This window comes from Bacillus taeanensis (assembly GCF_003318295.1).
GTDB classification, from domain to species: domain Bacteria; phylum Bacillota; class Bacilli; order Bacillales; family UBA6769; genus Maribacillus; species Maribacillus taeanensis.
Map to the genome: position 1 here is coordinate 115,343 of NZ_QOCW01000005.1, position 57,290 is coordinate 172,632.

Annotated in this window: 65 protein-coding genes, 2 pseudogenes and 3 riboswitches (2 of these 70 running past the window's edge); of the genes and pseudogenes, 11 read left to right on the plus strand and 56 right to left on the minus strand. The window is 36.3% G+C overall.

Annotated elements, in window-relative coordinates; genetic code table 11:
* The 5 genes from DS031_RS07050 to DS031_RS07070 form a co-directional block, all read right to left on the minus strand.
* Positions 1 to 359, minus strand: the 5' portion of a protein-coding gene (locus DS031_RS07050) for a DUF2663 family protein (protein WP_113805225.1). 94 nt of this gene lie to the left of the window's left edge; the window shows 359 of its 453 coding nt (coding positions 1-359); it begins with the start codon at positions 357 to 359; its stop codon lies off the left edge, out of view.
* Between the two features lie 127 nt (positions 360 to 486).
* Entirely contained in the window at positions 487 to 1,170 is a 684-nt protein-coding gene (locus tag DS031_RS07055; RefSeq protein WP_181833057.1) for a LysM peptidoglycan-binding domain-containing protein, read from the minus strand.
* On the minus strand, positions 1,142 to 1,786 hold the full coding sequence (locus tag DS031_RS07060) for a CPBP family intramembrane glutamic endopeptidase (RefSeq protein ID WP_245947255.1): 645 nt from the start codon (positions 1,784 to 1,786) through the stop codon (positions 1,142 to 1,144). Before DS031_RS07060 ends, DS031_RS07055 begins: the two co-directional genes overlap by 29 nt.
* On the minus strand, positions 1,779 to 3,311 hold the full coding sequence (locus DS031_RS07065) for a RecQ family ATP-dependent DNA helicase (RefSeq protein WP_113805227.1): 1,533 nt from the start codon (positions 3,309 to 3,311) through the stop codon (positions 1,779 to 1,781). Before DS031_RS07065 ends, DS031_RS07060 begins: the two co-directional genes overlap by 8 nt.
* Positions 3,308 to 4,357 carry a YpbB family protein gene (locus DS031_RS07070; protein WP_113805228.1) on the minus strand — a complete coding sequence of 350 codons (1,050 nt, stop codon included), beginning with the start codon at positions 4,355 to 4,357 and terminating at the stop codon, positions 3,308 to 3,310. Before DS031_RS07070 ends, DS031_RS07065 begins: the two co-directional genes overlap by 4 nt.
* Before the next feature lie 330 nt (positions 4,358 to 4,687).
* Between DS031_RS07070 and DS031_RS07075 the strand changes: the two genes are divergently transcribed.
* The 3 genes from DS031_RS07075 (at position 4,688) to serA (ending at position 7,441) form a co-directional block, all read left to right on the plus strand.
* The gene (locus tag DS031_RS07075; protein ID WP_113805229.1) at positions 4,688 to 4,936 is read left to right on the plus strand and encodes a ferredoxin; all 249 of its coding nucleotides are present in this window, start codon (positions 4,688 to 4,690) and stop codon (positions 4,934 to 4,936) included.
* Positions 4,937 to 5,128: 192 nt separating this feature from the next.
* On the plus strand, positions 5,129 to 5,623 hold the full coding sequence (locus DS031_RS07080) for an inorganic diphosphatase (RefSeq protein WP_113805230.1): 495 nt from the start codon (positions 5,129 to 5,131) through the stop codon (positions 5,621 to 5,623).
* Between the two features lie 246 nt (positions 5,624 to 5,869).
* A complete protein-coding gene (serA, locus tag DS031_RS07085) occupies positions 5,870 to 7,441 on the plus strand; it encodes a phosphoglycerate dehydrogenase (protein ID WP_113805231.1) in 1,572 nt (523 codons plus the stop codon).
* Between the two features lie 52 nt (positions 7,442 to 7,493).
* Here serA and DS031_RS07090 read toward each other — a convergent pair whose 3' ends face one another.
* The 29 genes and pseudogenes from DS031_RS07090 to DS031_RS07230 form a co-directional block, all read right to left on the minus strand.
* On the minus strand, positions 7,494 to 8,078 hold the full coding sequence (locus DS031_RS07090; RefSeq protein WP_113805311.1) for a cob(I)yrinic acid a,c-diamide adenosyltransferase: 585 nt from the start codon (positions 8,076 to 8,078) through the stop codon (positions 7,494 to 7,496).
* Positions 8,078 to 8,533, minus strand: a complete 456-nt coding sequence (locus DS031_RS07095) for a bifunctional adenosylcobinamide kinase/adenosylcobinamide-phosphate guanylyltransferase (protein WP_113805232.1) — start codon at positions 8,531 to 8,533, stop codon at positions 8,078 to 8,080. The genes DS031_RS07090 and DS031_RS07095 overlap by 1 nt, the downstream gene beginning before the upstream one ends.
* Positions 8,485 to 9,117, minus strand: coding sequence for a histidine phosphatase family protein (locus DS031_RS07100; protein ID WP_113805233.1), 633 nt, complete (start codon positions 9,115 to 9,117; stop codon positions 8,485 to 8,487). Before DS031_RS07100 ends, DS031_RS07095 begins: the two co-directional genes overlap by 49 nt.
* Entirely contained in the window at positions 9,069 to 9,875 is an 807-nt protein-coding gene (gene cobS, locus DS031_RS07105; RefSeq protein ID WP_245947256.1) for an adenosylcobinamide-GDP ribazoletransferase, read from the minus strand. Before cobS ends, DS031_RS07100 begins: the two co-directional genes overlap by 49 nt.
* Entirely contained in the window at positions 9,872 to 11,380 is a 1,509-nt protein-coding gene (locus DS031_RS07110) for a cobyric acid synthase (protein ID WP_113805234.1), read from the minus strand. Before DS031_RS07110 ends, cobS begins: the two co-directional genes overlap by 4 nt.
* Positions 11,380 to 11,955, minus strand: a complete 576-nt coding sequence (locus tag DS031_RS07115; protein ID WP_113805235.1) for a bifunctional adenosylcobinamide kinase/adenosylcobinamide-phosphate guanylyltransferase — start codon at positions 11,953 to 11,955, stop codon at positions 11,380 to 11,382. The genes DS031_RS07110 and DS031_RS07115 overlap by 1 nt, the downstream gene beginning before the upstream one ends.
* The gene (gene cobD / locus DS031_RS07120; RefSeq protein ID WP_113805236.1) at positions 11,949 to 13,034 is read right to left on the minus strand and encodes a threonine-phosphate decarboxylase CobD; all 1,086 of its coding nucleotides are present in this window, start codon (positions 13,032 to 13,034) and stop codon (positions 11,949 to 11,951) included. The genes DS031_RS07115 and cobD overlap by 7 nt, the downstream gene beginning before the upstream one ends.
* Positions 13,009 to 13,971, minus strand: coding sequence for an adenosylcobinamide-phosphate synthase CbiB (cbiB, locus tag DS031_RS07125; RefSeq protein ID WP_113805237.1), 963 nt, complete (start codon positions 13,969 to 13,971; stop codon positions 13,009 to 13,011). Before cbiB ends, cobD begins: the two co-directional genes overlap by 26 nt.
* A complete protein-coding gene (locus tag DS031_RS07130) occupies positions 13,968 to 15,443 on the minus strand; it encodes a heme ABC transporter ATP-binding protein (RefSeq protein ID WP_113805238.1) in 1,476 nt (491 codons plus the stop codon). The genes cbiB and DS031_RS07130 overlap by 4 nt, the downstream gene beginning before the upstream one ends.
* Position 15,444: 1 nt before the next feature.
* Positions 15,445 to 16,506: a FecCD family ABC transporter permease gene (locus DS031_RS07135; protein WP_113805239.1), complete on the minus strand. Its 1,062-nt coding sequence runs from the start codon at positions 16,504 to 16,506 to the stop codon at positions 15,445 to 15,447.
* A complete protein-coding gene (locus DS031_RS07140) occupies positions 16,469 to 17,464 on the minus strand; it encodes an ABC transporter substrate-binding protein (RefSeq protein ID WP_113805240.1) in 996 nt (331 codons plus the stop codon). Before DS031_RS07140 ends, DS031_RS07135 begins: the two co-directional genes overlap by 38 nt.
* Positions 17,465 to 17,531: 67 nt before the next feature.
* Positions 17,532 to 18,572, minus strand: coding sequence for a ribonucleotide-diphosphate reductase subunit beta (locus DS031_RS07145; protein ID WP_113805241.1), 1,041 nt, complete (start codon positions 18,570 to 18,572; stop codon positions 17,532 to 17,534).
* Positions 18,573 to 18,636: 64 nt separating this feature from the next.
* Positions 18,637 to 20,049: pseudogene (locus tag DS031_RS07150) on the minus strand (ribonucleoside-diphosphate reductase subunit alpha); the annotation flags it as partial.
* Positions 20,050 to 20,379: 330 nt separating this feature from the next.
* Positions 20,380 to 21,219, minus strand: a pseudogene (locus tag DS031_RS07155) (ribonucleotide reductase N-terminal alpha domain-containing protein); the annotation flags it as partial.
* Positions 21,220 to 21,385: 166 nt separating this feature from the next.
* A riboswitch (cobalamin riboswitch) is annotated at positions 21,386 to 21,587 on the minus strand.
* Between the two features lie 141 nt (positions 21,588 to 21,728).
* Complete coding sequence (locus tag DS031_RS07160) at positions 21,729 to 23,519, minus strand: ATP-binding protein (protein ID WP_113805244.1); 1,791 nt, start codon at positions 23,517 to 23,519, stop codon at positions 21,729 to 21,731.
* Complete coding sequence (locus DS031_RS07165; protein ID WP_113805245.1) at positions 23,516 to 24,232, minus strand: response regulator transcription factor; 717 nt, start codon at positions 24,230 to 24,232, stop codon at positions 23,516 to 23,518. Before DS031_RS07165 ends, DS031_RS07160 begins: the two co-directional genes overlap by 4 nt.
* A 114-nt stretch (positions 24,233 to 24,346) precedes the next feature.
* On the minus strand, positions 24,347 to 25,534 hold the full coding sequence (gene ccsB / locus DS031_RS07170) for a c-type cytochrome biogenesis protein CcsB (RefSeq protein ID WP_113805246.1): 1,188 nt from the start codon (positions 25,532 to 25,534) through the stop codon (positions 24,347 to 24,349).
* 21 nt (positions 25,535 to 25,555) lie between these two features.
* On the minus strand, positions 25,556 to 27,178 hold the full coding sequence (gene resB, locus DS031_RS07175; RefSeq protein WP_113805247.1) for a cytochrome c biogenesis protein ResB: 1,623 nt from the start codon (positions 27,176 to 27,178) through the stop codon (positions 25,556 to 25,558).
* A gap of 18 nt (positions 27,179 to 27,196) precedes the next feature.
* Positions 27,197 to 27,721 (minus strand): thiol-disulfide oxidoreductase ResA, encoded by a 525-nt coding sequence (gene resA, locus DS031_RS07180; protein ID WP_113805248.1) that lies wholly within the window; start codon positions 27,719 to 27,721, stop codon positions 27,197 to 27,199.
* Between the two features lie 81 nt (positions 27,722 to 27,802).
* A complete protein-coding gene (locus tag DS031_RS07185; RefSeq protein WP_113805249.1) occupies positions 27,803 to 28,522 on the minus strand; it encodes a pseudouridine synthase in 720 nt (239 codons plus the stop codon).
* Between the two features lie 168 nt (positions 28,523 to 28,690).
* Positions 28,691 to 29,215, minus strand: a complete 525-nt coding sequence (locus DS031_RS07190; RefSeq protein ID WP_113805250.1) for a spore maturation protein — start codon at positions 29,213 to 29,215, stop codon at positions 28,691 to 28,693.
* The gene (locus tag DS031_RS07195; protein WP_113805251.1) at positions 29,212 to 29,808 is read right to left on the minus strand and encodes a nucleoside recognition domain-containing protein; all 597 of its coding nucleotides are present in this window, start codon (positions 29,806 to 29,808) and stop codon (positions 29,212 to 29,214) included. The genes DS031_RS07190 and DS031_RS07195 overlap by 4 nt, the downstream gene beginning before the upstream one ends.
* Complete coding sequence (locus DS031_RS07200) at positions 29,801 to 30,970, minus strand: D-alanyl-D-alanine carboxypeptidase family protein (RefSeq protein WP_220182076.1); 1,170 nt, start codon at positions 30,968 to 30,970, stop codon at positions 29,801 to 29,803. The genes DS031_RS07195 and DS031_RS07200 overlap by 8 nt, the downstream gene beginning before the upstream one ends.
* An 89-nt stretch (positions 30,971 to 31,059) precedes the next feature.
* Entirely contained in the window at positions 31,060 to 31,620 is a 561-nt protein-coding gene (locus tag DS031_RS07205) for an isoprenylcysteine carboxyl methyltransferase family protein (protein WP_113805252.1), read from the minus strand.
* A gap of 3 nt (positions 31,621 to 31,623) precedes the next feature.
* On the minus strand, positions 31,624 to 32,718 hold the full coding sequence (locus DS031_RS07210; RefSeq protein WP_113805314.1) for a type III polyketide synthase: 1,095 nt from the start codon (positions 32,716 to 32,718) through the stop codon (positions 31,624 to 31,626).
* A gap of 157 nt (positions 32,719 to 32,875) precedes the next feature.
* Entirely contained in the window at positions 32,876 to 33,355 is a 480-nt protein-coding gene (locus tag DS031_RS07215) for a DUF3907 family protein (RefSeq protein WP_113805253.1), read from the minus strand.
* A gap of 114 nt (positions 33,356 to 33,469) precedes the next feature.
* Positions 33,470 to 33,880: a hypothetical protein gene (locus tag DS031_RS07220; protein ID WP_113805254.1), complete on the minus strand. Its 411-nt coding sequence runs from the start codon at positions 33,878 to 33,880 to the stop codon at positions 33,470 to 33,472.
* Between the two features lie 79 nt (positions 33,881 to 33,959).
* Positions 33,960 to 34,547 (minus strand): SMC-Scp complex subunit ScpB, encoded by a 588-nt coding sequence (gene scpB / locus DS031_RS07225; protein ID WP_113805255.1) that lies wholly within the window; start codon positions 34,545 to 34,547, stop codon positions 33,960 to 33,962.
* A complete protein-coding gene (locus tag DS031_RS07230) occupies positions 34,548 to 35,303 on the minus strand; it encodes a segregation/condensation protein A (protein ID WP_113805256.1) in 756 nt (251 codons plus the stop codon).
* Positions 35,304 to 35,468: 165 nt separating this feature from the next.
* On the opposite strand from DS031_RS07230, the gene DS031_RS07235 reads away from it, so the two are divergent.
* Positions 35,469 to 35,657 carry a hypothetical protein gene (locus DS031_RS07235; protein WP_113805257.1) on the plus strand — a complete coding sequence of 63 codons (189 nt, stop codon included), beginning with the start codon at positions 35,469 to 35,471 and terminating at the stop codon, positions 35,655 to 35,657.
* 124 nt (positions 35,658 to 35,781) lie between these two features.
* Positions 35,782 to 36,009, plus strand: coding sequence for a group-specific protein (locus tag DS031_RS07240; protein ID WP_113805258.1), 228 nt, complete (start codon positions 35,782 to 35,784; stop codon positions 36,007 to 36,009).
* 31 nt (positions 36,010 to 36,040) lie between these two features.
* On the opposite strand, the gene DS031_RS07245 is transcribed toward DS031_RS07240, so the two are convergent.
* A complete protein-coding gene (locus tag DS031_RS07245; RefSeq protein ID WP_245947258.1) occupies positions 36,041 to 36,370 on the minus strand; it encodes a DUF192 domain-containing protein in 330 nt (109 codons plus the stop codon).
* A gap of 187 nt (positions 36,371 to 36,557) precedes the next feature.
* On the opposite strand from DS031_RS07245, the gene DS031_RS07250 reads away from it, so the two are divergent.
* The 6 genes from DS031_RS07250 to DS031_RS07275 all read left to right on the plus strand — a co-directional run bounded on the left by DS031_RS07250 (position 36,558) and on the right by DS031_RS07275 (position 40,035).
* The gene (locus tag DS031_RS07250) at positions 36,558 to 36,929 is read left to right on the plus strand and encodes a Flp family type IVb pilin (RefSeq protein ID WP_181833059.1); all 372 of its coding nucleotides are present in this window, start codon (positions 36,558 to 36,560) and stop codon (positions 36,927 to 36,929) included.
* 1 nt (position 36,930) lies between these two features.
* Positions 36,931 to 37,845, plus strand: coding sequence for a type II secretion system F family protein (locus DS031_RS07255; protein ID WP_181833060.1), 915 nt, complete (start codon positions 36,931 to 36,933; stop codon positions 37,843 to 37,845).
* 10 nt (positions 37,846 to 37,855) lie between these two features.
* Positions 37,856 to 38,734: a type II secretion system F family protein gene (locus tag DS031_RS07260; protein ID WP_113805260.1), complete on the plus strand. Its 879-nt coding sequence runs from the start codon at positions 37,856 to 37,858 to the stop codon at positions 38,732 to 38,734.
* Positions 38,735 to 38,752: 18 nt separating this feature from the next.
* Complete coding sequence (locus tag DS031_RS07265) at positions 38,753 to 39,226, plus strand: glycosyltransferase family 2 protein (RefSeq protein ID WP_113805261.1); 474 nt, start codon at positions 38,753 to 38,755, stop codon at positions 39,224 to 39,226.
* Complete coding sequence (locus tag DS031_RS07270; protein ID WP_113805262.1) at positions 39,223 to 39,420, plus strand: hypothetical protein; 198 nt, start codon at positions 39,223 to 39,225, stop codon at positions 39,418 to 39,420. Before DS031_RS07265 ends, DS031_RS07270 begins: the two co-directional genes overlap by 4 nt.
* Before the next feature lie 81 nt (positions 39,421 to 39,501).
* Entirely contained in the window at positions 39,502 to 40,035 is a 534-nt protein-coding gene (locus DS031_RS07275) for a DUF309 domain-containing protein (protein WP_113805263.1), read from the plus strand.
* Positions 40,036 to 40,171: 136 nt separating this feature from the next.
* On the opposite strand, the gene DS031_RS07280 is transcribed toward DS031_RS07275, so the two are convergent.
* The 21 genes from DS031_RS07280 to DS031_RS07380 all read right to left on the minus strand — a co-directional run.
* A complete protein-coding gene (locus DS031_RS07280; protein ID WP_113805264.1) occupies positions 40,172 to 40,531 on the minus strand; it encodes a GNAT family N-acetyltransferase in 360 nt (119 codons plus the stop codon).
* A gap of 174 nt (positions 40,532 to 40,705) precedes the next feature.
* On the minus strand, positions 40,706 to 41,173 hold the full coding sequence (ribH, locus tag DS031_RS07285) for a 6,7-dimethyl-8-ribityllumazine synthase (RefSeq protein WP_113805265.1): 468 nt from the start codon (positions 41,171 to 41,173) through the stop codon (positions 40,706 to 40,708).
* A 33-nt stretch (positions 41,174 to 41,206) separates the two neighbouring features.
* On the minus strand, positions 41,207 to 42,400 hold the full coding sequence (locus DS031_RS07290; protein ID WP_113805266.1) for a bifunctional 3,4-dihydroxy-2-butanone-4-phosphate synthase/GTP cyclohydrolase II: 1,194 nt from the start codon (positions 42,398 to 42,400) through the stop codon (positions 41,207 to 41,209).
* A 26-nt stretch (positions 42,401 to 42,426) separates the two neighbouring features.
* On the minus strand, positions 42,427 to 43,080 hold the full coding sequence (ribE, locus tag DS031_RS07295; RefSeq protein ID WP_113805267.1) for a riboflavin synthase: 654 nt from the start codon (positions 43,078 to 43,080) through the stop codon (positions 42,427 to 42,429).
* A gap of 384 nt (positions 43,081 to 43,464) precedes the next feature.
* A riboswitch (FMN riboswitch) is annotated at positions 43,465 to 43,601 on the minus strand.
* A gap of 73 nt (positions 43,602 to 43,674) precedes the next feature.
* Entirely contained in the window at positions 43,675 to 44,112 is a 438-nt protein-coding gene (locus DS031_RS07300; RefSeq protein WP_113805268.1) for a peptidylprolyl isomerase, read from the minus strand.
* Between the two features lie 161 nt (positions 44,113 to 44,273).
* Positions 44,274 to 45,593: a diaminopimelate decarboxylase gene (lysA, locus tag DS031_RS07305; protein WP_113805269.1), complete on the minus strand. Its 1,320-nt coding sequence runs from the start codon at positions 45,591 to 45,593 to the stop codon at positions 44,274 to 44,276.
* 148 nt (positions 45,594 to 45,741) lie between these two features.
* A riboswitch (Lysine riboswitch) is annotated at positions 45,742 to 45,923 on the minus strand.
* Between the two features lie 90 nt (positions 45,924 to 46,013).
* Positions 46,014 to 47,507, minus strand: a complete 1,494-nt coding sequence (locus DS031_RS07310) for a spore germination protein (RefSeq protein WP_113805270.1) — start codon at positions 47,505 to 47,507, stop codon at positions 46,014 to 46,016.
* On the minus strand, positions 47,491 to 48,069 hold the full coding sequence (gene spoVAEA, locus DS031_RS07315) for a stage V sporulation protein SpoVABEA (protein WP_113805271.1): 579 nt from the start codon (positions 48,067 to 48,069) through the stop codon (positions 47,491 to 47,493). The genes DS031_RS07310 and spoVAEA overlap by 17 nt, the downstream gene beginning before the upstream one ends.
* Positions 48,070 to 48,073: 4 nt before the next feature.
* Positions 48,074 to 48,424, minus strand: a complete 351-nt coding sequence (spoVAE, locus tag DS031_RS07320; protein ID WP_113805272.1) for a stage V sporulation protein AE — start codon at positions 48,422 to 48,424, stop codon at positions 48,074 to 48,076.
* Positions 48,424 to 49,437, minus strand: coding sequence for a stage V sporulation protein AD (gene spoVAD, locus DS031_RS07325; protein ID WP_113805273.1), 1,014 nt, complete (start codon positions 49,435 to 49,437; stop codon positions 48,424 to 48,426). The genes spoVAE and spoVAD overlap by 1 nt, the downstream gene beginning before the upstream one ends.
* Before the next feature lie 21 nt (positions 49,438 to 49,458).
* Positions 49,459 to 49,917, minus strand: coding sequence for a stage V sporulation protein AC (spoVAC, locus tag DS031_RS07330; RefSeq protein ID WP_113805274.1), 459 nt, complete (start codon positions 49,915 to 49,917; stop codon positions 49,459 to 49,461).
* Positions 49,918 to 49,936: 19 nt separating this feature from the next.
* Positions 49,937 to 50,359, minus strand: coding sequence for a stage V sporulation protein AB (locus tag DS031_RS07335; RefSeq protein WP_113805275.1), 423 nt, complete (start codon positions 50,357 to 50,359; stop codon positions 49,937 to 49,939).
* Positions 50,349 to 50,972: a stage V sporulation protein AA gene (locus DS031_RS07340; RefSeq protein ID WP_113805276.1), complete on the minus strand. Its 624-nt coding sequence runs from the start codon at positions 50,970 to 50,972 to the stop codon at positions 50,349 to 50,351. Before DS031_RS07340 ends, DS031_RS07335 begins: the two co-directional genes overlap by 11 nt.
* A 128-nt stretch (positions 50,973 to 51,100) precedes the next feature.
* On the minus strand, positions 51,101 to 51,865 hold the full coding sequence (gene sigF, locus DS031_RS07345) for an RNA polymerase sporulation sigma factor SigF (protein ID WP_113805277.1): 765 nt from the start codon (positions 51,863 to 51,865) through the stop codon (positions 51,101 to 51,103).
* A gap of 12 nt (positions 51,866 to 51,877) precedes the next feature.
* Positions 51,878 to 52,315 carry an anti-sigma F factor gene (spoIIAB, locus tag DS031_RS07350; protein ID WP_113805278.1) on the minus strand — a complete coding sequence of 146 codons (438 nt, stop codon included), beginning with the start codon at positions 52,313 to 52,315 and terminating at the stop codon, positions 51,878 to 51,880.
* On the minus strand, positions 52,316 to 52,666 hold the full coding sequence (spoIIAA, locus tag DS031_RS07355; protein ID WP_113805279.1) for an anti-sigma F factor antagonist: 351 nt from the start codon (positions 52,664 to 52,666) through the stop codon (positions 52,316 to 52,318).
* A gap of 117 nt (positions 52,667 to 52,783) precedes the next feature.
* Positions 52,784 to 53,947: a D-alanyl-D-alanine carboxypeptidase family protein gene (locus DS031_RS07360; RefSeq protein ID WP_245947261.1), complete on the minus strand. Its 1,164-nt coding sequence runs from the start codon at positions 53,945 to 53,947 to the stop codon at positions 52,784 to 52,786.
* A 153-nt stretch (positions 53,948 to 54,100) separates the two neighbouring features.
* Positions 54,101 to 54,922, minus strand: a complete 822-nt coding sequence (locus DS031_RS07365) for a purine-nucleoside phosphorylase (protein WP_113805280.1) — start codon at positions 54,920 to 54,922, stop codon at positions 54,101 to 54,103.
* A gap of 21 nt (positions 54,923 to 54,943) precedes the next feature.
* Positions 54,944 to 56,122 carry a phosphopentomutase gene (gene deoB / locus DS031_RS07370; protein WP_113805281.1) on the minus strand — a complete coding sequence of 393 codons (1,179 nt, stop codon included), beginning with the start codon at positions 56,120 to 56,122 and terminating at the stop codon, positions 54,944 to 54,946.
* Positions 56,123 to 56,270: 148 nt separating this feature from the next.
* Complete coding sequence (xerD, locus tag DS031_RS07375) at positions 56,271 to 57,161, minus strand: site-specific tyrosine recombinase XerD (protein WP_113805282.1); 891 nt, start codon at positions 57,159 to 57,161, stop codon at positions 56,271 to 56,273.
* A 25-nt stretch (positions 57,162 to 57,186) separates the two neighbouring features.
* Positions 57,187 to 57,290: the final stretch of a YqzK family protein gene (locus tag DS031_RS07380; protein WP_245947262.1), read on the minus strand. It continues 133 nt past the right edge of the window; the window shows 104 of its 237 coding nt (coding positions 134-237); the start codon falls outside the window, past its right edge; its stop codon occupies positions 57,187 to 57,189.

The window sequence follows — 57,290 nt, forward strand, 5'->3', positions numbered from 1 at the left end:
CCTGTTCGCTTAATTATTTCAAGGCGCAGCTTTTCAAACTCTTCTTCAGCCTTCTTACAAGTTTTTTTACATTTGTTTAGTTTATAATAACTAAACATCGCCGCTGCGCCGATGATCCAAACAATTGGATCAAAGAGAACTTTTGTCAGCTGTGAGAAACTTATTAATAAAGGCAAACCTGTTACACAAATATATATAAACCCTAACAATAAAAATACAAACACTGTAATTCCCCACTTGATTAATTCTTTTTCATAATGCTCCTCTTTCTGTTTGCGTTCCACTAATGTTTTTAACAACTCAAGCGCTACCTCTGGTACTAACAGCTGTTTTAACTGCCATTCTTTAAACTGTTCCATTTATAACCACCCCCTTTTTCATGTTATGCGTCATAAATGCGTCATAAAACAGCTATTTTCAACCTAAAATGGTCGAAAAGCTTTTCTAACTAAGCAGAAAAAAGTCCAGGCAGCGGCCCGGACTTTTCTATTGAAGAGGAATTACTAATTTTTGTCCCTCATATATTTCATTTTCCCTTAAGTTATTTCGTTCGCGAATTATTTCTTCCCCGTTTCTACTTTCATAGTACTTCATTGAAATCCGAAACAGTGTTTCTCCTTTTTGAACAATATGAATAACTTCACGTTCTTTTGCGTTTAGATCACTGTCAATTTGCTGTCCTTTTGAATCACTGCTTTGATAATTATTAGCAGTTTCCTGACCTTCATGCTGCCCTTTTTCCTCTACCTTTTGATCGGCTGCAGGATTGAGCTGATCGTTTTCTTCTTCCTGTTCAATTATCACACTTTCTGTTTCATTTTCTTCCTGTTTATTTTCTTTGCTGCTGTTTATTTCACTAGATGCATCTTCCTCATTAGAGCCAATCTCATATTCAAACTCTTCATATGCACTTTCTTCTCCTGACACCCACTTCCCACCAACATTTTCAATTTTAGAACTTAATCCAAAATAAAAATAACTAAACGCTCCAATTACAATGAATACAAAGAAAATTAATAAAGTCCTTATTAATAAAAAGGGGCGCTGCTTTGTTTTACGTGATTTCTTCTTTTTACGATGAAATTCTTGTCTAGACGGAAGTTGATTTTTTTTATCTGATGACTGCTTATTGCTTCTTCCTTCATCTTCCTTTATTTGAACTGCTTTCATGGTCACACACCTCGTTATGATCTTCCTCATTTACCCTAACTGTTTTTTTATATTGAAAACGAATGATACACCCTAAACTAAAATCTATTAAAAAATGAGCAATAATTGTAATATTTAAATTGCTAGTTTTTAAAAACAACCAGCCTAAAAAAAAGCTTACCAGAATAGATGATACTAGTAAAACCGGCTTTCTTAAGTAACGAATATGAATAAGAGCAAACAACACACTTGCTGGGAAATATCCGATATGTGTTTGTAAAACACCTCTAAATAAAATTTCTTCAACTGCACCAATCATTATTGTTAGAACCGCAATATGCCAAACCGGTAAAACAGAAAAAATCCGCTTATTAATTCCTCCATCATCATAATGTTTTTCATCCAGAAGCATTACAAGAACTACATCCAGTAAGATAACAAGAAGGGCACTTCCACAGCCTAAAAATAAGAATTGGACAGGATGCCAAGTAAATAACTCATAAAACTGCTGCCAGCTTTCAAACAGAATAATACCGAGGCCAAGAGCAATAGTCCCTAAAAAGCCTTGTGTTACATAAACGTTTAATAGTACTTGTCTATTCGTCATCTTCCTAATCATTTCTGCTTGATTATTCAATTGCTTCATCCTCACTTTGATGAAGGATTTTTTTTAATTCATTTTGCCATGAATGTTGTTTAAACGCTAGACTTGTATTTAAATGATTTTCATAAAAAAGAGAAATATCCAATCCGCACCGGTCGCAGCAGTATTTTGGGCGAACCTCTAGTCTTTCTTCAAAGACGGATAAAAGAACTTCACGCCGACAGCTTGCCGTCTCCAGCAGCTCTTTCATTGCAATCAATTTTTTGAATTTATATTTTTTTCGCTGCATCACAACATCTAAGATTTTTTTTGAAGTATCGTGGATATTAAAAGAACGAAGCTGCCTCTCTTTCGTTATAATCGCTAATTCTTCAAGCTGATATAAAATAAACCGCCACGCTGTTTCAGACAAACCAATTGATTTTATTTCTTCATCGACTCTTTTCTTTAGAACTGCTCCTACGGTTAGATCGTGTTTTAAAATAGTTAGCACTTTTTTTAATTCATCTTCTGTTGGAAACTCCTTTTCAATAAGCGACAATGGAAGCCAGCTGTCATCTTCACAGTATAAGAGAATTGCAATACTTTTTTCTCCATCACGACCTGCTCGTCCAATTTCTTGTAAATACGCTTCCACATGCTGCGGATAATGAAAATGGATAATAAACCTTACATTTGCCTTATTAATTCCCATTCCAAAAGCATTTGTACAGCAAATCACATCCAGCTGACCTTCTAAAAATTGATTTTGAATTAATAAACGCTCTTCTGTTTCTAATCCTGCATGATAGAAAGCTGTGTTAATATTTTCATTTCTTAAAATAGCGGTTAATTCTTCTGACCAATAGCGGCTTGAAACATACACAATGCCTGGCCCATTTAACTCTTTTACCAGCTGGACTAGCCGTTCAATTTTTGCTATTTTTGATTGTTTCCATTCAATTTTTAATGCAATATTTGGCCGATCAGCGCTATAGATATGTTTTTTCACCTTTCTCATTTGTAAATGAGAAACAATATCCTCCTGTACTTCTTTTGTTGCAGTAGCTGTTAAAGCTAAGCAGGGTGGGTCTCCTAACAGCTTGCGAATAGATGCTAGCTTTAGATAATCTGTTCGAAATTCATATCCCCATTGCGATATACAGTGAGCTTCATCTATAACAAATAAAGCAACTTGTATGTTTTTCAAGGCCCTCTTAATCATTTCAGACTGAAGTGCTTCAGGAGAAATATAAATAAATTTATAGTTAGCCAATTGATTTAAAATATGCCTTCGCTCTGTTTCTGTTAAAAAACTATTTATTGCCACAGCTCGCTTTTCCCCATAGCTTTTCATTTGTGTTACTTGATCTTCCATTAACGACAATAAAGGCGAAACAATTATGATAGCTCCTTTCATAATATAACCAGGTAATTGGTAGCAAAGAGATTTGCCCGTACCAGTTGGAAGCATAGCTAAAACATCCAAGCCCTTCAAACAGTCAGAAATGATTTCTTTTTGTCCCCTTCGAAATGATTGATGACCAAATTTTTCATTCAGAACTTTCTCTAAATTCATAGTTTGATCCCTTCTCTTGCAAGAACAAGCCTAATTTCAAAATAACTATAATGTTCTCCCAGTCTTTCTCTAATAATCTTTAATCGTTTTGTATTTGCTTTTTGGAGCACTTTCACAATGTGTGCTTGCTTTTCCAAAGATACATATTCGTTTATCACAAAGCTGTCATCATGCATTGCAATTTCTACAACATGATCTTCAATCGTATTTCTTTTTAAACGACGTACCTTAACAATTTCCTCTACCGTTTTTCCTTTTTCTAAAAGACTATATGTTTGTTTAGCCGAAGCGGTTAACGCATTAATCGTTTGATCGGTAATAAAAAGGTGTAGCAGCGGAAATTTATATGAATTTTTCTTTATCAATGAAACCATATAATGCAAAAGTCCTTGAAAAGAAAAGTGCGCTTTAATAGGATCCAGCTTTAACTGTTGTGCTAACTGTTCAATCGTATATCCTATTCGATGATAGCCGCTTAAGCGATATGTAAACAAAAATGCTTCTTGTTCATCGCATGTGTTTAACAGATTTTCTATTTCTTTATAAAGATTTTTTGCAGTTTGAATTCTTTCTTCATTTGTTTTTGGAAAATGTCTCTTCACCCATAGATGTACGCTATAATCTCGGTTAACAGGTAAAAAGTTATATTTGTGCGCTAACATACAAGACAAGCTTTGAAGAAACAGTCCTAACCGGTTCCAAAATATCTCTGAAACATCTCCATATACCCATCCATTTAAAGAGGGTGAAAAGGGTTCTTTCTTTAAAAAGCAGTTTACTGTCTCTTCTCCCTTAGAAGTTATAACAAACGTACTATGTTTAGGAACAATCATTTCTTTATCTTCTAATTTCATTATGGATTCATTTAACTGTTTCCGTTCAAGCGTCTTAATGGTTTGAAATAAGGAAATAAGCTGATAAAGATTCCCATCTTGAATAGTTTGAGCAGATTTTTTCCCTTTTAACAAATGATAAACAGCTGATATGGAACGTTCTCCATTAAACCGCTTTAAACAATAAAGAACAATAAAATCAAAATAGTTCACTAATAATCACCACAATACTTTAGAAAGTTAATCAATCTTTTAGACAGAGTGTTGATACTTCGAAGTTCAAGCGTAATCGTTCCTTATCTGTTTAATATCTTTTATTGTAACAAAAAATCCTAAAGAGGTTTAGGAAAACATAGAAAGGTGAATCTATAACAAAGAAATAATAATATAAGGTGAAAATCTGTTCTTTCACTTGAATTATAAAAAAAACCGCTTTAAAATGTACTTAAGTGGCTTTATTATGTAAAATGATTATTTGATTTACATATTGTTTGTGATATTCTAGGTTTATAATATAGTAAACATTTATAGGAGGTTTTCACTATGGCAAAATATACAATTGTTGACAAAGAAACTTGTATTGCGTGCGGAGCATGTGGAGCTGCGGCGCCAGACATTTATGACTATGATGATGAAGGTATTGCATTCGTTACGCTTGACGATAACAAAGGGATCGTCGAAGTGCCTGACATCCTACATGAAGATATGGAAGATGCTTTTGAAGGTTGTCCAACTGACTCGATCAAAATTGCTGAAGAACCATTTGATGGTGACGCATTAAAATTTGAATAGTCCTTTAATCAATGCCTCTTAACTAATATGTTGAGGGGTATTTTTATTTCTATTTTATTAGTAATGATAATCACTGTCAATTAAAACTTGTTTAAATTTTTATATAATTTTCACAATTTCTTTTAATCCATCTCATAACTTGCTATAATATAGCAAGTTATGAGATGGATGTATATATTAAGGAGGCTTTTTATGGGTTTTGAGAATAAAGTTGTGGAAGTGCTAATTGAAATCCCAACCGGGAGTCAAAATAAATACGAATATGATAAAGAAAAAGGTGTGTTTAAACTAGACCGTGTTTTATTTTCTCCAATGTTCTATCCTGCTGAGTACGGTTATATTGACAATACATTAGCGCTTGATGGTGACCCACTCGATGTTCTTGTTATTGTTACAAATCCTACTTTTCCTGGCTGTGTAATCGATGCTCGGGTTTTAGGCTTTTTAAATATGGTAGATGGCGGAGAAGAAGATTCTAAGCTTTTAGCTGTACCTACTGAAGATCCACGTTTTAAAGATGTTCATTCCCTTGAAGATGTACCGGCACACAAGCTCGAGGAAATCGCCCATTTTTTTAAAACATATAAAGATCTCGAAGGAAAAAAAACCGAAGTAGGTTCTTGGGAAGGACCTGAAGAAGCTGCTAAGTTAGTGAATGAATGTGCTGCACGTTATAAGGAAAAATAACATTCATAACAGACAGTAATGATCCCTGTTAAACGCTTTACCCCTTTAAATTGACAAACTATCATTAATATGGTAAATTATCAAAAAATAAAGCTATAAATGAATCTTTTTTAACTATTTTTTTTTATTGTTCGTGTTTTAGTTATTTCTTTTCACAATTTACACATTAATATGGAATTTCTGCTGTGTTTTCCGTTTACTCTTTTGTATGATAGTGCTAATTTTTTATTAAGAGGAGTGAAGAACATGTACCATATTTTAGTATCAGACCCAATGAGTGAAGAAGGATTATTACCATTATTAGAAAACAATGAAGTAAACATTGTAAAACGTCATGTTGATGAAGAAGCTGAACTTGAAAAATTTGATGCCTTACTCGTAAGAAGCGGCACCACTGTCACAGAAGAAATTATTAAAAAAATGCCAAATTTAAAAATTATTGCAAGAGCAGGTGTTGGTGTTGATAACATTGACATTGAAGCAGCAACAAAAAATGGTGTAGTTGTTGTGAATGCTCCTGACGGAAATACAATTTCTACATGTGAACATACTTTTGCTATGATCGCTTCACTTGCAAGAAACATTCCACAAGCAACAAAATCAATTAAAGACGGAAAATGGAATCGCAAAGCATTTCTTGGTGTTGAATTAAACGGCAAAACATTAGGAATTGTTGGTTTTGGAAGAATCGGTTCTGAACTTGCAAAGCGTGCACGTTCATTTAATATGTCTTTACTTGTATTTGATCCTTTCTTAACAAAAGAACGCGCTGAAAAATCAGGTGTCACTCTTGCTTCTTTAGACGAAGTGCTTGAACAATCTGATATTATTACTGTTCATACACCATTAACAAAAGAAACAAAAGGTCTCTTAGGATTTGAAAACATTAAGAAAACAAAACCTGGTGTACTGCTTATTAACTGTGCACGCGGTGGTATTATTGATGAAGAAGCACTTCTCCATTATCTAAAAGAAGGTCATGTTGCAGGAGCAGCACTTGATGTATTTGTAACAGAACCGCCTGCAGATCATCCGCTGCTAGAGCTTGACAACGTTATTGCAACACCGCATATTGCTGCGTCAACTAAAGAAGCACAATTAAATGTGGCATCACAAGTTTCTGAAGAGGTTTTACAGTTCTTACAAGGTAAGCCAATTAAAAACTCAATTAATTTACCAACTCTTTCGAAAGAGCTTTATCAAAAAATTGCACCATATTATGAACTTACAAAGAAAATGGGGTCTATTCTTTCACAATGCATGCAAAAACCGGTGCAAGAAATTGACTTATCTTATGCCGGAGAAATTACGGAACTTGAAACAAGCTTTATTACAAGAAGTCTTCTTGCTGGATTTTTAAAACCACGCGTCGATACAGGGGTAAATGAAGTAAATGCGCCTACAATCGCAAAGGAGCGCGGCATTTCTTACGGTGAAAAGCATACATCAAATACACAAGGATATTCTAACATCGTTGAAGCTGTTGCCATTGGAGAAGACTCTTCCTTTAACTTAAGCGCAACATATGTAAAAGAGTATGGACCGCGTATTGTAAATATTAATGGATTTGACATTGACTTCAACCCGCAAGGTAACCTTCTTTATATTCAACATTTTGACAAACCAGGTGTAATTGGCCGTGTAGGTCAAATTCTTGGTGAGCATGAAGTGAACATTGCAACAATGCAGGTTGGACGTAAAGAAGCTGGCGGAGAAGCGATTATGATGCTAACTTTTGATGACACATTAGGAGAAGAGTTAGTTTCAGCGCTTAAAAATATTGATGACATTGTTTCTGTTAAGAAAATTGAATTATAAGTTAAAAAACTCTCTTTCGTTTAACGAAAGAGAGTTTTTTATGAAGTTTGTATTACTTGTCTTCTTTTCGCTTTCCTTCTCGAAAAACTACTGCACTTCTTACATACTCCACATCACTTACATTAGAGCGAGCATTAATAATGCGAGCCAATGCAAAAAAGTAATCAGAAAGGCGGTTTAAATAACGCTGGGCAATCGGATTGATTTCATTCTCTTTTTTCATTAAGCTTACAACAAGACGTTCAGCTCGGCGTGTTACAGTTCTTGCAATATGAATTGATGCTGCTGCCTTCGTACCACCTGGTAAAATAAATCGTTCAAGCTTCGGTGCTTCATTAATATAAACATCAATGCTTTTCTCAAGCGCATCGACCATTTCTTGTTTTAATTTAAAAGGTCTTTTATTCCCTACTGTCGCAAGATCTCCTCCACAGTCAAAAAGCTCATGCTGAATACGTTCAAGTTCGGCTAAAATATCGGAAAATTTTTCTTTATTAAGTTCTGCCATTGCTTGACCGACAAAACAATTTACTTCATCCACGGTACCATATGCTTCAACGCGAAGGTCATCTTTATCAACACGCCCTCCGATAATACTTGTTTGACCTTTATCTCCTGTTCTTGTGTAAATTCTCATCATTCACATTCCCCTTTCAACGGCTGACTAATGCCATACCAAATAGTTGTTACTTTATCACATGTTTGTGTAAGATCTTGATAACACCAACCAACTAAATCACGCCAATTACGATCCTGTTTATGAATAGGCACAATGCCTTTACTCATATCTTGACCGATTACAATTAGTGTACGTGTATCAGCTTCACTTTCCCATTTATGCCACTTGATAAAAAGTGCCTTCCAAAAATCCCGCACCTCTTCTAAATCTGAAGAATGAGTAAGTGTATTTTTAACAAATTGTTCCAATCCCTCTATAACCGTTATTGACGACAATTCTTTTATACTGCTTATCATCTTTATACTACTATCATTATAACCGGAAAACCAACTACAATTGTCTGCTGATATATGATATGTTGTTGTTACCCATTTCTTTTTTCCATTAAAGGCACCGCCTGTAACGAAATGCATCGCTTGCCCTCCTTTAACAGATTTTTCGTAAACACTAACTGTATACCTTCCCCAGGTGAAATATGCCACTCCCAAAAAGACTTGATTTCAGCAGCAAATTGCTCAAGTAGTACTCGAATAGGACCACCATGCGTGACAACAACTGCTTCTGAAGCACCGTTTTTTAAGATATCTTCTACTATTTCAATCCACCCTACCATAATACGCTGTTTAAACGTTTGATAGTGTTCACCATTAGGAGGAGAACAGCTCGTTATATCATTAAGCCAACTTCTATAGTTTTCAAATTCTTTTAGCTGATCGTATGTTCGCTCCTCCCAATCTCCAAAATGAATTTCACGAAAGGCTTTTCGCTTACTTATAGAGAGATTCGGATATAAAATAGAAGCTGTTTCCACACATCTTATTAAATCACTGCAATATACAAGGTTTGGTTTAGGATAGCAGTGTGATGTTTGCTGTAATAATAATTTCGCTTCTTCACATAGCGGTTCATCTGTCCAACCAATATACTTTTTCTCTTGATTTTTCTTTGTTATCCCGTGCCGAAGTAATGTAATAACCACAAAATCATCCACAACCATGACTCACATCCTTCTACTGCCGCACCAAGCGTATCTCCTGTAATTCCTCCAAATTGCTTATTAATAAAGAAATGACTTATTTTCTCGAACAGTAGTGCTCCATTATATAAAAGAATGAGAAACAGAAATAGATTATTATTTTCGTAAAAAGGAAATACAAATAAAGGAAGGATATATACGCTATACCATACTATGTCTTTTGGCTTTAATGCTCTTTGAAAGTAATGGGCAAGCCCCTCATTTTTAGCTAGTTTTCCTCTCATAAACATCATTCCCATTCCAATTCGAGAAAGCATTGGAATAAAAGGAATAATAATTAATAATTCCCACCTATAAGAAGCTGTTATTTCATATATAAATAAAAAACGCCAACCTAATAAAAAAAGTAAAGATAAAACACCAAACGCCCCAACACGAGGATCTTTCATAATTTCAAGGCGCTTTTCTTTATCACGATAAGAAAAATAAGCATCACTGCAATCAATCCAACCGTCTAAATGAAGGCCTCCTGTTAAAAAAATCGAAACAGTAACTAACACAGCAGCAATTGTGAGACTAGAAAAGGGGGTAAAAAAATAAAGAGAATAATATATGATAGAAATAAAAATTCCAAATAATAAACCAATTATTGGATAGTACAATATACTTCTTTTTAAATTTCCTTCTGTTAAGTCAATGTTTTTATTTACTGGAATGATTGTAAAAAACTGCAGCGCAATTAAGAAACTTTCAAAATAGCAAGTTATTCTGCTTTTCATAAACCTCTCTTCCATTCATTTAAAACTTTTATAATGTACTCTAAATCAACAACATTTTGCACATGATCAGCAAGCATCTCAAAATTTTGCTGTTTGCAGTTCTCCAACTGTTTAACTTCTTGTTCTCTTAACCCTTTTTCTTTTCGAATCATGTTCAGCCACTGTGTTCGCCATTCATCATTATGAAATAACCCATGAAAATATGTTCCTATTACCTTTCCATTATGAGAGCATATTCCTTCTTCACCTTCTTCTAACAATAAAAACGGTGTAATATTCTCTCCAGCAATTGGTTCTGTTTTACCTAAATGAATTTCATAACCTACTAACTCATTTTTTATGAAATTTGTTTGTGGATGTATTGTCCCTGCTGCCCGAATCGTTTTTTTATGTTCATAAAACGTTGTATGCATAGGAACAATAGATAAGCCTTTCATTACCTTTTTTGGAGTTCCTGTATCACTCCCGGCCTCATCTATTAACGTTTCACACAGCATTTGATATCCCCCGCAAATCCCGACAACCCTTCCGCCATCTTTAACATAGCGTTGAAGCTCAGCATCTAATTTTCTTGACTTTATAAATGCTAAGTCTGCTATTGTACTTCTTGTTCCTGGAATAATTACTGCATCAGGGTTTCCAAATTGTTCAGGATCATCTACAAAACGAATGGATACATCGGTTTCTTCTAAAAATGGTTCAATATCCGTGTAGTTTGAGATATATGGAAGCTTTATGACTACAATCTCAACTTCTTTTCTTGTTTTTATAGAAAAACGTGATGAAAGTGATAAAGAATCTTCCCCTTCAATTGGCATATCGTTCATATAGGGAATAATGCCAATTACTTTAATTCCTGTATAGTCTTCTATCCACTTTTTTCCGTCTTCAAAAAGAGAGAGATCACCGCGAAATTTATTAATTAGTATTCCTTTTACTCGTGTTCGTTCTTGACTAGACATCAGCTGTAATGTACCTACAATACTTGCAAAAACACCGCCGCGATCAATATCAGCTACTAAAAAAACAGGAACATCGGCTAACTCTGCGATTTTCATATTAACAAGTTCACGGTCATTTAAGTTTACCTCAACAGGACTGCCAGCACCTTCTATAATTAGCAAATTCGCTTGCTTTTTAAGTTGCCTTAATGATGTTGCAATTGTTTTTAAACCTGTTTCATAGAAAGATTGACGATATCCTTTACCTGAATATGTGTTAAATGACTTCCCAAGCAGCACGACTTCTGCATGCTGATCACTTCTCGGTTTTAATAAAATGGGATTCATATAAACATTCGCTTCTATATTTGCCGCTTCAGCTTGAATGCCCTGAGCACGTCCAATTTCTTTACCATCAATTGTAATATAAGAGTTATTTGACATGTTTTGTGATTTAAATGGCGTTACTTTATAACCTAGTCTATAAAAAATACGACAAAATGCTGTTGTTAATACACTTTTACCTACATCGGACGCCGTTCCTTGAATCATAAATCCTTTCATTATACTTTTTCCTCCGCTTTCATAGCTTTCACAATTCCGTTTTCTACTAAAAAAGCTGTATCTGCTTTGTGGATTATTTCTTGATGTAGTGCTCCCAGCAGTTGAAGATAATTAAATGTCGCCTTTTCATCTGGTACTGGCTCAAAAAATAATTCATTGGAAACAAGAATTACTTCTGCTGACTCTTTATGTAATGCTTCTACTGCCTTTATGATTTTTTGATAAACACTATTTCGAAATGTGGCGCTTTCCCACTTCATTTTACCTGTTTGCCAGCCTGTAAATAGTTCATTGCTTAACCAAGTTGTTAAGCAGTCTATTAAAACGATATCTTTCTTTGTAAACTGATCTGCTAATGTTTCAAGATCGACTGCTCTTTCCCAGTTCAACCATTTTGCACTGCTTTCTTTCCTGCTTTGTTGATGATGATTGATCCGCTGCTTCATTTCCTCATCCGTATTAATACTTGTTGCAATATAATGCAGTGAACATTTATTTTCCGCCCTAATTATCGCTCTTCGCTCTGCAAACGTACTTTTACCGCTTCTTACACCACCGCTAATAAAGCTCAACATTTTTTTAGCCAGCTTTCTAAACTTGACAGCAATTTATTATTTGCGTCTTTCTGTTTAACTGTAAGACGCAAATAGTGTCCGTCTAATCCTCTAAAGTTTTCCGTATGTCTTGTTATAATACCTTTTTCAATTAAAAACAGCATTAACGGCCTTAAATCCTGCTTTTCCTTTGTTCTGAGCAAATAGTAATTCACTTCACTGCTTGACGTTACATAACCTAATGAATGAAGCTTAGAAATCACTCTTGTTCGCTCTTTTGTAATAAACTCCTTTGTTTTTTGAACATGCTCATCCTCTTTAAGACATAGTCTTCCAACCGCTTCAGCAAGTGCATTGACACTCCAATGCGGCTGCATTACTTTCAATTCCTGCACAAGCTTTTCATTTCCTGCAAGAAACCCTAAACGAAGCCCCGCAATCGAAAACATTTTTGTAAACGAGCGCAATATTATCAAGTAATGATATGTTTGACTAATATGTAAGAGTGAGCAATTCTCAAAACAAAAATCGTAAAATGCTTCATCAAGAATGACAAAAATGCCTTTTCGTTCACAATGTTCAATAATAGAAAGAAGCACTTCCCTGTTATACGTTACACCGGTTGGGTTATTTGGATGACAAATAAAAACAGCATGCATGCCTTCTAAATGCTTTAAACATATGTCTGCATCTATTTTCCAGCCATCTTCTTCTGCTAGTTGATAGGATGAAACATGGCAGTTAAATGCTTCACAGGCTGTACGATATTCAGAAAAAGTAGGTTCAACAAGTAAAATATTTTTTCCAGCTAGCTTCTGAGCCATTAAAAAAATTAACTGTGCAGCACCATTACCAATTAAAATTCGTTCCTTTGGAAGTGCTTCTTTTTTTGAAATCGCTTCTGTTAAATCTTCCAATGTTGGATCAGGATAATCTGAGATAAGCTGAAACATTCTTCCCCAATTTTCTGCAAGAGATTTCGGCATGCCTAAAGGATTAATATTTACACTAAAGTCAATAATTTGCTCATTTGGTTCTGCTTTAATATTTAAAGTTTTCAATAAATGTTGCGGATTAGAACCGTGCGGCGGCAGCTTCAAATAAAAGACCTCCTAACCAAAGTAATATAATAAACAGCAATACTGTTCGTTTAAGAATTTGAATGGAATAAATAATATGATCTGCGTTTAAATTTATATAAGGCTCGCCCATTTTCGCCCGATCGGAAGGAATGCCTTTATAATAGTTGAGTCCACCTAACTGAATTCCCAGCATTGCAGCAGTTGCGGCTTCCCCCCAGCCGCTGTTTGGACTTGGATGTTTTTTTGCATCTCTAAGCATAAGCAGCAGGGCTTCTTTTCGTGTTCCTACTTCTGGCTGAATAGAAAGGAGCATTAATAAGCCCGTAATGCGGCTCGGAATAATATTTAATAGATCATCAACTCTTGCTGATGCCCAACCAAACTGCATATAACGATCGTTTTTATAGCCAACCATGGAATCACAAGTATTTACAGCGCGGTATAAAAGCGCAAGCGGAGCTCCGCCAATACATGCCCAAAATAATGGAGCTGTTACACCATCACTCGTATTTTCTGCGACGGTTTCAACTGTCCCTCTGACTACTTCTTGCTCTGACAATGTTTCTGTATCACGTCCAACAATCCAAGACAGCTTTTCTCTTGCTTTGATCAGTTGATTTGACTTTAGCGGTTTGTATACATCTAAAGCTGCAGACTCCAAACTTTTTCCTGCAATCGTTGTCCATATTAATAACGTTTCAACTCCAATACCCAAAAAAAGACTGATTTTATAAGCTGTACTTGTGAGAAGAAATCCTATTCCATAAACAACAAGTAAAACAATGACGAGAAGGAATAATCCTTTCCATTTTTTACTTCTTCCTTTATTTAACCTATGGTCTAGTATACTAATTAGTTTACCGATAAAACGTACAGGATGCGGCAGCCAACGAGGATCTCCAACGATAAGGTCCAGGAAATAGGCAAAGGCGATCGCAATTAAATGAAAGGTCATATATTCTTCATTCGCTTCTTATTATTTTTTACAGCTTGCAGTGTTGCTTCATATACACCTTTTCCGATTGTTTTTCCAAGTGGTGTAATCGTTCCTGCATATGAAAGCTTACTGCCTCGCTGTGTTGCTGCAATTAAAATACTATCTGTTGATGTACCCGTTGCAGTTGTACCAGTGACAGCATCTTTAATTTCTTCATCATGCAGGGCTTTCACTTTCGCTTCTGCCGCTGTCATCATTCCTTGAATAAATGCTTCCTCTGTTAATTCTCCATCTACAAACACCCATGTATTAATCGTTCCTGCATGAACCTCATCAAATACATGCTGATCACATTTTGAAACATCAACCGCATTACTAAGTCCTGCTGTTACAATAATTAACACAGAAAACTGTTCATGACCTATTTCTTTTATAACACCATCTTTTAAATTTGCAGCTGTCATCATCCCAACTGTATGACCAGGTTCAAGGTCATGACCCTTTAAAAACTCAGTCATTTCTTCTTTTGGATGATTACAATTGTAGCTTTTATCAACATGACGATTTACAAAAGTATGATACCAGCCAAGTCCTGCCCCAATAACAGCGGAAGAAAATGATTTCAATGGAATAGGTGAAATCACTTGAATTCTATTTTCATGCTGCTCAATCTGAAATTGCGAAAAAGCTATTCGTTCGATTTCCGAAGATATTTTTTCCGGCATAAGCGTTAACATTGGTCGCGGTAAATCCGGATGAGGCTGTCTTTTAATTGCCGCTTCATATACTTCACGAATTTTTTCTTCTTGTAATACTTCTTGGGGTGTATGGATTGCAGCCGTTTGACCTTGGTGTAAAAGCAATAAGCGATCACAATATAAGCTTGCTAAATTTAAATCATGAAAAATTGCTATTACAGTAAGATTGCCTTCAGTTGTCCATCTCTTCAATGAATCCAACAACTGCTTTTGGTGAGAAATATCTAAATGGTTTGTTGGCTCATCTAACAAAAGCAAAGAAGGTTCCTGGGCAAGTGCCTGTGCTAAAAAAACGCGCTGTTTTTCACCGCCGCTCAGCAGCTGAAGCGATTTTTGTTCAAACTTTTTTACATCCGTTTGCTCCATTGCTTTTTTTACAACTGCTTCATCTTCATGTGACCATGTTTTAAAAAGACCTTTTTGATATGGATACCTTCCAAGTGCCACTACTTCTTTTACTGAATAAGTAAAAGCTTGCTCTGTTATTTGCGGCAGTACAGCAATCGATTTTGCACGTGTTTTTGCAGAATAATGCTGAAGTGGTCTACCTTGAAAGTTAACCTCTCCACTTATCGGCTCAAGAAGCCCGCTAATGATTTTTAATAACGTTGTCTTACCGCTGCCATTTGGCCCTAATACACCAAATATTTCCCCTTTGTTTACATTAAAAGAAAGATTATGCAAAATGGTTTCATTTTCATAACCACCTTGTATATTTTTTACTTCAAGCATATTAACCACTTCTTCCTATCCGTTGTCGAAATAAGATCACTGCAAACACCGGCGCACCGATTAAAGCAGTCAGTACCCCAATTGGCAGCTGTGTTGGCGCAATAATTGTTCGCGCAGCTAAATCAGCAAGAATTAAAAAGGATCCCCCATTAATCATTGAAAGTGGAAGAAGATGTTTATGATCCGTTCCATACAGCAGCCTTGTTAAGTGAGGGATAACAAGTCCTACAAAACCTATCGTTCCAGATACCGCAACAGCTGCTCCTGTTAATATAGAAGCTGCAATCATAATTAAAAACTTCCGCTGCTGAACATTTACCCCTAAATGCTGAGCTCTTTCTTCCCCAAATGATAGTGCATTTAATTCATGACCATTTATTAGTAATAAAATCGTTCCCATGATAAAGAATGGAGTGATCATTTTTACATAATCCCAACCTCTCATCGAAACGCTTCCTAACAGCCATGTAATAATTTGTCTTAACTCTTCTCCTGTTAAAGCAATCATCAATGAAATCAGTGAACCTAAAAAGGAGCTGAAGATAATGCCTGTTAAAATAATCGTTTCCACAGACATTGTTCTCTGTACCATACGTGCAAATAATAAAACAACTATAATTGTAATAAAACCAAAAATAATGCTAAATAAAGGCAAGGTAAAACTACCAAATGCCGGTATTGTAATCCCAAAAAAGATGACACAAACTGCACCAACTGACGCACCTGATGAAACGCCTAATGTGTACGGATCTGCTAATGGGTTTTTTAATAGGCCTTGAAACGCAGCCCCAGAAATCGCAAGGGAAGCTCCGACTAAACCAGCTAAAAGAACTCTTGGAAAACGAATTTCCATTACAATGTTGTGGTACATAGGCTCACCAGCTGCAGCCAAATTCATATGAAAAACATCGTTTAAAAAAATATTAATAATAGCGGAAAAGGGAATCGATAGACTGCCTATCGATACCCCTAAAAAAATTGCTAATATTAAAAATGAAATCGAACTACCATATGAAAAGATCCGTTTATTTTGCAAAAACATCTGGATAAATAACAGCAGCAAGTTCTTCGACCCCTTCAACTAACCGTGGACCAGAACGTGATACAAGATCGGAATGAACATCATACACACGTTCATTTTTCACTGCAGGGACACCCTGCCAGCCATCACGACTAAGAATTTGTTCTTTCGGATTTTCAACATAATAACCGTATGTTGTAACGATGACATCAGGATTAAGTTTAACCGCATCCTCTTCCGTAAACTTTACCCATCCCTCTTGATCTGCTGCCGCATTTTTCGCATGAATAATTTCAAGCATTTGATTCATAAACGTTCCTTTACCTGCTGTATAAATGTCTGGTGCTGGTGAGACTTCAAGCCATACTGTCACTTGTTCTTCTTCTGAAATTGCAGCTGCTTTTTCTTGAATTTCAAAAAGTTTCTCTGACATTTCATCAATCACTTTTTGTGCTTTATCACTTGTTCCAGTTGCTTGTCCAATCATCTTTACTGAATCATATACATCATTAAATGCTGCCGCATCATTTACAACAAGTACAGTAATTCCCGCACTTTTTAACTGTTTTAACCCCTCTGCAGATGTATGAGCACCAGAAGCATGTGCAAGCACTAGGTCAGGATTTAGACCAATAATTTTTTCTACATTTAGCTCCATACCACCAATTTTTTCTTTTTCATTTACTTCTTCTGGATAATTATCATAATCTGAAACTCCAACAACTTCTTCACCTAATCCTAGTGCAAAAGCAATTTCTGTGTTGCTTGGAATTAACGAAACAATACGTTCAGGCTTTTCTTCAATAACAACTTCTTCATCAGAGGCATCCGTTATTGTAACCGGAAAGGCCGATTCCGTTTCAGCAGTTTCTGTGTTTGCGTTTTCTTTTGTTTGTATTTCATTATTTCCCGCTTCCTGCTCAGCATTATCCTGCCCACATGCTGCAAGAAGGCCGATTGCGACAAATAATGTTAGTAATAATGTTAGTAATTTCTTCATTGTTCTCCTCCTAAATATCTACTTCATTAATTTATGAGTAACTCCTTAAGGGATGTCACTTTAAGAATTATAAGTCATCAAATCCATTGTCATCTGACACTTTTGTATACTGTCTTGATTTTTGCTCGAAAAAGTCTGTTTTCCCGGCATTTGTATCTTGATACGCTTTAATCCATTTCATTGGATTTTCACGATAACCTTCAAAAGGGCGCTCACAGCCTAATTCATGACAGCGTTTATTAGCCATAAACTTTATATAATCTTCAAGATCACTTTGGTTGATACCGTCAAATTTATTGCCAACAATATAATTTCCCCATTTAATTTCAAGTTCTGCTGCCTTTGTAAACGTATTTGTTACAAATTGACGAAGTTCTTTCGTATCAAGCTCTGGGTTTTCTTTCAATGTTTCTTTAAAAATATTTGTAAACAAATTTACGTGCAGCTGCTCATCTCGATTAATGTAGTTAATCATCGTACTTGATGAAACCATTTTTTGATTGCGGGCAAGGTTATAGAAGAACGCAAAGCCTGCATAGAAAAACAACCCTTCTAAAATGACATCATATACAATTGATTTCAAAAAATTTTCTGGTGTTTGATTTTCTACAAATGCCTCATAACCTTTTGCGATAAAGTTGTTTCGTTCAAGCAGCACTTCATCATGTTTCCAATATTCAAAGATTTGATCCTGTTCATGTTTTGGTACAAGACTTGATAATACATATGAATAAGACTGATTATGCACCACTTCTTGAAATGATAGCACCTGCATTAACGCTGCTAAGCTTGAATCTGTTAAATATTCTCCCACTTTACCAGAATAATCGGTTTGAATCGAATCTAAAAAGGCTAAAAGACCGATAATTTTTTTAAAGGTTGTTTGCTCTTCTTCAGTAAGGTCAAGCCACTGCTTTGCATCTGTAGACATGTTAATTTCCATCGGTGTCCAAAAATTGGCTAACATGTTTTTATACATCGGATATGCCCAAGTAAAGCGAACATCGTCCCAGTTTAATACATTTGAGCTTTTTCCATTAATAATACCAGTTGAGGCATTCGGTGCTTTTGTATCATAAAGCTTGCGTTGGATTAGTGTATTTTGCACACAACATTCCTCCTTTGTTGTTAATAGGATGATTCATAGGGAAGAGCCCCTATGAATCTCTTTACTAAGATGAACAACTCTCACAATCTTCAATTTCAACAGAAGTGGAGCGTGTATAATACGTTGTTTTTAACCCTGACTTCCAAGCCGTCATATGAAGATTTAACAGTTCTTTCGCTTTAATCGTATTGCGCACGTAAAAATTAAAGCTGATTGATTGATCAATATGACGCTGGCGTGCTGCATTTTGTTTAATGCTCCAGCTTTGGTCAATATCATAGGCTGATTTATAAAGCCAAAAAGTATCTTGATTTAAATCAGGTGCTGTAACTGGAATTTTATAATTTTTCTTTTCTTCTGAATAAAACTTTTTAAAGATTGGATCAATACTTGCTGTACTTCCGGCAATAATCGAAGTCGAGCTGTTTGGTGCTACTGCCATTAACCAGCCGTTACGAATGCCATTTTCCTGAATGGCTTCTTTTAATTCGTTCCACGCTTCTGACTCATAACCACGCTTATCAAAATATTCACCGGTTTGCCAGTTAGAACCTTCAAACGCCGGATAGGCTCCTTTTTCTTTTGCAAGTTCATTAGAAGCTTTTATTGTTAAATAAGCGATTTTTTCATAAAGTTTATCGTTATATTCAACTGCTTCTTCTGATTCCCAGCGAATTCCTTTTAATGCCAATAAATGATGAATTCCAAAAGTCCCGAGCCCAACTGCGCGGTATTTTTGATTTGTTAACTGCGCTTGGAGAACTTCGATTGTGTTTAGATCAATCACATTATCAAGCATTCGTACTTGAATTGGAATTAACCGCTCCAACACATCTTCTGTTACTGCTTTTGCAAGTGAGATTGATGATAAATTACAAACAACGAAGTCACCGGGATTTTTTGTAATAATAATCTTTCCGTCTTTTGCTACTTCTTCTTCAACGGTTGTGGAGCTTTGGTTTTGGGTGATTTCTGAACACAAATTACTGCAATAAATCATCCCTTTATGTTTATTCGGGTTTGCGCGATTCACTGTATCACGATAAAACATGTACGGTGTACCCGTTTCAAGCTGAGAAATCATAACTCGCTTAAAAATGTCAATCGCAGGAACCGTTTTACGCGATAATGTCGGATGGTTTACACATTCCATATACTTTTTGCGAAACGAACCGCTACCTTTTTCTTCATCAAAGAAGTCTTCAAGCGACCAGCCCATCGTTTTCCGTACTTCATGCGGATCAAATAAATGCCACTCCCCGCGTTCTTCGACAGTTTCCATAAATAAATCTGGAATACAAACACCTGTAAATAAATCATGGGTACGGAAACGCTCATCGCCGTTATTTAGTTTTGCATCTAAAAATTCAAAAATATCTTTATGCCAAACATCCAAGTATACTGCAATCGCACCTTGACGCTGGCCGAGCTGATCGACACTAACCGCAGTATTGTTAAGCTGCTTCATCCATGGAATTCTTGACTTGTTACTCCTCTAAATTAATTAACGAGGGGGCAGGTCATTTCTGCCTACCTCTCTATGTCGCCATAGAGAACAGACTATATCTTTATCCTATTTAAAAGAATAGGTGGTTCGGATTATATAATTACTTATATAATCTCTTAGTCGTTGAACCTTCTTCCAGAATTTCCTTAGGAAGCTCGGCTGCTGATTGTCTGCACTCTCGGATTTTCAGGGGGCGTCGCGACATTACTGCACGATATCCTACCTTGAGATACTCAGAGTTTCCAGCAATTGACCACCTTTATTACTTACAGTTTACACTGCAAGAGGGCTAACATTAACCCCAGATGAAGTGCCTTTAAAGCCTTTAATATCAGACCCTCGTGACCGGATCTTCCCAACATATGCGCCTATTCCACCGCCATTTTTTGACAAAGTTGCAATATCAGTATTGCTGTCGTAAATTCCTCTTAAACTATCATCAATTGTGTCAATAAAGCATGAGCTTAGCTGACCGTATGATTTCCCGGCATTTGAAAGTGTTGGTGTTGCAACCGTCATATAAAGGTTTGAAAGCGCCCAGTAAGCTTCTTTTACAAGCTCAAGACGTTTTTCTTTCTGTTCTTCTAACATTAACGTCATCGCAATGATCATAAATCGTTCCTGCGGCAGCTCATAAACTGCTCCGTCATGGGATCTGGCTAAATAACGATCAGCAAGTGTGCGAATCCCGATGTATGTAAAAAGCTGATCTTTTCGAGGGTCTATCGCTTCTTCTAATTCAAGAATTTCCTCTGTAGAATAGCAGTTTAAAATTTTTTGATTATAAATCCCTTTTTCTGTTAAAGTTTGAAGAAGCTCGTTTAGAGACCCGTACTGGTCATCTGCATTATATCCGCGGCTTTCTGCTGCCTGTACATATAAATTTTCTAAATAAATTGCTGATGCTGCATAGGTCCAATCAGGATGCTGAGCATCAATTTCATCTAGCGCATGCAAGATAATCATATTAAAAATCTCTTGAGGTGACGCGCCTTCTTTTATTTCGAACCCTTTTAGTGATTTTTCTAAAAACACGTCTCCTTCTAAGTGCGGATAGCGTGATAGCACTTCTTGAATAAGTTCAGTCACATATGATTGGTCAATGACACGAGGCTGTTGACTTCTTGTTATAGATGACATATAATACCCCTTTCTTTTAGTAAAATTCTCTTTCCTGTCAGGGCATTAAAAAAAACTCATCCCGAAAGATGAGCGAAAACGACACAATTTAATTTATGTAGTATGTTAGAACATACGTATCACGAATAGGTTGATGTGCCGCTTCAGAATCTCAATCCCCGAAGATATGAAACGTAAAACTAAGGCAGGTCTCCTGACTTGTGCTTCACCCTACTTTGAGCCTTCCCATACAAGCCCCATCCCTTTAGGACAATTACTTGTAAAGTGGTTTTCTCATTTCGTCCACACTTACAGTTGCGAGGACAGCTCTGGAATTTCACCAGATTCCCTATTAAGTCACATATAACACCTTAATTTCATGCGTATTCAATTAACAAGCACAATATATAGTGTTCAAATACATTTTAAAACACTAAATATTGTGCCTGTATCTATATTACAGAATTTTCATCGATGTTGCAAGAACTTTTTTTACGATCTAAACAAGAAGATTTCGGGATAATTCCCTATTATATTTGCTCTTTTCGTGGAATAAAAAAGGAAAATGTCGTGCCTTCATTTAATTTGCTGTGAACAGAAATATAGCCATCATGAGCTTCAACAATATTTTTTGCAATCGCTAAACCTAGTCCTGTTCCTGACCGGCCGCGTGTTCTCGCTTTATCAGCTTTATAAAAACGCTCAAATACAAACGGCAAATCTTCTTCCGGTATCCCAGAGCCGGTATCTTTTACATCAAACTTCACACCAGCCTCAACGGATTGGATTGTCAATGAGACTGATCCACCTTCCTGGGTATGGCGAACAGCATTATCAATTAAATTTGTAAGCACCTGCTCAATCCGATCGGCATCAATAAACAACTCTTCACCTTCCTCAACATTAGAAAGATTTAAATCAACACCGCGCTCTTTTGCAAGTCCTTGAAATTTACGAAATACCCTTTCCGTAAACTCAGCCAGATACACAGAACTTTCACGAAGCTCAATATGTCCCGCTTCCATTCTCGCAAGATCTAAAAGTTCATTAACGAGTCTTCCCATCCGAAGTGATTCATCATAAATAATTTGACTAATCTCTTTTTTCTCTTCTTCTGTTGCAGCAATATCATCAACAATCGCTTCACTGTATCCTTGAAGCATCGCAATAGGCGTTCTAAGTTCATGAGAGACATTCGCAATAAAGTCTTTACGAAGTTTATCTAAGCGGCGTTCCTCGGTCATATCACGAAGAACAGCTACAGCTCCCCTTACATAAGCTTGGTCATATAACGGTGTCATGACGATTACCCAATTTCGTCCCTGTACGGCAACTTCTGTCATTTGCTCCCGTTCAAATGTTACGACCTTTTGAAACAATTCTTGAATATCTTCAGGAAGTTCTGCTTTTTCGTCGTCATTCATTCCTTGTTCATAATACCATGCTTGAATGAATCTTTCAGCAGGAGGATTTGTAACAAGCATCTCCCCTTTACGGTCAAATGTAATCACACCATCTGCCATACTGCTTAATACGCTTGATAGCTGTTCTTTTTCTTGATTTAAAGCTGTAATATAATCATTAAGCTGGCGCCCCATTCGATTAAAGGCAGCTGCAAGTTCACCAATTTCATCGTTTGAGACCGATGGAACTTTTGTTTCGAATTCTCCTTTTGCTACTTGAAAGACTGCTTCACGCATTTTACGAAGCGGTGCTGTAATTCTTGTTGAAAGAAAAAAAGCAAAAATCGTTGTTAACACAATTGCAATTCCTGCAGAAATATAAATAATATTTCGCGCTTGTGTTGTTGTTCTTTCTACTACATCAAGTGACTGATAGAGAAATACTGCCCCGTTTTCATTAGTAAAAAGGCTCATTGGAACTCCAACAACTAAAATTTCATTATGTATTTCCTCACCGTTTTGCTTAACGGGAAAATCACCTTGCTTCACAATCGTTTGTTTCTCTGTAAACACTTTTGAAAGTTTTTCATCATTTTTAAACATTTCAACCGGTAAATTTGAGAGCTTATCATCGTTTGGTGAATACCAATAGTTTGTTTCATCCCCAATAATCGCAACTCTTGTAGAATAAACATCAACAATTTCCCAAGCTGTTGATAGAGCAGCAGTGCGGTCTTCATAATTCTCCATAATAGCCGCCACTTTATCTGCTAATTTCGTCAGCTGCTGCTCTGCTTGTGTCACATGAAAATTCTCAAAAAATTGCAGCAATAAAATCGTTAATACAAAAAGAACGACTGAAACGAGTAAAATAATTGTAAACCACAGTTTACCTACAACGCTTTTCCAAAACATTATTCGGTACCAACCTCAAACTTATAACCAACCCCCCACACGGTTGCAATCATTTTTGCAGCATCCGGAGAAACACGGCTCAGTTTTTCCCTTAACCGTTTTACATGGGTATCAACGGTTCTAAGATCACCAAAAAACTCATAATTCCACACATCTTTTAACAGCTGTTCACGAGCAAATACTTTATCAGGTGATTTCGCTAAAAAGTAAAGAAGTTCATATTCCTTTGGTGTTAAATTAACAAATTGATTTCCAGCCTGCACTTTATGGGCATCATGATCAATTGTTAAGTGTGGAAAGACGAGCACATTTTTCGTTGTTGTCTCTGTTTGTAAAAATTTTGTTTTTGAGGAACGACGAAGCAGTGCTTTTACACGAAGAACAACTTCCCTTGGGCTAAACGGTTTTACGATATAATCATCTGCTCCTGCTTCAAAACCTTGTACACGATTTACTTCTTCTCCTTTGGCTGTCAGCATAATAATAGGCGTTGCTTTCTTTTCTCGAAGCGCCTGACATACCTCCATGCCATCAATTCCAGGAAGCATTAAATCTAATAAGATAAGATCAAAGTCTTCGGTTAAAGCCATTTCAAGTGCTTCTTCTCCATTTTCTGCTTGTTCAATTTCAAAATTTTCACGCTCTAAATACATTTTTAATAATCGTCGAATGCGTTCTTCATCATCTACAACTAACACTCTTGCTTCTGCTGCCATTTTGTATTCCTCCCTGTAAAAAAATCCGTTTTATTACATAATCATCTCTCATTATTTTACCACTAAAATTATGTATTCAAAAAGCCTTCACTTTCTGTGAAGGCTTTTTACAGCTTACGCGTAAGAATGAAGACCCACAAGAACTAAATTTACGGCAATTAAATTGAACATAATGATAACAAAACCGATAACTGCAAGCCATGAAGATCTCGTTCCATGCCATCCTTTTGATAAGCGAAGGTGAAGATATGCCGCATAAAATAACCATGTAATCAATGCCCATACTTCCTTTGGATCCCATCCCCAAAATCTTGTCCAAGCAATTTGAGCCCAAATCATCGCAAAAATAAGCGCTCCTAATGAAAATAGCGGAAAACCGATAATAACCGCACGATAACTAATTTCATCAACAAGCTGCGGACTAACTCCTTTTAAAGCAGGCTGAAGAAATGCCGCAATTCGCTTACGGAAAATAAGACGAAGTAATCCATATAGTAAAAGGCCGCCTAATAATGACCAAATCACAGTGTTTAGTTTACTAGCCTCAATATAAGGAGAAATTTGAACAAAAGGTCCAAATGCCGCTCCATCTGTAATAACACCCTCATTCGGTCCTACAATCGCTGGAAGGCTGTAAGTCATTTCCGCTTCTTGACCATTTTTATCAATCCAATTAAATGTTGTTTCATAGTCTACTGCTTTAAAGCCAAATGAAACAAATACAAAAGCAAGTGTTACAATTAAAGAATACATAACAAACTCCAGCCAAAATGTTTCTTTACTTGACTTTGACTGATCAACTTCACGCAGTAAATAAGCAAGACCCGCTGCAAAGCTAATTGCTAACACACCTTCTGCAAGCGCTACTGTCGAAACGTGAATTTTAAGCCAGTCACTTTGAAGAGCTGGTATAAGTGGCTGAATGTCTCTTGGAAACACACTTGCATATGCAATGACAAGAGCAGCAACAGGCATAGCAATTGCTCCAACGACATTTACTTTATACATGAAATGAATAATAATAAATCCAAATACCATCATCATTCCAAAAAAGGTTGTATATTCAAATAAGTTACTTAGTGGAATATGCCCACTTGCAGCCCATCTCGTAAAGAAATACCCTAACTGAAACAAAAAACCGATTATTGTAACTGTAATTGCTGCTGTGCCCCAACGATTCCGTCGTCGTTTTTTTTCATCAAGGTGTTTATGCTTATCCTTAATTGCACCTGCAAATATAAATGTTGCAATTAAATAAAGAACAAATGCTGCATACAACAAATTACTGCTTAATTGAACCATATAAGAGGGGGCCCCTTTCTATTATTTCTTACCTTCTAATTTTTCTACTTGATCAATTGGCATTTCTAGTGCTGCTGTTTCTGTTACATACTCTAAATCTTTTTTAACGCCAAACCAGTTTTTATTTGTATGTGCCGAAATCCATATTTCCCTATTTATTTCACGAAGCCAAATACGACGGTGGTTCCAATACATCCCCTGTGTAACACCAATCATAAAAATGGCTGCACCAATAGCAAGAATCCATAATGTACGGTCTTTTCTAACGATAAGGCCGGACACATTTGCTGTATCCATACCGGCAAACGTCATTTTATATTGATTTTCACCTAGTGGTTCTAAATTTTGACGAATCGCCACAAAACTTACTTCACCTTCTGGCGTTTCCGGAGTAAACATTTTAAAAATAAAAGCAGGATTATTAGGAATCTTTGATTGTGTAGCCGGCTCTTCTTTTTCATTAAAATAAAAATCAGGAAAATAATCCATTACTTCAATTTTATAACCATTTCCTAAATCATAAGCAGGCTCTGGGTTCCACAAATCAATAGTCGTATTTCCAAATTGCTGACCTGTTGCTTTTTTTTCAATCGTAAAGCTCATTTCTTTAAATTCATTTAGTTTATAATCTACTTGATAAACTGCATATCCATCCATTTTCAAAGGATCGTTCACACGAATTGAATAATCTTTTACTTTATCAAGCTCTGGCTCGGCACCTGCTATTTTTTCTCCTTGCTGTTTATAAAGCGTGACATCAGTTTGATAGTTTTTAGGCACAATTCCGCTTTCTGTTCCTTCAATCGCATCTTTAAACTGACCTTCATTTTGATCATAAACTTCAAATATAAATTGTTTATTCTCCAAATAATAAGATTCAGTGCCAGGAACCGCTAACTGCTGACCTTCGCGAATCCACAACACTTCATCGATATACATTCCAGGAAAGAAGCGCAGCATAGCTCCAATAAGAAATAGAATAAGACCGACATGATTCACATATGGACCCCAACGCGAAAAACGTCCTTTTTCCGCTAAAAGATTACCATTTTCTTCTCTTACATTGTATCTTTTAGCTATTAAAGCAGTTTTTGCTTTTTCCATACTTTCATCAAGATTTGCCGATTTTGAAATTCCATAAATGCGCTGACGTCTCATAAAGCTTTCATGACGCGTAACTCTCTGATTTTTTAAAGAACGATAAAGAGGTACAAATCGATCCAAACTAGCAATAATAAGGGATATCCCTAGCGCCGCAAGCAGAAGCATAAACCACCAGGACCCATATAAATTATGAAAACCAAGTACATAATAAACTTGTCCAAAGATTCCATACTGCTCTTCATAATGAGTGGCAGGATCTACTGTAGGCGGAATGTACATTTCTTGCGGAAAAATGGTTCCAATGGCTGATGCAATTAAAATAAGCACAATAATCCATATGCCTACTTTAACTGACGAAAAGAAATTCCATATTTTATCAACTATTGTTTTCTTGTATGTTTGTGATCTTCTAGCAGAACCTTCATATCTCATATTTAATAATTCATTTGAATCACTTTGTTCAAGCGGCTTGCCGCAGGATTCACAAAGAAGTGTACCATAAGGATTTTCATGGCCGCACTCACATTTAAACTTGCTCATAAAAACACCTCATTAAGACTACGGTTTAATCTGCTCCATATCTTGTGCAATTGCTTCTTCAGAACGACTTTCTGTATATCGATCGACAACTTTTCCATCTTTATCAATTAAAAAGGTTGTTGGAATGGGACCAACGCCATATGCTTTAAATACTTCACTCGATTTATCGAGTAAGATTGGAAAACTTAAGCTATAGCGCTCAACAAATCTTCTAGCTGTTAATTCTGGTTCATTTACATTAACCGCTAGAATTTCAACCCCTTCATCTTTATATTTTTGATAATTTTTATCCATTGCTGGCATTTCGGCTTTACAAGGCTCACAATATGTTGCCCAAAAGTTTAAGAAAACACCTTTTCCACGATAATCTTCAAGCTCGACTGTTTTGCCGTTCATATCTGTTAACACAAAGCTTGGTGCTTGATCACCAATTTTAACAGGTGAATGCGCATCACCTAAAAATGTCGTAAAAAACGTGTATCCAAGGGCAATCGCTATAATGACTAAGATACTTGTCCGCATAATCAATCGATTCTTCTTCATCATTACCCTCCTTTACTTCACTACTCTACTACTATTACTATAACGTTTTGATTGATGTAACTATTAGTCGATTTTTGACGTTTATGTGACAGCTAATGCGCGTAATTGTTTCACTTCTTTTGGTGTTAACGGACGAAATTCCCCTGTTGTTAACCCTTTTAATTCAAGAAAGCTGTATCGCTCACGCTTTAATTTTTCAACAGGATGACCTACTTGTTCAAGCATGCGGCGAACTTGACGATTCCTTCCTTCATGAATCGTTAGCTCTAAAATCGCCGTGTTTTTTGCTCGATCTGCCGAAAGAACTTTCACTTTGGCTGGAGCTGTTTTCCCATCTTCCAGGTGAACACCTTTTTCAAGTTTTCGAATCGTTTCTTTTGTTGGTGTGCCTTTTACTTTTGCAATATATACTTTTTCAATTTTATGTTTTGGATGCATCATTAAGTTGGCAAATTCTCCATCGTTTGTAAGAAGAATCGCGCCTGATGTATTATAATCTAAACGGCCTACTGGAAAGATGCGCTCCTTTATCATTGGAAAATAATCTGTAACGACTGTTCTTCCTTTATCGTCAGATGCTGCTGAAATAACGCCTGTTGGTTTATAAAATAAAAAATAGACCGGTTCTTCTCGCTCTACCGGAATACCATTTACTTCGATACGATCATTTGGCCCTACTTTTGTACCAAGCTCAGTGACTGTTTGACCATTGACTGTTACTTTTCCTTCTTGAATTAACACTTCCGATTTTCTTCGTGACGCAATTCCTGCTTTTGCAATTACTTTTTGTAAACGTTCCATTAATTTTCACCTCATCATACATCATACTCTTCCTCTTCTAATTTCTCAAGAGAATGATCATCCTTTTATTTCGAAAGCAATATTCAGGGTACTGTTACATAAAACAATACAAAAACCCGGCTAATTGCCGAGTTTGTTTAAGTAAGAGATTCTCTTTTAGTATTATAGTCATTTAAAGACGATTGTAACAATAATAATGGAAGCAATTATTCCAATAAGGTCAGCAAGAAGTCCAACTTTTAGAGCATCGCCCATTTTTTTAATTCCTACTGCTCCAAAATAAACGGTTAAAATATAAAAAGTGGTGTCTGTGCTTCCCTGCATCGTTGAGGCGAGACGTCCAATAAAAGAGTCTGGTCCGTATGTTGCAATTAAATCTGTTGTTAATCCTAAAGCACCAGTGCCAGAAATTGGTCGCATTAATGCAAGTGGGACAATTTCTGCTGGAGCACCGATCATTGAAAAAAGAGGTTTCAGCGCCTGAATAAGTGCTTCCATAGCTCCTGAAGCTCGAAAAACAGCGATGGCCACTAACATTCCAACAAGATATGGGATAAGCGATATGGCCAGCTGAAACCCGTCCTTTCCACCTTCTACAAATGCCTCATATGTTGGTACTTTCTTAATTGTGCCATATACTAAGATAAAACCTATTAATAAGGGAATAATCCAAATCGAAGCAGCGGTAATCACTTTCTATCCCCCCTCTTTACTTTCCTTCTATAAAAATAGCGATCAATTAAAATAGCACTAATCGTCGAAATCATGGTAGCAATAATTGTGGTACTTACAATTTCTGTAGGTGAGGCAGAATCGTATTGGATTCGGATGGCAATGACTGTTGTAGGGATTAGTGTTAAGCTTGACGTATTAATCGCAAGCAGCGTTACCATGGAGCGGCTTGCTTCATCTTTATTGTCATTTAGTTCTTTTAACTGTTTCATCGCTTGAATTCCCATTGGAGTTGCTGCATTGCCAAGTCCAAATAAGTTTGCAATCATATTTGATAAAATATACCCCATGGCAGGATGATCACTTGGCACTTCTGGAAATATCTTTTTAGCAAGCGGTCTGGCAAGTTTTGCTAATCCATCAAGAAGCCCGGCGTTTTGAGCGATTTTCATTAATCCGAGCCAAAAAACCAACACACTAATTAAACCAATACAAATCGCTACCGCTTCCTTTGCTCCGTCAAAAATAGCCGCATTTACTTCTTCCATTGTCCCATTGATTGCTGCAAACACAAAACCAACAGCAAATAAAAACATCCATATAATATTAATCATAACTTGAAACCCCATTTAAAATTAAAAACAACTCTTTAAAAAACCCCCAAAACCCTTTCTTTTTCTTTACTTCAGGATCTCCTTCATAAAAAAGCGGAACTTCTCCAATCGTTTGATCTGTTAATTGAAAAAACATCTTTCCAACAGGACGTGGAATACCATTTTCCGACCATTCATTTCCTTTTGGTGGATTGTAAAGTGTGAGCGAGGAACGAATTTGGTCAATTTCATCTTCTGTTAATGGATAAGATAAAGAACGAGCTGCATATACTTTTCCTTTATAGAAGGGGTCTTTAATTCCGGTTATCTTTCCTTCTTCGACAAGACTTTTTAACTTATAATTGTTAAATCCCCATTCAAACATTCCAATATGATCATTCCAATCATCCGGAGCATTTAATGTGACGGCAATTAAATTGAATCCATCTTTACTGGCAGTTGAAATAAGTGTTCGCTTTGCCCGTTTTGTATAACCGGTTTTTCCTCCAGTAGAGTATTTATATAAACGCAGCATTTTATTTTTATTTGACCAACTGCGATTCCATGATTCGCCCTCCTGAGGAGCACTGTACTTCTCGGCTGCAGAAATTTTCTGAAAGTTTTCATTTCCCATTGCATAGCGAGTTAACAGGGCCATATCATATGCTGTAGAATAATGATTTTCATGATCATCTAAACCATGGGGATTTGCAAATTCCGTATTCTTCATCCCAATTTCTTGGGCTTTTTGATTCATTAAATAAACAAAACCATCAAGACTTCCCCCAACATATTCTGCAATCGCAACGGCAGCATCATTCCCTGATCTCAGCATAAGGCCATATACTAAATCCTCTAATGTTAGACTTTCTCCTTCTTTTAAATAAATACTTGATCCTTCTACCCTCACCATGCTGTCCGTAATTTTGACTTTTTCTTTCATCTTTCCAGACTCTATAGCAAGAATGGCCGTCATTACTTTTGTAATACTTGCAATTCTTCTTGTTGTATGAGCATCTTTTTCAAACAATACTCGTCCAGATTCCTGCTCCATTAAGATCGCGCTTTGACCAGAAACAGATAAATTAGCAGCTTGAACATTTATCGGTATAGAAAAAGAAAAAAAAGATAGCATGAACATACAAACGATTAACACACTTTTTTGTATACATGTTGTATGCATCGAATCCCCGTCCCCTATTACGTTATTTGTACAAGTTTATGCATAAACTTAGATGATATGATTAAGCTTCAAATGAAAAAGAGCTGAATTTAATCAGCTCTAGGATAAAAACGAGATTTAAATGCAAAATTTTTTTGATAATCCGTTTGTTCTAGTAAGATTTTTTCCTCCGCTGGAATACGAATAAATAATAAAAGATAACTATTTAACAGCGTAAAAAGAACTGCGGTAAAATAAGCATTAAACATTAACGGCAGCATTAAAAGTTCGAGACAAACAACGAGATAATTAGGATGACGCATATATTGATATGGTCCTTTTTTAATCACCTTACTGTTTGGAATAATTAATATCTTTGTATTCCAGTATCGTCCTAATGAAAGCAAACTCCATATTCTTAAAACTTGAGCAAAACTAAAGAAGATGAAGGGAAAAATCCACCATTTTAAAAGCGTTCCGTTTAATGAATATTCAATGATAAAAGAAACAAAGAAACTAACATGAAGCAATACAATCCACTTATAATGTTCAGCACCAGCTTCAATGCCGCCATTTTTTATAATCCACTTTTCATTACGCTTTGCAATGACTAACTCAACGATTCTTTGAACAATCACAAAGAGGATGATAAACCAAAATAGTTTTTCCATTTTTCACCCCCACTCTAACAGTACAAGCTCTGAACTAAAGCCAGGTCCAAGTGCTGTCAGTAATCCTAGATCATGTTTCTGTTTATCTTCTTCGGTTTTCATAAATTTTTGGAGCACAAACAGTACTGTCGTTGATGACATATTGCCATAATGCTTTAAGATATGGCTTGATATCGCTGTTTTTTCTTCTGAGAAACTCAATGTCTCTTCATAAGCTTCTAACACTTTGCGGCCGCCTGGATGGGCGACAAAGTGTTTAATGCTTTGCAGCTCGAGGTTATATAATTGTAAAAACCCCTTCACATTTTCTCCTAACCATGAACGAATAATGGACGGAATATCTTTTGAAAATACAACATAAAGTCCGCCATTTTTTATATTCCATCCCATGACATCTTCTGAATGAGGCATTAAAGTCGATTGTGTTTCTTTTACAGCTGGAAGTAATGAAACTTTTTTTCTTTGTAAAAGAGCGGACTTTCTTCCTACTACTAGCGCACAGGCCGCTCCATCAGCAAATAAAGAAGTGCCTACTAAATTACTTTTTGATAAATCATCTTTTTGAAATGTTAAGCTGCAAAGTTCAATCGATACAACAAGCACATTCGCATGTTGATAGGCTAAGCAGTACTCATGGGCACGAGCAATCCCTGCTGCTCCGCCGGCACATCCTAACCCCCATATCGGTATTCGTTTCGTGTGCTTGGAAAACGGAAGAATATTCATAATGCGAGCATCAATACTTGGTGTTGCCATTCCTGTACTTGAAATAAAAAAGATCGCATCAATTTCTTCATAAGAAACAGGTTCAATTAAAAATGTTGAACTATTTAAACACTTCGTAATTGCTTCAATACTATATGTAAGAGCATGTTCAATATATAAATCATTTTTTTCTTGAAAGGAATGGTTTTTCGAAAACCATTCTAACGGCATTGAAAAATAACGCTCCTCAATTTGACCGTTATGAAAAACAGGCAATAACCGTTCAATATTTGTGTAGGAGTCTTTAAACAGCTCTTTTATAAAAGATAATACTTCTTGTTGGGATAATTTATAAGGAGGGGAATGAGTATCAACAGATAAAATGACCGACAAAGGAATCTCCCTTTCTAGTTCATTCACTTTATTTCCCCTTATTTTTTGTTCAATGAAGAAAGTTATACATTTTATCACCTTTTTATATGAGTAAAGAAGCTTTATTTTTCAACAACAAAAAATCCATCTTATAAAAAGATGGATTTTCATATTACCATTATCCCATTTTCGCTTGGAGCTGATTACCGTAATACTCTAATTCTTCTCTAATTTCTTGAAATGACTTTTCTAAAGAAACCATTAATTCTTTTAATGAAGCAGGAACATATTCATTAAACTGTATCGCACTTTTTCCTCTATATAATGCTCGACTATCTTCATGCCAGTAGTCATTGCGCGGATGATAAAACTCTTCAATACAGCGATTATAAATCCAATTCAGTGCTCTTTCAGCAACTTCTTCTTGAAAAACAGCTCGACCTAATATGGCTGTACAATGACCATGACCTTCATCACAAAACACTGAAATACGCCGCAGTGAAAATAACACCTCTTCATAATATTCTTGATAATCACCACAATCACTTACCATTTGAGATACTGTCATTTCATTTAAATAGTCATTAATACTTTTTGAAACGAATGCTAATGTTTTCTCTGCTTGGTTCATATGGGTTTTTACAAGATCATCCCCCATGTATGCTTCCCCCAATACCGTAAAATAGTTACACGGATTTTTTCATGCTAGTTGGTATTATTATACGATAAAACATCAATGTTAACAGCAATTTTTGTTAGAAAATGAGCTTAACTAATTTAAGAGAAAAACGGATGACTTTAATTCAACGCTTTCTTGCTTTTCTATTTTTTCAAACATAGATTTTACTTCTTCATAATTAATATTTTTAAAATATGTAGAAAATTCCTGAAGTGAATTAATATAAACTCGTCTTCTCTTTTTAAAATCAGGATTATTAATGAAACATAGAAATGCAGCAATATCTCGAAAGTAAATATCTCGATCAGCAATCGTAAAAATAGGGTCGCTTTCAAATGGCGTTATTTCTGAAATCTTTTCTTCAAAATATCGTAAATAAAGTACATAAAACGTTTTTTCTTCACCCTTATCTAAATAAACAATTTCAGAGCGATTAAAAAATTCCTCTGGTGTATTTGACTTTGATTTTTCTAGTTCATATCCTTTCAATTGAAGGATTTTCATATTCCTTAAAACACCCTTTCATTAAATAGATGGTTACTAAATTATACCATATCTAATAAAAGAACAGCGATCAATAGCCTCACTGCTCTTCAAGTGTTTGTTGAAATTTTTCAAAAAACAAATCTGCTTCTTCATCAAATGAAATTTGTGCACCTGCTTCGGGAAGCGGCGGCAGCTCTTGCAGAGACTTTAATCCAAATGCTTCTAAAAATTCTTTTGTTGTGCCGTATAAAATTGCACGTCCTGTTCCTTCCGCACGACCAACTTCTTTAATTAACTCCTTATTTATTAACGTTTGCAGCGGCCTTTCTGTTTTTACCCCCCGTACTTCTTCGACTTCAGCACGGGTAATCGGCTGCTGATAGGCAATAATTGCTAATGTTTCAAGCGCGGCTTGAGAAAGTGTGCCGCTTCTCGGCGACTCGATCAGCTTTTTATAGTAATCAGCATGTGCTGCTTTCGTTGTTAACTGAAAAACACCTGCTACTTCAACAAGTTCAAACCCTCGTTCTTCTGATTGATACTCTTTACTTAATTGTTCAAGGAGCTGTTGAGCTTCATTGTGATCAATCTCTAAAACTTCTGCTATTTGCTTCAGTTCAATTCCTTCTTCCCCAACGACAAATAATAGTCCTTCTATTATAGCTTTTTTCTCTTTATCAGACACTCATTTGTTACTCCCTTCATTCTTTGAAACGAAAATCTCTGCAAAATTACCTTCCTGTTCACAACAGATTTGATTTTTCTTCATTAATTCTAAAACCGCTAAAAATGTTACCACAATATGTTCACGATTAGGAAAAGGAAACAAGTCTTCAAAACGTTTTCTAACTTTACCTTCAGCTAATTCTGATAAGATTTCTTTCATTCTTGTAGAAATTGGAATTTCTTGGCGGTGAATCGTCGTTTTCTTTGGCTGCTTATTTTTTTTTCTTTCCATTAATCGCTTAAACGCAGCTAACATATCGTAAATTGAAACATCCGAAACCTTCTCTACCGTATCATTAGAAGATAGAAAGGCACTTAAATCTCCCTGTGGACGTGTATATACTAAACTGCGCTCCTGCTCATGCTCTTTTAACACATTTGCGGCTTCTTTAAACTTTCTATACTCGATTAAACGATTCATTAACTCTTCACGGGGATCTTCTTCCTCAAATCCTTCATCAAAATCTTCCATTAATATTTCTTCTCGTTTCGGCAGCAATGTTTTGCTTTTAATCGCAAGAAGCGTTGCTGCCATTACAAGAAACTCACTTGCAACATCAAGCTCTAATTCCTGCATTGCATGAATATATTCCAAATACTGCTCCGTAATTTCTGAGACTGGAATGTCATAAATATCGATTTCAAGACGATTTATAAGGTGAAGAAGAAGATCAAGCGGGCCTTCAAAGGCATCAATTTTCACGCTGTACTGCATGATTTATTCTGTCTCCTTCTTTTTTAATTAGTAATTGAACAAGAAATATTTTATCATATTGCTTCTATGAGATATATACGTATTCCTTTTTAAAGGTTCGCATAAAGAATTTTATTACAGCTCATGCTAATTATAATAAATAACGTCTAACAAAGGAGAGTATGTATGAACTTTACAAGAATATCTGAAAACGGACCTTATCATACGTATCAATGCCAATTTGCTGATTATACGTACACAGTCATCCATGATCAAGAACGAAATGAAATTCTTGATATCCGCCCCTCTACATTAGGAGGAATTGACACGATCAAGCATGCTTTTCAAAATCATTTAAAAAATCAAAATGAATAGTATAAAACTGCTGGTGACGCACACCGGCAGTTTTTTGTGATCATGACGATATAAATTCAATTGTTGGCATGAAAGAAAAACAATATTATCATAAAGGAAATACTTCGTTAGGAGGGGAAAAATAATGAGTACATGCAACCTTAATCACAGTTTAGAAGATGTTAAAAAGAAACTGGAATCTCAGCACGATTATTTACCAAATAATCTTTATGATGGGCTTTCTTCATTTTTACGGCAAGATTTAAATCAAGAAACGTTAAATGAGGTTTTTCATCTATTAAAGAAGTATGATCTTGCATCAAATGAAGAGCAGGAAAAGCGAAACGAGCAGATCAAGCAGCTGCTCAGTTAACGGATAACTAAAAGAGGAAGCTGTATAGCGACTACTTAGCAGCTTCCTCTTTTAGTTCAATTTTATCACCTATCACAATATTATACTTTTCAATTGTGCCAACAGGAAGTTCTAGTACAGAATAAGCTTTTTTTCCTCCATGCTTTATTCTCCAAGGCTTTAGCGCTAAAATTACTTTTACAACTCGACTGCTTTTATCTAAAAATACGACATCAATTGAAAACCTCATAAAAAACATATGAATCGAATTACAAGGAACAAGCATAATCCCTTTATTTTCTAAAGGCCGCTTCTGAAACATTAATCCTTTTAAGCGTTTAAGAAATGCCTTCCCCCTAAAAAATTTGAACGGCTGTTTCAATCTGCTTCTCTTCCTTATAAATAATCAAAAACACCCTCCTTAAAACTCATTTTAAACCATCTAATCACCTACTATTATACAAATAATTGTAAATACCAATGATAAACTGGAAAAAAATAAAAACAGCTAAAATATAAGACATGTTTTCCATTTTTTTAATAACAATATCGTAGGAGGTGTGAGTTAAATGAATTTATTAAGCAAAATTTTGGAAGCAGTTCAGGCGTGGATGATGAGCTTTTTACTTATCTTTAAGCGATTAGTGAATGAAGAGAAAGGCCAAGGTATGGTGGAATACGCACTTATACTTGCATTAATCGCTATTGTTTTGGCGGCTAGTTTACCAACACTAACCGATGATGTTAGTGCATTGTATACATCAGATGGAAGTCGCCGAATCACTAATATTGCTAAAGTAGAAGGCATTGAAAATGGGATCGTTGTCCTGCAAGATTTATTTGTATTTGAAAAAGCGTCATCCTATCAATCTGACAAAATAACTGGAAACTTTAAAAAGGTGGGCTTGCTATCAAAATTTAATGGTAATGGGTGGAGATAAAATGAACTGGTCAGTATACCTTAGTCTTTTTTCTTTCATCTTAACAATTAGTTTGTATATTGGTTATAAAGTTTTACCGAACATATATTTTAAAATAAGAATACGATTAGTGACAAGAAGGTTAGTAAAACAGGGGAAAAATAAAAAAAACACAAAATCAAAATGGTTGGATAGTATCTATAAAAAGTTAGACATTGAACTAAAAGCTGCTTCATTACCGGTCACTTCTCGAGAGCTTTTACTTGTTTTAGCTTGGACAAATTTTTTTATTCTTTTCACTGTATTGATGTGGGGATTCACCATTTTCTTCCTTCTATTTATCAGTATAAATGGTGTCCTCTATTTATATATACGTCTACGTAAACATCAGAAAAAGAAGCTAATGTTAAAACAACTTCCCAATGCGTTGGAATTAATATCTAGCGCGTTAAAAACAGGATACTCAATTGTACAAACCTTGGACCTTGTTGCTAAAGAAAATTTTCCTCCCTTGTCTGAGGAATTTCATAAACTTTTTCAAGCATTACAGCTTGGTGAAAATTTCGAGAAATCCTTTACCGATTTTGCAAAACGTCTTGATATCCCCGAACTTACAAATGTTGTAGATACTATATTAATCACTCGTGAAACAGGGGGAAATGTTACAGAAGTAATTGATGGATTACTAACAATAATTCGTGAAAATGAAAAGTTAAATGGTGAAGTGAAAACCTTAACTGCACAAGGGAAAATTTCCGGACTTATAGTAGGTTTGCTTCCTTTAGCGCTTTTTATTATGTTTTACTTAATAAATCCAAGCTATATGATGGTACTATTTAAAAATATAATCGGAATATTTATTCTTGGAACTGCTGTACTTTTACAAATTATTGGAATTATCGTTATGAAAAAAATAATCACTTTAAAGGTAAGGTGATGAACTGCATATGCTTGTTTTATTTCTAATTTCATTATTTATCACAACATTTTGTATTACGTACTATACCTGCACAAAATTTTACCTTAGCCCTAAACGACAATTAATGCTTCGTATTTCAAAACATGTTCGCACTCGAAATAACAATGATTATGAAGCACCATTGTTTATTCGTTTATTTGTTCCTCTTATTCAACTTATTATCTATTTACTTGAACGATCGACACCGAAAAAATATAAACTTCACCTGCAGCATAAAGTGATTAAAACAGAAGGAAAATTTACTTTTCAACGGGTATTGATTTCAAAGTTTCTTCTCCTGTTTTTAACATTAACTGCTTTACTACTTTATAGTTTCTTAAATCACATGCCCAACCTTTTTTTCTTTCTGATTGTGCCTGTTTCATACTTTTTACCAGACTTTGCAATTAATCAATATATTAAAAATAAAAGGTTTGATATTCTCGCTGAGCTCCCTCTATTAATTGACACGTTAGGAGTTATTTTAGCTGGCGGTATTGCCTTTGATAATGCGATCCAAAAAATATGCGAACGAAAAACTAGCCCTCTTTACAGCGAATTTAAATATTTTATTAAAGAAGTACGGATGGGTGTTTCACGTGAAGAAGCTCTAAAAAACTTATCAAAACGGATTCAGGATTCACTCGTTCGCGCTCTCATCCAAGGCGAAAAGATGGGTATTAGTATTTTAACAACGATTCAGCTTCAATCCTATCAACTACGCTTAAAACGTCGCCAACGCATTCAAGAACAAGCAATGAAAATTCCGGTGAAAATTTTAATTCCATTAGTTTTATTTATCTTCCCACCTATTTTTCTTATCATTCTAGGTCCAGGCGCAATTCAAATTATTGAAAATCTTGGTTAGCAGAAAGGTGGCACAACGATGAAACTAATTCAACAAAATATTTATCGTTCGCAAGGCTCAAAGTCTCTCCCTGTTGGAACGATTGTTATTATTACTCAAAACAATGAAGAAGAACTGCAAAGACTGCTGCATCACCTCTCCTCTACGCCTTTATTTAAAGCAGAGGGCGCTAAAGTGATTATTGTTGATCACTATTCGTTTGATAAAACATTTAATATTGCCCTTGAATTTCAACGGCTTTATCCTGATAAAATTATTCCAATGCAAAAAAGCCCTGAAAAAACAGGCTTTGAACAGCTTAATCCATTTTTATCAAATCAATATATTGAAGTGATTAATTTATCTGAAATTAATAAAAATAACGCCCATCTCCCTCCTAACAAATGGCCGAGCTGGACAGAAAAAACAATAAACCAAATTCATAAAACAAACAGCACACCAATTGATCCAAAAGCATTGATTGAACGACTGCAGCAGGATCAACAAAGATGAAAGATAATATGAAAAGTACAGTAGGAAACACGGTTGTCATCACTATTAATTCACCAGTTTCACCCAAAAAAGGGAAACCAGTTACTGTTACATCAACATATACGTATAATCCATTTACACCACTTATTCACGGATTTGTCAGCATTCCTCTCTCCTCTACTTATGAAACACTGGTTGAAGCAGAATCACCTTAATTCAAAATTTTCATCGCAGCTTCCCTATGATACACTATCATTAATTATTACAATGTCCGCTTATATTGGAGGAAAGTATAAATGCACTATCCAAAGCCTTATATTGACTATTTAGTATATTTTCATGGCTTGCGTGATTATTTTGAATGTCATGAAGTGTTAGAAGAATATTGGAAAGAAGATTGTGAAGGCGGGAAAAAAGATTACTGGGTTAGCTTTATTCAAATCGCCGTTTCTCTCTATCATCAACGGCGAAATAACTTTAAAGGCGCGTATCGAATGATGAAAAGTGCTGCTGTGATCTTACAGAGAGAAAGAAATGCTGTAGAATCACTCGGTATTAATTATGACTTACTACTTAAAGATCTTGAAAACAGGCTAGTTGATTTACAAAATGAAACACCTTATCAAAGTATGAACCTGCCGCTTACGGATGAAAAACTAATTGCAGAATGTAAAAGGCACTGTGAAGAACAGAATTGTGTATGGGGGAATCCAAGTGATCTGACCAATGACTTCTTATTAAATAAACATACAAAACGAGACCGCAGTGGTGTAATTGCTGAAAGAGACTCGCAGCGAAAATTAAGAGCACAAAAAAGGAAAGGACACTAAGTCCTCTCCTTTTTGTGTCTAGCTCCAGATGCCATCGGCTCTTTGGTCTAGTCAATCCGTCCAGAAGGTTAAAAAGCAACCTTCCAGCCGGCTCGCCTTATGCTTGTCGCCGATAGGCGGGCACCTTTCGCTTTTCTTATTCGCACTCTTCCTGTTGGCATTTTTGAAAAAATGCTTTCGTGTACTTGCTGGGCTCTAAATCATATTGATCACTGAACATCTCTTCCAGCGCTTCAACAATACGCTTTCCAAGCCCCTGCTGACGGTGACTAGGATTTACACTAAGATGTTTCAGAACAGCCTTATGATCATTGATCAGTTCAATACCAGCAACTCCAATAATGTCTTCTTCTTTCCATAAGAAAAGCTGCCAATCATTATTTTGTTCATATGCTTTTATCGTTTCCTGCAGCTGTTTTAAATCTTTTACATTAGGCATAAACGATAAGAGTCCCATTGCAATTTTTTCGTGATTTTTCTTATAACGTATTAGCATGACAATCCCTCATTAATGAAATAACCTTCCAAGTAAAGAAACTCCTAAAAGAACAGCAACAATAATACATGTAAGTATTAACAATTTTTCTTGCCTTCTACCGTTATTCATCATCTGACTCCTAACATATTATACACGATTCTCGAAAAAGTTGCGAATTTTGCTTAATATTTATTAGCTAAAAGAACGAGTTAAGTTTGCCATTTCAATTGCGCCAGCTGCTGCTTCCCAACCTTTATTGCCAGCTTTTGTACCAGCGCGTTCAATCGCCTGCTCAATCGTATCTGTCGTAAGAACACCAAAGATAACCGGCACACCGCTGTTTAATGCTGCTGCTGATACCCCTTTTGCTGCTTCATTACATACATAATCAAAGTGTGGAGTCGAACCGCGAATAACCGTTCCTAACGTAATCACCGCATCATATTTTTTAGAATCAGCCATTTTTTTTGCAATAAGAGGAAGCTCAAATGCACCCGGCACCCATGCGATATCCACATCCGCTTCATCTACTCCATGTCTTCTTAACGCGTCTTCTGCACCGCTTAATAATTTCCCCGTAATAAATTCATTGAAACGTCCTACCACAATCCCTATTTTTAACCCTGAACCTACTAAATTACCTTCAAATATTTGACCCATCATAATCCTCCTCAATGATTTTCTATATTTTTATTAAAAGTGAAACATATGTCCTAATTTGCTTTGTTTTGTTTTTAAATAACGTTCATTATCTTTATTAGATGGCATTTGTATTGCCACCCGGTCGACCACTTCTAAGCCATAGCCTTTTAATCCTGTAATTTTACGCGGGTTATTTGTTAATAGCTTCATTTTTGTAACGCCTAAGTCTTTCAGGATTTGCGCCCCAATTCCATAATCACGCAAATCAGGTCCAAACCCTAGCTTTTCATTTGCTTCTACCGTATCATAACCTTCTTCCTGCAGCTTATATGCGCGCATTTTATTTAACAGGCCAATTCCTCTTCCTTCTTGACGCATATAAAGAAGAATACCATTTCCCTCTTTTTCAATTTGCGAGAGGGCGGCATGAAGCTGAGGTCCGCAGTCACAGCGATTTGAACCAAATACATCCCCTGTTAAACATTCGGAATGTACACGAACAAGCGTTGGCTCATCTGGAAGAATCTCGCCTTTCACAAGGGCAACATGCTCGTTTTGATCTAAAATATTTGAATAGCCAACTGCTTGAAACTCACCAAATTCAGTTGGAAGTTTAATATCGACTTCCTTTTTTACAAGCTTATCTTTGCGATTGCGATATTGAATAAGATCTTTAATCGTAATCATTTTTAAATCAAATTCATCAGCAATTTTTCGTAAATCAGGCACCCGCGCCATTGTACCATCTTCATTAATAATTTCACAAATGACTCCGGCAGGCTCTGAACCGCATAATCGTGCTAAGTCAACAGCCGCTTCCGTATGTCCTGCCCGTCTAAGCACACCGCCCTGTTTTGCAATAAGCGGAAAAATATGCCCCGGGCGCTTAAAGTCCGCCGGCTTTGCGTTAGGATCAAGCAAAGCTTGAATAGTTGCGGATCGTTCGGAGGCCGAAATTCCTGTTGTTGTTGAACGATGGTCAATGCTCACTGTAAATGCGGTACCGTGCGGATCTGTATTATGACCAACCATTGGAGTTAAATCAAGCTTCCTAGCTCGCTCCTCTGTAATAGGCACACAGACAAGACCACGTCCTTGCTTAATCATAAAATTGATTACTTCAGGTGTTGTTTTTTCGGCTAACGATATAAAATCACCTTCATTTTCACGATCTTCATCATCACAAACAATTACAACTTTTCCCTCCATTAAATCATAAATAGCGTCTTCAATACGATCAAACATTTTATATCCCCCTTTCTACTTTCCCTTTACTTATAACCATGTTCTTCTAAAAAGGACTCAGTTAATGACGATTTTTTTGAAGATGTATGAAAACGCTTGGAAATAAACTGCTCAATATATTTTCCAAGCATATCACACTCAATATTTACAATATCTCCAGAACCTTTTTCACCTAATATGGTTTCCGAAAGGGTATGAGGAATTAATGAAATTGTAAAGTGATCACGATCAACTCCAAATACGGTTAAACTTGTTCCATCAACAGTAACAGAACCTTTTAATACAATATAATGTAAAAGCTCTTCTGACACTTCAATATGATAATATACGGCATTATCGACCGCTTTTTTAGACTTAATCGTCCCAATTCCATCCACATGTCCAGATACAAAATGACCACCAAACCGACCATTTGCAGCCATCGCTCGTTCAAGATTTACGTTTGAACCAACTTTTAGCAGTTTTAAACTTGTGTGATGAACTGTTTCCGGCATCACATCAACTGTAAAGACATCTTTTTTAAATGATGTAACGGTTAAACAAACTCCATTCACTGCAATACTATCACCTAAACTTACATCTTCTAACACATGTGAAGCTCCTATTGTCATCACAATGGCGTCTCCAGACTGATTCATTCTTTTAATGGTTCCAATTTCTTCAATAATACCTGTAAACATTAGGGTTTCACTTCCTTTATAACGATATAATTTTATCAATATCATGTTAAGGTTCAATGCCAACATTTTATCTAAACGTGACGCCAGCAAACCCTTATCCCTAATGTGAGAAGAACAAAAAACCCCTAGGAGTATACTTATTCCTAGGGGCCACTTATGTATCAACAAAAACAAAGTATGCAAAATAAACCCGGTGTCTGCCGCTAAAGTTAATTAGAAACAAGACCGATGCCGCACTTATTACTTAGAAATTATTCTTGACCTAATTTTAACATTGACCAAGCTTTACTTTCCTAGTTAATGTGCAATAAAAGAGGCTTCCTTTACATGCAGGTCCTCCCCCTTTTTATTAAAAAAAGACATACTTGTTGCGTAGTTGATCATTTATTCCTTCTCCCATCCAGACTTTTACTGTCGGCCCTGGAGTTTCACCAGATCCACCGCAATAGCGGGTCACGGACTAAGAAGCGCTTTGCTTCATCACCGCCGGTTGGGAATTACACCCGACCCCGAAGGAAATATGATTGATAAAGTTACAGTCATTATAGCACAACAAATGAAAAAGTGTTATAAAAATACACTTTTTCTACTTACTTATTCTTCGTCCCAAACTTTCACTTCTTTCATCACATCACCTGGACGAATGCGAAGAACACTTTCCATTCCTTCAATAACTTGTCCAAATACAGTATGAACACCATCTAAATGCGGCTGTGATTCATGGACAATAAAAAATTGACTGCCGCCAGTATCCTTTCCTGCATGTGCCATAGAAAGAGCTCCTGGAACATGTTTATGTGGATTTCCTTCTGTTTCACACTTAATTGTATATCCAGGACCACCCATACCGTTTCCATTCGGACATCCGCCTTGCGCTACAAAACCTGGAATAACACGGTGAAATGTTAAACCGTCATAGTAACCTTCTTTTGCTAACTTCTCAAAGTTTGCTACTGTATTTGGTGCTTCATTTGGGAAAAATTCAATTACAATTTTTTCGCCGTTTTCAAATGTGATCGAACCTTTTTTCATTTTAAAAAACCTCCTTATGTATTCTTTTCTATTTTACTAAAACAATCTTCAACAAGCAAAAATATGAGCAGCTTTTTTGTAAAATATGCTGTAGTAGGATCAGATTTGTTAAAAGAAAAAAACCTGAACCTTTTTATGTAAAGGACACAGGCTTTAATATGTTATTTAACAACCGGTTTTTTTAACGGTAAATCACAACGAATTAAATCTTCATATGTTTCTCTTTTAATAACAAGCTGTGCATCTCCATTTTCTACAAACACCACTGCCGGTCTTGGAATACGGTTATAGTTATTGCTCATTGCATAACCATATGCACCTGTACAAGAAACAGCTAATACATCTTCATGATTTGGGTTTGGAAGCGGCAGGTCCCAAATAAGCATATCACCTGATTCACAACATTTCCCCGCAATGGAAAACTTCTCTTCTGCTGTTTCTTTCGGACGATTTGCAAGCATTCCTTCATACTTTGCCTGATATAAAGCTGGCCTTAAGTTATCGCTCATACCGCCGTCTACTGCCACATAATGTCTTACATTTGGAATTTCCTTTTGGGAACCAATTGTATATAACGTCGTTCCTGCATCCCCTACAAGTGAACGACCTGGCTCTATCCAAATTTCCGGTACATTGATTTCCAGCTGCTCTGCTTGCGTTTTAACAACCTTAATCATTGCCTCAATATATCGAGAAGGATGCAGCGGATCATCTTCTTTTACATAGCGAATGCCAAAGCCTCCACCTAAATTCAATACTTTTGGCACATAGGAAAATGATTCGTTCCATTTTTTAATATATGAAAAGATCTTTTCAGCAGCCATTACAAACCCTGTGGTTTCAAAAATTTGCGAACCTATATGACAGTGAAGTCCTAATAAATTAAAGCAGTCCTTCTTTAAAATGCTCTGAATCGCTTTTTCCACCTGACCGCTGTTTAAATCAAAACCGAACTTCGAATCTTCTTGACCTGTTAAAATATAATCATGTGTGTGTGCTTCTACACCAGGTGTTGTGCGAAGCAAGAGAGATAACGTTTTTCCATGCTCTTCTGCAGCTTCTTCAAGAAGTTCCAATTCATAAAAATTATCAACAACAAAACAGCCGATTCCTGCTTCTACTGCCATATTGATTTCTTCAGCACTTTTATTGTTTCCGTGAAAGTGAATACGTTCAGCAGGAAAGCCCGCTTTTAACGCTGTATACAACTCTCCACCTGAAACAATATCTAAACTTAAACCTTCCTCTTCTGCAAGTTGAATCATCGCAATGCTTGAAAATGCCTTACTTGCATAAGCAACTTGATAATTTAAGTTATGCTTTTTAAAAGCCTCTTGAAACTCTCTTGCACGTTGACGAATTAACGCAACATCATATACATACAAAGGTGTGCCATAGTTTTTTGCAAGTTTAACTGTGTCAACACCACCGATACTTAAGTGTCCTTCTTCATTAATTGTACTTGTTCCATGTAAATACACTTTCATTTCCCCCTTACCCCAGTCTTTCCATCCGAATCCTTGAATCTATAAGCACTTTATGATAAAAGTGAAAATTCGACATTTTCAATTTAATAAAAAAGACAGCCAATGCTGCGGTACATTAACTGTCTTTAAACGCACCCTCATCACTCGGAATAGTTCTCCACTATAATTTCTTATAGTGACAGTTCGCTGCTTGTTTAGCAGCGACCCAGCAAATGCAGATTTGGAGCTCTAACATTTACTTCGGCAAATTGACCTTTCAGATAGTTTCTTTGCCTCCAATATCTCCACTATCTTACTGATTCGTTTTGCGCCTCTACCCCATTATATTAAATGAGGCATTATATTAAGTTTATTATCGCCTAATTTATCATATTTTTTTCTAAAAGGCAACTTGTAATTAGACGATAGCACTTCCTATGATGATTGTTTTTTTTGATTTTGCGGATGAACAATACTCGGTCGTAACTTTGATAACGGCACAGAAACACGAATAATGATTTGTAGAAATGCCTTAGGATCAAATGGTAAAAACGGCCACAAATACGGCGTATTGATATTTTTAATGGTAGCTAAAAATAAAATAATCGCTGTTGCGCCGATCATAAATCCCTGCACTTCAAAAGCGAGTACAAGTAAAAGAAGGAGAAGACGTATTAATTTGTTGGCCACTCCGAGTTCATAACTTGGTGTTGCAAAATTCCCAATTGCTGCAACCGCAATATATAAAATAACTTCTGGAACAAACAATCCTACATCAATCGCAATTTGGCCAATTAAGACAGCGGCAATTAAACCCATGGCAGTTGATAACGGGGTTGGCGTATGAATAGCGGCCATCCTCAGTATATCAATACCAAGTTCTGCAAAAAGGATTTGCAAGATAATCGGGATGTTCATATTCTTTTCATTCGGTCCTATAAACTCCAAGTTCGCTGGTAATAAGTTTGGCTCTGAAACAAATAAATACCACAACGGAAGCAAAAAGATTGAAGCAATCATGCCAGCAAATCTTATCCAACGAACAAATACACCAATTGCAGGTGTTTGACGGTATTCCTCTGCATGCTGGACATGGTGGAAATATGTCGTTGGTGTAATCATCACACTTGGTGATGTATCAACCATAATCAGCACATGACCCTCAAACAGGTGTGTTGCTGCAACATCAGGTCTTTCTGTATAACGTACCATCGGAAAAGGATTCCAACCTTGTTTTACAATAAACTCTTCAATTGTTTTATCTGCCATTGGAATACCATCTATATCAATTTTATTTAGTTCTTTTTTCATAAGATCAACTAGTCCCGGATCTGCTACATCTTGTATATATGCAATACAAATATCTGTTTTTGAGCGTTCACCAACTTGAATCATTTCATACCGCAAGCGTTCATCACGAATTCTTCTTCGCGTCATTGCTGTATTTTCAATAATATTTTCGGTATAACCATCTCTTGCACCTCTTACTACTTTTTCTGTGTCAGGTTCCTGAGGTGTTCGGCCTGGATAACTTCTTACGTCAACGATAAGTGCTTCTGTATCTCCGTCAATAAAAATAACGATTAACCCACTTAACAATTTATCAACGGCTTCATCTAATTTATCTGTTGTTTCCACTTGTTGATGAGGAATATTGTTATATAAAACTTTTTTTAGTCCCGAAACAGATCGACTGTTGTGATTCAGCTCATCAAACACTTTCACAATTTCTAATATTAAATTTGTGTCACAAAGCCCTGTTAAATAGTAAAGGGCGATATCTTTATGGGCAATTTTTAATTCACGAAAACCAATATCAAACGAAATTCCAATCCCAAGGCGATCTTTTAAATAAGCATTGTTTTCCTTCAGCTTTGCATAAATGTTTTTTTGGGTTTCTATTTTTTCTTTTTCAGCTTGTTGTACCATACTTACCGCTCCTTTCTAATAAAACTTCAACCGCTTTTTTTGTAATTGGGGCACCCTCTTCAACAGAATCCTTTCCTGCCATCTTTCCTAAATCTCCTATGCCTATCACAATCGGTAATGCTAATTCATCCAATACTGAAACCGTGTCTCCATCAATTCTTCCAACTTCAAGATCTGCAAGACCGCTTTTATCGACACCATGCTCAGTTAAATTACCGAAGCGATCAATGCTTACATCCACCTTTGTCCATTCCGAGGCACTTGTTCTTGAAGCAACCGCAACCGCTCCAAGTACTTCTAAGGAAGGATGTGTAGCCACATATCGCATCGCCGCTTCTCCGCGCCCTTCGCCTTTAAATCCAGCATCATCAAATAGGACAAAAATAGGATCATCGGAAGCTTTATGAATCAGCTTTACAATTTCACTTCCAGACAATAAAGTCGGATTGCCCGCTGACATTGTAATACACCTTCCTCCTATTTCTTTTGCAACATGTTCAACTGCCTTTAATGCATAATGATCGCCGTCTGTAAAAAGGATGACTCGCTTTTTTTTATCCATCTTTTCACCCCTTTGGCTTAAAAACCAATGCTGCAAGAAAGCCAAATAATATAGCTGATGAAATTCCTGCAGATGTAAGATTAAAAGTCCCCAACCCAAGACCAATCAATCCAGTTTGTTCTGCTTCTTCCATTACTCCATGCTGCAGGGCGTAACCAAGACTTGTAACGGGGACGGTAACTCCTGCTCCTGCAAAGTCAATCAATTTTTCATATAATCCAAATCCATCCAATACAGAACCAAGAACAACAAAGAAACTCATCACATGTATGGCTGTTAATTTAAAAATATCCATTAAAATTTGACCAATAAAACAAAGAAATCCTCCTACTAAAAATGCCCATATATACTCCACTATACCTCCCTCCCTACAGTTTCTAAAACAACACCATGAGCAATCGCGGGAATACTTTCCTGCTGCTGAATCATCAATGGGCTCATTAATGCCCCTGTAGCAACGACAAGAACTCGCTTTACTTTTCCTGTTTTCAGCATTTTTACAAGATGTCCGTATGTAACAACTGCTGCACAGCCGCATCCACTTCCTCCAGCGAAAATTCCTTGATCTGGTCGGTAAATCATTAAGCCGCAATCTTGATGCATATTTGTAATATCAACTTCCCGTTCTAACAAAAGCTCTTTTAAAATAGGAGATCCTACTCCAGATAAATCACCCGTTACAATTAAATCGTAATGTGAAGGCAGCAGGCCAGTATCTCTGAAATGACGCTCGATAGTATCTGCTGCCGCAGGTGCCATTGCTGATCCCATATCAAGCGGATTTTTTATTCCCCAATCCACCACTCGTCCAATTGTTGCCTTTGTAATTTGAATATCGCTTTTTCTGCGGCTCAGCAGCGCTGCGCCTGCCCCTGTTACCGTAAAAGAAGCTGTTTTAGGTTTTTGAACTCCATATTCAGTAGGATAACGAAACTGCCTCTCTGCAGTAGCGTTGTGGCTGCTTGTCGCCGCAATCACTGTATCTGCAAAACCGCTTTCGATTAACGTAGAACCAACAGCAATTGTTTCCATGGAAGTAGAGCATGCAGCAAACATGCCAATAAACGGAATTTGAGAGCTCCTTGCACTATAGTTGGAGGTAACGGTTTGATTTAATAAGTCACCAGCTAAAAAAAAGTCAATATCCCTCTCTGTCATTTGTGCTTTTGCTAAACATTGTTCGACTGCATCATTCATTAACCGGCGTTCTGCTAATTCCCAAGAAGACTCTCCACAGTATAAATCTAAATAGGTCATATCAAATGTATGTTTTAATGGCCCCTCTGCCTCTTTTGGACCAACTGCAGTTCCCGTTGTATTTAAGTAAACATGTTGAAATAACCATGTCTGTTTTCCCATCCGCTTCATCATGCCAGCTCCTTACTTCTTTCAAAATAGCAGCTTACTAAATAGGAGGCGAAGAATTCCTACAATATAAGAAGCGACAACACCAAATACAATAACAGAACCAGCCAGTTTAAATAAATTTGCTGCCACCCCTAATACAATACCCTCACTTTTATGTTCAAGCGCTGCACTTGTAATAGAATTCGCAAAACCGGTAACTGGAACAACCGAGCCTGCTCCTGCAAACTGGCCAATTTTATCGTATATTCCGATACCAGTCAGAACGGCAGCGATTAATACAAGGGTCGCAGCAGTTAAATTCACGGCGGATGCTTCATTAAAGTAAAACACAGTGTGATAAAGGTTTTGTATTCCTTGTCCAAAAGCACAAATCATTCCACCAACAAAAAATGCCTTTAAACTATTTAAAAAAAAAGGTGTTTTTGGTTGAAATAACTTTATATTTTTAAGATAGTCCCTTTTATCATTTAATTTTGTCATTTCACACCTCCTTTTCTATTTATTGATTTACAAAATAAAGCCAATGAAACAGTGAACCGCATATTTTCCCAAATACGATTGCCATTAATAACAAAAGAATCTTTTCGTCAAATCCAATTCTTTTAGCAAGTATTGGAAGAACATTTAACACTTCTGTTAAAGCAGCTGCAAGCATTCCTACAAATATTCCTGCACATAACCCAAATGGAATAAGGAGAAGCGGTGAAAAACCTAATGTACCATTCCGAAGACTTAACCAACCAAATAATACTGTTCCACTAATCACACTCCATTCATAGCCTCTTATAAAGCGTTTTGTTTTAGTTAACTGTGTTAATCTTGGAATAACCCCTAACACGCTTAAAAAAGCGACAAATCCTCCCCCAACAGCAATACCTTCCGCAAATCCAATCATCATTACAGTCATTATTTTAATGACCATCGACTTTTTTCTCGCTTTCTTTATTCTCATGAATAATGACATATTGATCTAAATCTTGTTGATAATTAAAGATCTCTACCTCTAATGGACTTGGCTCTTCATTTAATCGTTTTTTAAACAAATGATTAAAAAACAAGATCATCCCAACTCCAAGGCCAATCGAATAAGGAATTTGCAGCAGAAGCGGCTGATTATTTTCTCTGCCTGTAACAATTTTATAGATACGTTGATGAACAGCCTGCATGCTGACATCTTCATGGAAATTCATAATAGCTAATGCTGCGCCAACAAATAATAACAGCCATACAAACAGAAAATATATAATCGAAAAATTACGTTTCGGAAATTCAATTTGAACAATTGTTTGTGAAGGACCAATTGTTTGAATGTCCATATTTCCTATGGTTTGCTGAATTGTTTGAATGACTTTCATTACATCAATTACAATGAGACTCTTATCTTCAGGACTAATTTCGTATACGATTAGCTCCCTTATTTCCCTGCATGTATCAGGGCTGCCTGCAAGCTGGGCAATCTCATGAAGTTTGACCACTTTATTCGGTTTTACATACACCCGGTTTCTCATCCGAATATAGATTGTTGACTCCTGCATGGCCTCAACTCCTCAAATCTAAGCAAACTTAATCCTTATATTTATTATGAGTTCCGTTTCTTCAGATCATGCGGCTTATAACGATTCCAATATTTTCTTTAAACAAAAAAATAAAAACCAGAAAGGCGCTAATCTCCCATCTGGTTTTTTATTTGCTTTAATATTTTCTTTTCAAGGCGCGATACTTGTACTTGTGAAATGTCAAGTCGTTCCGCAACTTCAGATTGCGTTTGATCTTTGTAATAACGTAAATATACAATTAAACGCTCTCGATCATCAAGTTGTTCAATAGCATCTCTTAAGGCGATTTTATCAAACCATTTCGGTTCTGTATGATCAGCAATTTGATCTAATAGTGTAATGGGATCACCGTCATTTTCATAAACAGTTTCATGGATGGAAGATGGGGCTCTTGTAGCTTCTTGGGCTAATACAACTTCTTCAGGAGAAATTTCGAGATGATCTGCAATTTCGCGAATGGTTGGGTTTCTTCCATGAACTTTTGATAGTTCATCTTTTGCTCTGCGAACTTTATTTCCCGTCTCTTTCAATGAACGGCTTACTTTTACTGTGCCATCATCTCGGATAAATCGTTGAATTTCACCAATAATCATCGGTACTGCATAAGTTGAAAATTTCACATCATATGATAAATCAAATTTATCAACAGATTTTAAAAGGCCAATACTTCCAATTTGAAAGAGATCGTCCGGCTCATAACCTCGATTTAAAAAACGCTGGACAACTGACCAAACAAGACGCATGTTTTTTTGTACAATTAAGTCGCGCGCCTCTTGGTCTCCATCTTGACTTCGCTTAATTAACTGCTTTACCTCATCATCCTTTAAATACGCATCATGGTTTGTATTCCCTTTGCTCACCTCAACATCCATAGGCTTGACCCCTTAATTGCATAACGCTTTATTTTTTGATAAATATTTTGTTAAATTAACCGTTGTACCATTTTGATTTGTTTCAATTTCTACTTCATCCATAAAGTTTTCCATAATTGTAAAACCCATTCCTGAGCGTTCTAATTCTGGCTTTGACGTATAAAGAGGCTGTCTAGCTTCGTCAAGGTTGTGAATTCCAATGCCTTCATCCCTAATTTGAAGCTTCACAACGTTTTCATCAAGAGTTACGGAAATGTAGACCATTCCATTTGGGTTACTTTCATATCCATGTATAATAGCATTTGTAACCGCCTCAGAAACGACTGTTTTTATTTCTGTTAATTCATCCATTGTAGGATCAAGCTGTGCAATAAATGCTGCAACAGTCACTCTAGCAAACGATTCATTTTGGCTAAGCGCGGAAAATTGTAAATACATGTTGTTTTTCATTTATGCCACCCCCAAAGTTTGTAAAGCATATTCTTCACTTTCCTCAAGACGAATAATTTTAAACAACCCACTCATCTCAAATAATCGCTTTACATCAGGGGAGATTGCACAAACAACCATCTCGCCGTCCTGCGCTTTCACCTGCTTATATCTGCCTAAAATAACCCCTAACCCAGAGCTATCCATAAATGTTAATTCACCAAGATTTAACACAATATGTTTAACTTGGTGCTTTTGTATCATTGAATCGACTTCTTTTCTTAACAGCTCGGAAGTATGGTGATCTAATTCTCCTGACAATCGAATACATAAAACCCCATGTTTTACTTCTAGGTTAATATTAAGACTCACTATTTCCGCCTCCTTATTTCTCAAGTCACTGATAGTGAGTCTTTTCTATATTGACAGAAAGAAATCCTTCTTACCTTCAAAACTAGTGTCTTTCTCTAAAAATCTGTCATATTTTTATTAATTTCCTGCCGCAAATTGCGCCAATGTTCGTTTGAATAATTGCCACCAACTCGCTTGTTGAATGTCTTGAGAAGATAACAAAGCGGTTTCTGAAAGAACTTTACCATCCTTTTCTAAAACTAATTTACCGACTTCCTGCCCTTTTTGGATCGGTGCTTCCAAAGACTCTGAAAGCTTCATTTTTGTTGTTACTTCTTTTTCAGATTCCCCTTTTTTCGTTAAAATGGAAACGCTCTCTGCCGTTACCACGGTTACTTTTCGTTTATCTCCTTTATTTACATCAACCGTGTTAATAATTTGGTTGCGCTCGTATAAACGATGGGTTTTATACTGACTAAACGCGTAGTCAAACATGCTTGTTACCTGCTGATTTCTTGATTTAGCTGTTGGGGCTCCCATGACGACAGCAATCACACGCATATCCTCTTTTTTTGCTGTTGCTGTTAAGCAGTATTTCGCTTCTTTGGTATAGCCTGTCTTTAACCCATCCACTCCTGAGTAGAATTTAACTAATTTGTTTGTGTTAACAAGCCAAAATTTCTTATCCGTATTTTCACGCAAATAATCTTCATATTCTCCTGTATACTTCGTAATAAGTGGATACTTTAAAAGTTCTTTTGCCATTTGCGCCATATCATGTGAAGTTGAATAGTGATTTTCTGCCGGAAGACCTGTCGGGTTTGAAAAGTGAGTATTTTTCAGCCCTAATTCTTCTATTTTTTTATTCATATTTACTACAAATGCTTCTTCAGAGCCTGCAATAAATTCAGCCATTGCTACTGATGCATCATTTGCTGAAGCAATCGCTATTCCTCTTAGCATTTCATCCACTGTCATCGTTTCTCCAGGCTCTAAAAAAATTTGCGAGCCCCCCATGGATGCTGCATATTCACTTGTTCTCACTTTATCTTTTAACGAAATATCTCCATCTTCAATAGCCTCCATAATTAATAACATTGTCATAATTTTTGTCATACTTGCTGGAGGCAGCTCTTTATTACTATTTTTTTCAAATAAAATATTTCCTGTGTCTCTTTCAATTAAAATTGCTGAATCAGCTTCATTTGCTAAGTTTAGCTGAGATTCCTTACCAAATGCGGTGCCTTCAAAAGTAGTAATCCCCATCATGACTGCAATAATCATTGCTAGAATTCTTCTCACCTAAATCCCTCCATTCTTCGTATTACCATTGTTTCCAAAATAATGAAAGTTATACAAATTACCGGAGTTATATTCAACCTTATTGTTTATTAATAAGCAAATAAAAACCTGAAGAGGAACTTCCTCTTCAGGTTTGAAATAAATAACCTTTAATTAATTCATATTATTAACAATTGTTTTTACGAAAGACAAGAAATTTGCCTTCACTTTTTCAGTTGTTTCAATGACTTCATCATGTGTTAATGGTTGATCTAAAATGCCAGCAGCCATATTTGAAATACAGGAGATTCCTAATACTTCAATCCCTGCATGACGGGCAGCAATTACTTCTGGCACCGTTGACATTCCTACCGCATCTCCGCCAAGAGTGCGAATCATACGAATTTCAGCAGGGGTTTCATAAACAGGACCCGTATTGCCGACATAAACGCCTTCTTGCACAGAAATATTAATTTCACCGGCAGCCTCTTTGGCTAACTGGCGCAAACGCTTTGAGTAAGCTTCTGACATATCAGGGAAACGAACTCCAAGTTCATTATCGTTCGGACCAATTAAAGGATTTGTCCCCATATTATTAATATGATCGGTAATAATCATTAAATCTCCCGCTTCAAATTCTGTGTTCACACCACCAGCAGCATTTGTTACAATTAAACGTTCAATGCCAATTTCTTTCATCACTCTTACTGGGAAAGTTACTTTGTCCATGGAATAGCCTTCATAAAAGTGAAAACGCCCCTGCATAGCAGCTACTTTTTTCCCCTGCAATGTTCCAAACACAAATTGACCTGCATGACCTTCTACTGTTGAAACAGGAAAACCAGGAATCTTGCTATATGAAATACGAACTGGATTTTCAATTTCTTCTGCTAATACCCCTAAACCAGAACCTAAAATAAGACCAATCTCTGGAGTGAATGTTACTTTCTTTTGAATAAATGCTGCTGCTTGTTTAATGTCATTTGTTGTAATCATGCGTACTAACTCCCTTCCACCTTATAATTCTTTTAAAAAGCTTGTGCCATATTGCGGCATTTTCACACCAAAGTTTTCTGCAACTGTTGCACCTACATCAGCAAATGTTTTGCAAACAGGAAGTTCTTTTCCTTCATTAACCCCTTTATGATAAGCAATTAACGGTACATATTCACGAGTATGATCAGTACCGTGATGGAGAGGATCGTTTCCATGATCGGCTGTAATAATTAATAAATCATCTTCTTTTAATCTGTTAAGAACTTCTTGTAGGCGTTTATCGTATTCTTCTAATGCATCTCCATACCCCTCAGGATCACGACGATGTCCAAATACGGCGTCAAAATCAACAAGATTTAAAAAGCTCAGTCCTGTAAAATCCATTTCCTGAGAATCTAATAGTTTATCCATGCCATCACTGTTTGACTTAGTACGTATCGCCTTTGTAACGCCTTCTCCGTCATAAATATCAGAAATTTTTCCTAGCGCAATTACATCAAAACCGCCATCTTTCAACTCATTCATCACCGTACGACCAAACGGCTTTAATGCATAATCATGACGATTAGCAGTTCGTTCAAACTTTCCAGGCTTTCCAATAAATGGTCTTGCAATAACACGTCCTACCATATATTCTTCTCGCATTGTAATTTCACGTGCAATTTCACAAATATGATATAACTCGTCAAGCGGCACAACTTCCTCATGAGCCGCAATTTGTAAAACCGAATCAGCAGAAGTATACACAATCAATGCTCCTGTTTTCATGTGCTGCTCACCTAGTTCAGCCATAATTTCAGTCCCTGAAGCAGGCTTATTACCAATAATTCTTCTACCTGTTTTCTGCTCTAACTCTTCTACCAATTCTGGTGGAAATCCTTCTGGAAATGTGCGAAAAGGTTGTTCAATATAAAGGCCCATAATTTCCCAATGACCTGTCATTGTATCCTTTCCACTTGAAGCTTCCTGCATTTTTGTATAATGGGCAAGCGGTTGTTCAACCTTCTCTATCCCTTTAACTTCACTAATATTACTCAATCCTAACTTTCCCATGTTTGGCATCTTCAATCCACCGCGATGCTCTGCGATATGTCCTAATGTATTTGCACCTTTATCATTAAATTTTTCTGCATCAGGTGCTTCTCCAATACCTACAGAGTCCATCACAACTAGAAAAATTCGTTTAAATTGTTTTGTCACGTTTTTTACCTCCCTAGAACTCTCCATTGTGCCCCCTATAATCATACACATGTTTATCGTTTTTATATTATTCCCTTAACAATTAAGATAAAAACGAAGCGCTTACGACGTCAGAAGTCTGACGTCATCTTTTTTATAAAAAAGAGCATTAAGCTCTTGGATGATATTGAGAATAAATATCTTTCAATCTCGTTTTCGTAACATGTGTATAAATTTGGGTTGTTGAAATATCTGCATGCCCCAGCATCTCTTGAACGGCACGCAAATCGGCACCGTTTTCAAGCAAATGTGTCGCAAACGAATGACGAAGTGTATGAGGTGTCAGGGCCTTCTCAATACTTGCTTTCTGTGCTAACCCCTTTAGTATCTTCCAAAATCCTTGTCTTGTCAAACGTTTTCCATGATGATTTAAAAAAAGAGCTTCTGAGTGCTGCCTTTTAAGCAGGCGGTGTCTGCTTTTTTCAATATACCTCTGGACGGCATCCCCTGCTAATTTTCCTAAAGGAATAATTCTTTCTTTATTTCCTTTCCCCATACAACGAAGAAATCCCATTGTAAGATGTACATCATTCACATTTAATTGAATTAACTCAGAAACACGTAATCCTGCAGCATACAATACTTCAAGCATTGCTTTATCCCTTATTCCTATTAAAGAGGTTTCATCCGGTGCCTCAAGTAATCTTTCCACTTCTTCAGTTGATAATACCTTAGGCAGCCTTCTTTCAGTCTTTGGGGTTTCAATATGAACAGAAGGATCATTGTCTACTGCTTGTTCGCGCAGTAAAAACTGATGAAACGAACGAATGGACGCTATATTTCGTGCCAGCGTCGTTGCTGCTTTACCTTTTTGCTGCAAATCATGTAAATAACTTATAATATGAGTACGCTGGACATCTTTAATAGAGGTGAGACTTTCCTGTTTAACTAAGTAGTCAGTATAAGAGTGTAGATCACGCTTGTAAGCAGTTACCGTATTTTGCGATAACCCCCTCTCTACTACTAAATAGTGTAAAAAGTCATTAACTTGATCATTCATAGCTGTTTTCCCCCGAATCTGTTCGTTATTCTCCTTCACGATAAAAAAGGATTAAACGATCAACCATATTTATCGTTGTGTTAGAAGTTGTTTGGAGCATACCGCTTACTTTAATTGATTTCCCCTCTG

What these genes read in the sequence shown, in the direction of transcription:
- spoVAD (WP_113805273.1), bottom strand. Translation starts at nt 49,437, where the DNA reads ATGAAGCGGATGGGAAAACAGACATGGTTATTTCAACATGTTTACTTA.
- DS031_RS07100 (WP_113805233.1), bottom strand. Translation starts at nt 9,117, where the DNA reads ATGGTTGTGGATGATTTTGTGGTTATTACATTACTTCGGCACGGGATA.
- spoIIAB (WP_113805278.1), bottom strand. Translation starts at nt 52,315, where the DNA reads ATGAAAAACAACATGTATTTACAATTTTCCGCGCTTAGCCAAAATGAA.
- ribH (WP_113805265.1), bottom strand. Translation starts at nt 41,173, where the DNA reads ATGGGTCAAATATTTGAAGGTAATTTAGTAGGTTCAGGGTTAAAAATA.
- DS031_RS07080 (WP_113805230.1), top strand. Translation starts at nt 5,129, where the DNA reads ATGGGTTTTGAGAATAAAGTTGTGGAAGTGCTAATTGAAATCCCAACC.
- DS031_RS07280 (WP_113805264.1), bottom strand. Translation starts at nt 40,531, where the DNA reads ATGCTAATACGTTATAAGAAAAATCACGAAAAAATTGCAATGGGACTC.
- DS031_RS07335 (WP_113805275.1), bottom strand. Translation starts at nt 50,359, where the DNA reads ATGGTCATTAAAATAATGACTGTAATGATGATTGGATTTGCGGAAGGT.
- resB (WP_113805247.1), bottom strand. Translation starts at nt 27,178, where the DNA reads ATGAGCAAGTTTAAATGTGAGTGCGGCCATGAAAATCCTTATGGTACA.
- DS031_RS07065 (WP_113805227.1), bottom strand. Translation starts at nt 3,311, where the DNA reads ATGAATTTAGAGAAAGTTCTGAATGAAAAATTTGGTCATCAATCATTT.
- DS031_RS07165 (WP_113805245.1), bottom strand. Translation starts at nt 24,232, where the DNA reads ATGGCAGCAGAAGCAAGAGTGTTAGTTGTAGATGATGAAGAACGCATT.
- cobS (WP_245947256.1), bottom strand. Translation starts at nt 9,875, where the DNA reads ATGAAAAGCAGAATAACTTGCTATTTTGAAAGTTTCTTAATTGCGCTG.
- serA (WP_113805231.1), top strand. Translation starts at nt 5,870, where the DNA reads ATGTACCATATTTTAGTATCAGACCCAATGAGTGAAGAAGGATTATTA.
- spoVAC (WP_113805274.1), bottom strand. Translation starts at nt 49,917, where the DNA reads ATGACAAAATTAAATGATAAAAGGGACTATCTTAAAAATATAAAGTTA.
- DS031_RS07205 (WP_113805252.1), bottom strand. Translation starts at nt 31,620, where the DNA reads ATGGAAAAACTATTTTGGTTTATCATCCTCTTTGTGATTGTTCAAAGA.
- DS031_RS07275 (WP_113805263.1), top strand. Translation starts at nt 39,502, where the DNA reads ATGCACTATCCAAAGCCTTATATTGACTATTTAGTATATTTTCATGGC.
- DS031_RS07260 (WP_113805260.1), top strand. Translation starts at nt 37,856, where the DNA reads ATGCTTGTTTTATTTCTAATTTCATTATTTATCACAACATTTTGTATT.
- DS031_RS07055 (WP_181833057.1), bottom strand. Translation starts at nt 1,170, where the DNA reads ATGAAAGCAGTTCAAATAAAGGAAGATGAAGGAAGAAGCAATAAGCAG.
- DS031_RS07220 (WP_113805254.1), bottom strand. Translation starts at nt 33,880, where the DNA reads ATGAAAATCCTTCAATTGAAAGGATATGAACTAGAAAAATCAAAGTCA.
- DS031_RS07300 (WP_113805268.1), bottom strand. Translation starts at nt 44,112, where the DNA reads ATGAAAAAAGGTTCGATCACATTTGAAAACGGCGAAAAAATTGTAATT.
- spoVAEA (WP_113805271.1), bottom strand. Translation starts at nt 48,069, where the DNA reads ATGGATAAAAAAAAGCGAGTCATCCTTTTTACAGACGGCGATCATTAT.
- DS031_RS07075 (WP_113805229.1), top strand. Translation starts at nt 4,688, where the DNA reads ATGGCAAAATATACAATTGTTGACAAAGAAACTTGTATTGCGTGCGGA.
- DS031_RS07270 (WP_113805262.1), top strand. Translation starts at nt 39,223, where the DNA reads ATGAAAGATAATATGAAAAGTACAGTAGGAAACACGGTTGTCATCACT.
- ribE (WP_113805267.1), bottom strand. Translation starts at nt 43,080, where the DNA reads ATGTTTACAGGTATTATTGAAGAAATTGGAACCATTAAAAGAATGAAT.
- DS031_RS07290 (WP_113805266.1), bottom strand. Translation starts at nt 42,400, where the DNA reads ATGTTTGATCGTATTGAAGACGCTATTTATGATTTAATGGAGGGAAAA.
- DS031_RS07265 (WP_113805261.1), top strand. Translation starts at nt 38,753, where the DNA reads ATGAAACTAATTCAACAAAATATTTATCGTTCGCAAGGCTCAAAGTCT.
- resA (WP_113805248.1), bottom strand. Translation starts at nt 27,721, where the DNA reads ATGAAGAAGAATCGATTGATTATGCGGACAAGTATCTTAGTCATTATA.
- DS031_RS07090 (WP_113805311.1), bottom strand. Translation starts at nt 8,078, where the DNA reads ATGAGAATTTACACAAGAACAGGAGATAAAGGTCAAACAAGTATTATC.
- DS031_RS07195 (WP_113805251.1), bottom strand. Translation starts at nt 29,808, where the DNA reads ATGATTAATATTATATGGATGTTTTTATTTGCTGTTGGTTTTGTGTTT.
- ccsB (WP_113805246.1), bottom strand. Translation starts at nt 25,534, where the DNA reads ATGGTTCAATTAAGCAGTAATTTGTTGTATGCAGCATTTGTTCTTTAT.
- DS031_RS07185 (WP_113805249.1), bottom strand. Translation starts at nt 28,522, where the DNA reads ATGGAACGTTTACAAAAAGTAATTGCAAAAGCAGGAATTGCGTCACGA.
- DS031_RS07140 (WP_113805240.1), bottom strand. Translation starts at nt 17,464, where the DNA reads ATGAAGAAATTACTAACATTATTACTAACATTATTTGTCGCAATCGGC.
- DS031_RS07235 (WP_113805257.1), top strand. Translation starts at nt 35,469, where the DNA reads ATGAACTTTACAAGAATATCTGAAAACGGACCTTATCATACGTATCAA.
- DS031_RS07255 (WP_181833060.1), top strand. Translation starts at nt 36,931, where the DNA reads ATGAACTGGTCAGTATACCTTAGTCTTTTTTCTTTCATCTTAACAATT.
- DS031_RS07215 (WP_113805253.1), bottom strand. Translation starts at nt 33,355, where the DNA reads ATGGGGGATGATCTTGTAAAAACCCATATGAACCAAGCAGAGAAAACA.
- DS031_RS07200 (WP_220182076.1), bottom strand. Translation starts at nt 30,970, where the DNA reads ATGCATACAACATGTATACAAAAAAGTGTGTTAATCGTTTGTATGTTC.
- DS031_RS07250 (WP_181833059.1), top strand. Translation starts at nt 36,558, where the DNA reads ATGAATTTATTAAGCAAAATTTTGGAAGCAGTTCAGGCGTGGATGATG.
- DS031_RS07130 (WP_113805238.1), bottom strand. Translation starts at nt 15,443, where the DNA reads ATGCTTGAAGTAAAAAATATACAAGGTGGTTATGAAAATGAAACCATT.
- cbiB (WP_113805237.1), bottom strand. Translation starts at nt 13,971, where the DNA reads ATGACCTTTCATTTAATTGCGATCGCCTTTGCCTATTTCCTGGACCTT.
- DS031_RS07230 (WP_113805256.1), bottom strand. Translation starts at nt 35,303, where the DNA reads ATGCAGTACAGCGTGAAAATTGATGCCTTTGAAGGCCCGCTTGATCTT.
- DS031_RS07340 (WP_113805276.1), bottom strand. Translation starts at nt 50,972, where the DNA reads ATGCAGGAGTCAACAATCTATATTCGGATGAGAAACCGGGTGTATGTA.
- DS031_RS07365 (WP_113805280.1), bottom strand. Translation starts at nt 54,922, where the DNA reads ATGATTACAACAAATGACATTAAACAAGCAGCAGCATTTATTCAAAAG.
- DS031_RS07240 (WP_113805258.1), top strand. Translation starts at nt 35,782, where the DNA reads ATGAGTACATGCAACCTTAATCACAGTTTAGAAGATGTTAAAAAGAAA.
- sigF (WP_113805277.1), bottom strand. Translation starts at nt 51,865, where the DNA reads ATGGATGTTGAGGTGAGCAAAGGGAATACAAACCATGATGCGTATTTA.
- DS031_RS07115 (WP_113805235.1), bottom strand. Translation starts at nt 11,955, where the DNA reads ATGTTGAGCTTTATTAGCGGTGGTGTAAGAAGCGGTAAAAGTACGTTT.
- DS031_RS07095 (WP_113805232.1), bottom strand. Translation starts at nt 8,533, where the DNA reads ATGCATTTCGTTACAGGCGGTGCCTTTAATGGAAAAAAGAAATGGGTA.
- DS031_RS07110 (WP_113805234.1), bottom strand. Translation starts at nt 11,380, where the DNA reads ATGAAAGGATTTATGATTCAAGGAACGGCGTCCGATGTAGGTAAAAGT.
- DS031_RS07310 (WP_113805270.1), bottom strand. Translation starts at nt 47,507, where the DNA reads ATGGTACAACAAGCTGAAAAAGAAAAAATAGAAACCCAAAAAAACATT.
- xerD (WP_113805282.1), bottom strand. Translation starts at nt 57,161, where the DNA reads ATGAATGATCAAGTTAATGACTTTTTACACTATTTAGTAGTAGAGAGG.